The sequence below is a fragment of the Bacteroides sp. FSHCM14E1 genome (assembly GCF_019633785.1).
In the GTDB taxonomy this organism is placed as follows: Bacteria; Bacteroidota; Bacteroidia; order Bacteroidales; family Bacteroidaceae; genus Bacteroides; species Bacteroides hominis.
This window is the reverse complement of the sequence record NZ_JADKYL010000011.1, coordinates 115,343-173,013: the sequence shown is the minus strand read 5'-3', so window position 1 is coordinate 173,013 and position 57,671 is coordinate 115,343. Positions and strand designations below refer to the sequence as shown.

At 44.0% G+C, this 57,671-nt stretch carries 37 protein-coding genes, 1 tRNA gene and 1 pseudogene (2 of these 39 running past the window's edge); 16 read left to right on the top strand and 23 right to left on the bottom strand.

Features of this window, described 5'->3' with window-relative positions; translation table 11 throughout:
• From ISX59_RS16425 to ISX59_RS16390, 8 genes are all read left to right on the top strand, one after another.
• Nucleotides 1–815, top strand: partial view of a multidrug effflux MFS transporter gene (locus tag ISX59_RS16425; RefSeq protein WP_065739788.1) — the 3' portion only. Its footprint begins 379 nt before the window's first position; 815 of the gene's 1,194 nt are visible here — the last part of the coding sequence; the start codon falls outside the window, past its left edge; it ends in the stop codon at nucleotides 813–815.
• Between the two features lie 502 nt (nucleotides 816–1,317).
• Nucleotides 1,318–3,519: a GH92 family glycosyl hydrolase gene (locus tag ISX59_RS16420; protein ID WP_005810451.1), complete on the top strand. Its 2,202-nt coding sequence runs from the start codon at nucleotides 1,318–1,320 to the stop codon at nucleotides 3,517–3,519.
• Nucleotides 3,520–3,534: 15 nt separating this feature from the next.
• Nucleotides 3,535–4,089 (top strand): RNA polymerase sigma-70 factor, encoded by a 555-nt coding sequence (locus tag ISX59_RS16415; RefSeq protein ID WP_005775460.1) that lies wholly within the window; start codon nucleotides 3,535–3,537, stop codon nucleotides 4,087–4,089.
• Nucleotides 4,090–4,141: 52 nt separating this feature from the next.
• Complete coding sequence (locus tag ISX59_RS16410; RefSeq protein ID WP_220576074.1) at nucleotides 4,142–5,140, top strand: FecR family protein; 999 nt, start codon at nucleotides 4,142–4,144, stop codon at nucleotides 5,138–5,140.
• A gap of 29 nt (nucleotides 5,141–5,169) precedes the next feature.
• On the top strand, nucleotides 5,170–7,437 hold the full coding sequence (locus ISX59_RS16405) for a GH92 family glycosyl hydrolase (RefSeq protein ID WP_005775458.1): 2,268 nt from the start codon (nucleotides 5,170–5,172) through the stop codon (nucleotides 7,435–7,437).
• A 336-nt stretch (nucleotides 7,438–7,773) separates the two neighbouring features.
• Entirely contained in the window at nucleotides 7,774–10,044 is a 2,271-nt protein-coding gene (locus ISX59_RS16400; RefSeq protein WP_005810459.1) for a GH92 family glycosyl hydrolase, read from the top strand.
• Between the two features lie 330 nt (nucleotides 10,045–10,374).
• The gene (locus ISX59_RS16395) at nucleotides 10,375–13,791 is read left to right on the top strand and encodes a SusC/RagA family TonB-linked outer membrane protein (protein ID WP_005810462.1); all 3,417 of its coding nucleotides are present in this window, start codon (nucleotides 10,375–10,377) and stop codon (nucleotides 13,789–13,791) included.
• Between the two features lie 21 nt (nucleotides 13,792–13,812).
• Nucleotides 13,813–15,546, top strand: coding sequence for a SusD/RagB family nutrient-binding outer membrane lipoprotein (locus ISX59_RS16390; RefSeq protein WP_220576073.1), 1,734 nt, complete (start codon nucleotides 13,813–13,815; stop codon nucleotides 15,544–15,546).
• Nucleotides 15,547–15,642: 96 nt separating this feature from the next.
• On the opposite strand, the gene ISX59_RS16385 is transcribed toward ISX59_RS16390, so the two are convergent.
• Nucleotides 15,643–17,061, bottom strand: a complete 1,419-nt coding sequence (locus ISX59_RS16385; protein WP_032539586.1) for an ATP-dependent RecD-like DNA helicase — start codon at nucleotides 17,059–17,061, stop codon at nucleotides 15,643–15,645.
• A gap of 96 nt (nucleotides 17,062–17,157) precedes the next feature.
• Here ISX59_RS16385 and ISX59_RS16380 point away from each other — a divergent pair, with 96 nt between their 5' ends.
• Genes ISX59_RS16380 through ISX59_RS16370 form a run of 3 tightly spaced genes read left to right on the top strand, consistent with a single transcriptional unit; the run spans nucleotide 17,158 to nucleotide 19,167 of the window.
• Entirely contained in the window at nucleotides 17,158–17,841 is a 684-nt protein-coding gene (locus ISX59_RS16380; RefSeq protein WP_005810469.1) for a hypothetical protein, read from the top strand.
• A 7-nt stretch (nucleotides 17,842–17,848) separates the two neighbouring features.
• Nucleotides 17,849–18,643: a DUF3822 family protein gene (locus tag ISX59_RS16375; RefSeq protein WP_005810471.1), complete on the top strand. Its 795-nt coding sequence runs from the start codon at nucleotides 17,849–17,851 to the stop codon at nucleotides 18,641–18,643.
• The gene (locus tag ISX59_RS16370; RefSeq protein ID WP_032529912.1) at nucleotides 18,634–19,167 is read left to right on the top strand and encodes an RsmD family RNA methyltransferase; all 534 of its coding nucleotides are present in this window, start codon (nucleotides 18,634–18,636) and stop codon (nucleotides 19,165–19,167) included. Before ISX59_RS16375 ends, ISX59_RS16370 begins: the two co-directional genes overlap by 10 nt.
• 17 nt (nucleotides 19,168–19,184) lie before the next feature.
• Here ISX59_RS16370 and cls read toward each other — a convergent pair whose 3' ends face one another.
• The 3 genes from cls to ISX59_RS16355 all read right to left on the bottom strand — a co-directional run bounded on the left by cls (nucleotide 19,185) and on the right by ISX59_RS16355 (nucleotide 24,170).
• Complete coding sequence (cls, locus tag ISX59_RS16365; protein WP_005810475.1) at nucleotides 19,185–20,624, bottom strand: cardiolipin synthase; 1,440 nt, start codon at nucleotides 20,622–20,624, stop codon at nucleotides 19,185–19,187.
• 156 nt (nucleotides 20,625–20,780) lie between these two features.
• The gene (locus ISX59_RS16360; RefSeq protein ID WP_220576072.1) at nucleotides 20,781–23,693 is read right to left on the bottom strand and encodes a TonB-dependent receptor; all 2,913 of its coding nucleotides are present in this window, start codon (nucleotides 23,691–23,693) and stop codon (nucleotides 20,781–20,783) included.
• Nucleotides 23,694–23,765: 72 nt separating this feature from the next.
• On the bottom strand, nucleotides 23,766–24,170 hold the full coding sequence (locus ISX59_RS16355) for a hypothetical protein (protein ID WP_005810481.1): 405 nt from the start codon (nucleotides 24,168–24,170) through the stop codon (nucleotides 23,766–23,768).
• A gap of 136 nt (nucleotides 24,171–24,306) precedes the next feature.
• Between ISX59_RS16355 and aroB the strand changes: the two genes are divergently transcribed.
• Nucleotides 24,307–25,368, top strand: coding sequence for a 3-dehydroquinate synthase (gene aroB, locus ISX59_RS16350; protein ID WP_122200386.1), 1,062 nt, complete (start codon nucleotides 24,307–24,309; stop codon nucleotides 25,366–25,368).
• 649 nt (nucleotides 25,369–26,017) lie between these two features.
• Here the strand turns inward: aroB and ISX59_RS16345 are convergent.
• On the bottom strand, nucleotides 26,018–26,641 hold the full coding sequence (locus ISX59_RS16345; protein ID WP_053873557.1) for a tetratricopeptide repeat protein: 624 nt from the start codon (nucleotides 26,639–26,641) through the stop codon (nucleotides 26,018–26,020).
• 412 nt (nucleotides 26,642–27,053) lie between these two features.
• Nucleotides 27,054–28,148: a hypothetical protein gene (locus tag ISX59_RS16340; protein ID WP_250703095.1), complete on the bottom strand. Its 1,095-nt coding sequence runs from the start codon at nucleotides 28,146–28,148 to the stop codon at nucleotides 27,054–27,056.
• A gap of 498 nt (nucleotides 28,149–28,646) precedes the next feature.
• Here ISX59_RS16340 and ISX59_RS16335 point away from each other — a divergent pair, with 498 nt between their 5' ends.
• The gene (locus tag ISX59_RS16335; RefSeq protein WP_220576071.1) at nucleotides 28,647–29,759 is read left to right on the top strand and encodes a site-specific DNA-methyltransferase; all 1,113 of its coding nucleotides are present in this window, start codon (nucleotides 28,647–28,649) and stop codon (nucleotides 29,757–29,759) included.
• Nucleotide 29,760: 1 nt separating this feature from the next.
• Here the strand turns inward: ISX59_RS16335 and ISX59_RS16330 are convergent, their stop codons facing one another.
• The 6 genes from ISX59_RS16330 to ISX59_RS16305 form a co-directional block, all read right to left on the bottom strand.
• Nucleotides 29,761–30,114 carry a hypothetical protein gene (locus ISX59_RS16330; RefSeq protein WP_055288482.1) on the bottom strand — a complete coding sequence of 118 codons (354 nt, stop codon included), beginning with the start codon at nucleotides 30,112–30,114 and terminating at the stop codon, nucleotides 29,761–29,763.
• Nucleotides 30,115–30,119: 5 nt separating this feature from the next.
• Nucleotides 30,120–30,893 carry an MjaI family restriction endonuclease gene (locus tag ISX59_RS16325; protein ID WP_055288483.1) on the bottom strand — a complete coding sequence of 258 codons (774 nt, stop codon included), beginning with the start codon at nucleotides 30,891–30,893 and terminating at the stop codon, nucleotides 30,120–30,122.
• 5 nt (nucleotides 30,894–30,898) lie between these two features.
• Nucleotides 30,899–31,477: an MjaI family restriction endonuclease gene (locus tag ISX59_RS16320; RefSeq protein WP_055288484.1), complete on the bottom strand. Its 579-nt coding sequence runs from the start codon at nucleotides 31,475–31,477 to the stop codon at nucleotides 30,899–30,901.
• A gap of 528 nt (nucleotides 31,478–32,005) precedes the next feature.
• The gene (locus ISX59_RS16315; RefSeq protein WP_053873551.1) at nucleotides 32,006–33,001 is read right to left on the bottom strand and encodes a phage/plasmid replication protein; all 996 of its coding nucleotides are present in this window, start codon (nucleotides 32,999–33,001) and stop codon (nucleotides 32,006–32,008) included.
• Nucleotides 33,002–33,053: 52 nt separating this feature from the next.
• Nucleotides 33,054–33,839, bottom strand: coding sequence for an AlpA family transcriptional regulator (locus tag ISX59_RS16310; RefSeq protein ID WP_053873550.1), 786 nt, complete (start codon nucleotides 33,837–33,839; stop codon nucleotides 33,054–33,056).
• Between the two features lie 2 nt (nucleotides 33,840–33,841).
• Nucleotides 33,842–35,086, bottom strand: coding sequence for a site-specific integrase (locus tag ISX59_RS16305; RefSeq protein WP_220576070.1), 1,245 nt, complete (start codon nucleotides 35,084–35,086; stop codon nucleotides 33,842–33,844).
• Between the two features lie 472 nt (nucleotides 35,087–35,558).
• On the opposite strand from ISX59_RS16305, the gene ISX59_RS16300 reads away from it, so the two are divergent.
• Both ISX59_RS16300 and ISX59_RS16295 read left to right on the top strand, forming a co-directional pair.
• Nucleotides 35,559–35,632 (top strand) — tRNA-Pro (locus ISX59_RS16300).
• A gap of 305 nt (nucleotides 35,633–35,937) precedes the next feature.
• Nucleotides 35,938–37,027 (top strand): annotated as a pseudogene (locus ISX59_RS16295) (acyltransferase).
• A gap of 203 nt (nucleotides 37,028–37,230) precedes the next feature.
• Here the strand turns inward: ISX59_RS16295 and ISX59_RS16290 are convergent.
• The 6 genes from ISX59_RS16290 to ISX59_RS16265 form a co-directional block, all read right to left on the bottom strand.
• Nucleotides 37,231–38,811, bottom strand: a complete 1,581-nt coding sequence (locus ISX59_RS16290; protein WP_220576069.1) for a hypothetical protein — start codon at nucleotides 38,809–38,811, stop codon at nucleotides 37,231–37,233.
• Nucleotides 38,812–38,814: 3 nt separating this feature from the next.
• A complete protein-coding gene (locus tag ISX59_RS16285; protein WP_005810496.1) occupies nucleotides 38,815–39,849 on the bottom strand; it encodes an HlyD family secretion protein in 1,035 nt (344 codons plus the stop codon).
• Between the two features lie 11 nt (nucleotides 39,850–39,860).
• The gene (locus ISX59_RS16280) at nucleotides 39,861–41,180 is read right to left on the bottom strand and encodes a TolC family protein (RefSeq protein WP_022011420.1); all 1,320 of its coding nucleotides are present in this window, start codon (nucleotides 41,178–41,180) and stop codon (nucleotides 39,861–39,863) included.
• A 329-nt stretch (nucleotides 41,181–41,509) separates the two neighbouring features.
• Nucleotides 41,510–43,471, bottom strand: coding sequence for a family 20 glycosylhydrolase (locus ISX59_RS16275; RefSeq protein WP_005810500.1), 1,962 nt, complete (start codon nucleotides 43,469–43,471; stop codon nucleotides 41,510–41,512).
• A gap of 277 nt (nucleotides 43,472–43,748) precedes the next feature.
• On the bottom strand, nucleotides 43,749–44,918 hold the full coding sequence (locus tag ISX59_RS16270) for a HAMP domain-containing sensor histidine kinase (protein WP_122296799.1): 1,170 nt from the start codon (nucleotides 44,916–44,918) through the stop codon (nucleotides 43,749–43,751).
• Nucleotides 44,919–44,929: 11 nt separating this feature from the next.
• Nucleotides 44,930–45,805 (bottom strand): AraC family transcriptional regulator, encoded by an 876-nt coding sequence (locus ISX59_RS16265; RefSeq protein ID WP_122141565.1) that lies wholly within the window; start codon nucleotides 45,803–45,805, stop codon nucleotides 44,930–44,932.
• Between the two features lie 283 nt (nucleotides 45,806–46,088).
• On the opposite strand from ISX59_RS16265, the gene aroA reads away from it, so the two are divergent.
• Complete coding sequence (gene aroA / locus ISX59_RS16260) at nucleotides 46,089–47,339, top strand: 3-phosphoshikimate 1-carboxyvinyltransferase (protein ID WP_220576068.1); 1,251 nt, start codon at nucleotides 46,089–46,091, stop codon at nucleotides 47,337–47,339.
• A 249-nt stretch (nucleotides 47,340–47,588) separates the two neighbouring features.
• Here the strand turns inward: aroA and ISX59_RS16255 are convergent, their stop codons facing one another.
• The 5 genes in view from ISX59_RS16255 to ISX59_RS16235 are tightly spaced (at most 27 nt apart) and all read right to left on the bottom strand, a layout consistent with a single transcriptional unit that may run on beyond the window.
• Entirely contained in the window at nucleotides 47,589–51,242 is a 3,654-nt protein-coding gene (locus ISX59_RS16255) for a glycoside hydrolase family 2 TIM barrel-domain containing protein (RefSeq protein ID WP_220576067.1), read from the bottom strand.
• Nucleotides 51,243–51,260: 18 nt separating this feature from the next.
• Nucleotides 51,261–52,712, bottom strand: coding sequence for an alpha-L-fucosidase (locus ISX59_RS16250; protein ID WP_005810512.1), 1,452 nt, complete (start codon nucleotides 52,710–52,712; stop codon nucleotides 51,261–51,263).
• A 27-nt stretch (nucleotides 52,713–52,739) separates the two neighbouring features.
• Nucleotides 52,740–53,693, bottom strand: a complete 954-nt coding sequence (locus ISX59_RS16245; protein ID WP_005810514.1) for a BT_3987 domain-containing protein — start codon at nucleotides 53,691–53,693, stop codon at nucleotides 52,740–52,742.
• 21 nt (nucleotides 53,694–53,714) lie between these two features.
• On the bottom strand, nucleotides 53,715–55,397 hold the full coding sequence (locus ISX59_RS16240) for a RagB/SusD family nutrient uptake outer membrane protein (protein ID WP_032539592.1): 1,683 nt from the start codon (nucleotides 55,395–55,397) through the stop codon (nucleotides 53,715–53,717).
• Nucleotides 55,398–55,410: 13 nt separating this feature from the next.
• Nucleotides 55,411–57,671 carry the 3' portion of a TonB-dependent receptor gene (locus tag ISX59_RS16235; protein ID WP_220576066.1) on the bottom strand. 925 nt of this gene lie beyond the right edge of the window, so only the last 2,261 of its 3,186 coding nucleotides appear in the window; its start codon lies off the right edge, out of view — the gene reads right to left on this strand; it ends in the stop codon at nucleotides 55,411–55,413.

Here is a 57,671-nt window from a genome sequence, read left to right as displayed (position 1 = left end):
ATTCGGGACACCAACTGGCCGGCATGCTCGCCATTATCGGGGGAATAAATGGAATTGCTACAGTCGTTGCCCCCATCGGAGGAGGTATTCTGGCCCAGATAACAGGCTGGCAAGGCATTTTTATCTGCTTATTCCTTATGGGAGTGGCTCTCCTATCCGGAAGTCTGCACCTGAATGAGTCACTTCCGACAGAACACAGACAGGCTGTGAGTTGGCAAGCCCTATACCATCGTTTTGGGGAAGTCCTCCGCAACCGCCGTTATGTAGGCTACGTCCTGCAATATGGCTTTACCATGGGAATATTGTTTGCCAATATCTCTTCTGCACCATTCATCATGCAGCAACACTACGGACTCTCTCCCCTATCGTTCAGCCTCTGCTTTGGAATCAATGCGATAGCAATGGTTATCTCTTCAGCAATATCGATAAAATTGCCTACTATGGAACGGGCTTTATATATAGGAAGCCGGGGCATGTTGTTAGTATCTGCGCTGTCAATGGTGTTCTTGCCTCTGGGTTGTGATTTTTGGATCTACGAGTTATTGATCTTCGCTCTACTCTCCATGATTGGCATGACTTTTACGGCATCCAACACGTTAGCCATGGAGTGTGAGCGACGGAATGCAGGCATTGCTTCGGCACTTTTGGGAGCCACCGGGTTTGCATTCGGAGGTATCGTATCGCCCCTGGTAAGTTTAGGAGATATGATGACCTCTACCGGAATATTGTTTTTAGCAGGTTCTGTTTGTACCTATGCGTGCACGCGATATGTATTGTCACGATCCGCTCAGCCCTCCGGACTGCTATATCATTGAAAGCTTTCACATTCAAATATCTTTTCCTGACAAACGTCAAAAGGAAGTTCCAAATCCAATACGACTTACAGAAGATAAAGTCGAAGCGTAGCATAAATTACAATTCACCTATAAACAGACCTTTAACTGCCCAAACATTAGTTTAAAAGCAAAAGGTCCTTCCTTTAAAACCAATGCCCCTTCGGTTTTAAACCAATGATTCCCTTCCTTTAAACCACCTATAGGAACTCTGCACAAATCACACTTATACATTCGATCGCCCAGGGGGAAGAAGTATTTTATCTATACATATCTATTTTCAAAACACAAAGAAGAGATAACCGAAACGGAAAATGTATTGTCTACACTCAGCAGTTTAGAATAGCAGTCCTCCTACCCCGTAATAACGAGCCGAAAAACAAAAAGACGAATCAATCCACACATAAGTTCTTTCGTTTTACATTTATATTCTCTACCTTTGTACACTGAATCAATCAATTACTAAAATTCTAACCCAAGCCGCATGAAAGCATTTTTTCATTTATCATTTATTCTTTTATTCGTATTCACAGCCTGTACGTCTGCCCCCAAGCAGACAACCACTGATTACACACAATATGTAAACCCATTTATCGGAACAGACTTCACCGGTAACACATATCCCGGAGCGCAAGCACCTTTCGGCATGGTTCAGCTTAGTCCGGACAACGGACTGCCCGGCTGGGACCGCATTTCAGGATATTTCTATCCCGACAGCACAATTGCCGGGTTCAGCCATACTCATCTTTCGGGTACGGGAGCCGGAGACTTATATGACATTTCGTTTATGCCTGTCACCTTGCCCTACAAAGAAGCAGAAGCTCCGTTGGGCGTCTACTCCAAATTTTCCCATCAGGACGAAAGCGCCACGGCAGGATATTATCAGGTACTGCTGAAAGATTATGGAATCAATGTAGAATTGACAGCCACCGAACGGTGTGGCATTCAGCGTTACACTTTTCCCGAAGCGAAAGCCGCTATCTTCCTCAACCTGAAAAAGGCTATGAACTGGGACTTCACCAACGACTCTCACATAGAAGTAATAGATTCGGTGACTATTCAGGGATATCGCTTTTCCGACGGATGGGCACGAAATCAACACGTATACTTCCGCACCCGCTTCTCCAAGCCTTTTGCTGCCGTACAGATGGATACTACCGCCATTATGAAAGACGGTAAACGAATAGGTACCGCTACTGTAGCCCGTTTCGACTTTGACACGGAAGACGGTGAACAGATTCTTGTCAATACAGCACTGTCAGGCGTAAGCATGGAAGGTGCCGCCAAGAACCTGACAGCTGAAGTGCCTGAAAATGATTTTGAAAAATACCGTGAGGCTGCCCGTGACAACTGGAATAGGCAGCTCTCTAAAATAGAAATCAAAGGTGACAACAAAGACGACCGGGTAAACTTCTACACTGCGATGTACCACAGTATGCTTGCCCCCACCATCTACAGCGATGTGGACGGTGCTTACTACGGACCGGATAAAAAGATACATCAAGCAGACGGATGGGTGAACTACAGCACTTTCTCACTGTGGGATACATATCGTGCCGCACATCCTCTGTTTACGTATACCGAACCGGAACGAGTGAACGACATGGTGAAATCATTTCTTGCATTCTACGAACAGAACGGGCGTTTACCGGTCTGGAACTTTTATGGAAGTGAAACCGACATGATGATCGGTTATCATGCCGTTCCCGTAATTGTGGATGCTTATTTAAAAGGTATAGGCAATTTCGATCCCGAAAAAGCACTGGAAGCCTGTGTAGTTACCGCCAATCTGGACAACTATCGCGGAATAGGTGCTTACAAAAAACTGGGCTATGTCCCCTTCAATGAAAAAGACAGTTATAATGCCGAAAACTGGTCATTGTCTAAAACACTGGAATATGCCTACGATGATCACTGCATAGCCCGTATGGCAGAAAAACTGGGAAAGAAAGAGATTGCGGACGAATTTTATAAGCGGTCGCAGAATTATCGCAATGTGTATAACCCTGCCACCTCGTTTATGCAGCCACGTGATGACAAAGGAGAATTCCAGAAAGGTTTTGAAGCAGACGCTTATACTCCTCACATCTGTGAAAGCAACGGCTGGCAATACTTCTGGTCAGTACAACACGATGTAGACGGACTGATCAGCCTGGTCGGAGGAAAAGAACGCTTTACCCAAAAGCTGGACAGCATGTTCACCTTCCATCCCTCGGCTGATGACGAACTTCCTCTGTTCAGCACCGGAATGATCGGACAATACGCACACGGCAATGAACCCAGCCACCACGTCATCTACTTATACAATGCAGTAGGTCAGCCTTGGAAGACTCAGGAGTATGTAGCCAAAGTGATGAACGAACTTTATCAGAACACTCCTGCCGGACTTTGTGGTAATGAAGACTGCGGGCAAATGTCTGCCTGGTATGTATTCAGCGCTATGGGATTCTATCCCGTCGATCCGATAAGCGGTAAATATGAGATAGGCACTCCCCTTTTCCCGGAAATACAAATGCACCTCGGCAACGGAAAAACATTCACTGTCAAAGCTCCCGCAGTCAACAAGGAAAACATTTATATCCTGTCAACCAAGTTGAATGGGAAGCCCTATGATAAGAGTTATATTACACATGAACAGATCATGAGTGGTGCAACCCTTGAATTTGAGATGGGGAAAAAGAGGTAATCTGTAGCTAAAAAGATGGACGATACATTTGACATAACCTACAAAGCACTGTTTCGCAAATACTATCCGAACCTGATATTCTACGCCACCCGCCTGGTGGGTGACGAAGAAGCAGAAGACGTGGTTCAAGACGTATTTGTGGAACTGTGGAGACGAAAAGACTCCATGGTGATAGGTGACCAAATCCAGGCCTTCCTTTACCGGGCGGTATATACCCGGGCGCTGAATGTGCTGAAACATCGCAGTATAGAGGATGGATACTGCGCCGCTGTGGAAGAAATCAACCAGAAACGGGCTGAATTCTACCAACCGGACAACAACGAAGTTATCCGGCGAATAGAAGACCGTGAATTGCGGAACGAAATCTACGAAGCCATCAATGAACTGCCGGACAAATGTAAGGAGGTATTCAAACTGAGCTACCTGCACGAAATGAAAAACAAAGAGATAGCTGACGTAATGGGAGTATCTTTACGCACGGTAGAAGCCCACATGTACAAGGCGCTGAAGTTCTTACGCAGCCGTCTTAGCCATTTATGGCTTTTATTCCTATTATTTTTTATCAAATAGATAAGTGTTTTTAAAGAATTAGTTGTTTCTATTATATAATGAAAAAGAAAAGATGAATAATCTGAGCGAAGAAATATTGATGAGATATCTGACGGGCGAATGTTCTGACGAAGATTTTGCCAGAGTAAACGCTTGGATCAAGGAATCAGATGACAATGCCCGCCGACTTTTCCGGATGGAGGAGGTATATCATCTGGGCAGACACGACAGCTTCCCGGATCAGAAAAGAACAGCCCGGGCAGAAGCACGACTATGCAAAAAGCTGGCTCAGGAGGAGGCACATAGCCGCAAAGTTATCAGAATGCACCAATGGATGCGATATGCAGCCATCATCGTACTGGCTTTGATGGTCGGTGCCGGAGGCGGATATTTATATTACCAGGCTGACCCCACCCGGGATATGATAACAGCTTCATCTACGGACGGAAAAGTGAAGGAAATAGTACTGCCCGATGGCAGTAAGGTATGGCTGAATCAGTCGGCAACGCTGAGGTATCCACGAGAGTTCTCCAATACCGAAAGAGATGTATTCCTTGACGGAGAAGCCTACTTTGAGGTCACTAAAAACCGCCAATGTCCTTTCATCGTAGAAAGTGAAGCAATGCGCATCAAAGTATTGGGCACGACTTTCAACTTCAAGTGTGACAAAAGCCACAAACTGGCGGAAGCGACATTAATCGAAGGAGAAATAGAGGTTAAAGGCAACAATGAGGAAGGAATGATCATCCTTTCGCCGGGACAAAAAGCCGAACTGAATAAAACAACCCGCCGACTGGTAGTGAAGCAGGTAGATGCCAAACTGGATGCCGTATGGCACAATGACCTGATTCCGTTTGAACAAGCCGATATCTTTGCCATCACCCGGACACTGGAACGTTTTTATGATGTGAAGATCATTCTCTCACCCGATATAAAGTCAGACAAAACTTATTCGGGTGTACTGAAAAAGAAAGATAATATAGAGTCTGTACTCCAATCACTGGACAACTCTATACCAATCAGTTATAAGATCGTGGGAGATAATATTTTTATTTCTTCACGTAACAAGTAAACAACTAATTAAAATAAACATATAGTACCATGAGATTTAGAACATTCCTGGCGGGATGTTTAGGAGGCTTATTGTCTCTGAACTCCTGCACAAACTCGCCGGACATGACTGATTATGCAGCCTATGTCAACCCATTTATCGGTACCGGCGGACACGGCCACACTTTTCCGGGCGCTATCCTGCCCCATGGCATGATTTCACCCAGCCCGGACACCCGTATAGATGGGTGGGACGCTTGTTCGGGCTATTACTATGCAGACTCTACCATCAACGGATTTTCACACACCCACCTGAGCGGAACCGGTTGTTGTGACTATGGGGATGTGCTGCTGATGCCTACGGTAGGCGAACAGAAATATCTCCCAACAGGTTCACAGAGCCAGAAGATGGCTTATGCTTCCAGCTTTTCACACCAGAACGAGACTGCCGAACCGGGCTATTACTCCGTTTTCCTGGACACCTATCAGGTAAAGGCCGAACTAACTGCAACCAAACGGGCAGCCATCCACAGATACACTTTCCCGGAAAGTAGAGAAGCCGGATTCATCCTCGATTTTGACTATAGCCTGCAACGACAGACCAATAAAGAGATGGAGATAGAAGTCATCAGCCCTACCGAAATTTGTGGACGAAAGAAAACAATGTACTGGGCCTTCGACCAATACATCAACTTTTATGCAAAATTCTCAAAACCTTTCACTTATACACTGGTAACCGACTCGATGGCGCTTGACGAAGGAGGTAAATTACTGCCGACCTGCAAAGCACTGCTACACTTTAACACGGCAAAAGACGAACAAGTATTTGTAAAAGTCGGAATATCCGCCGTGGATATAGAAGGCGCACGCAAAAATGTGGAAGCAGAAATACCCGATTGGGACTTTGACGGAGTACGTAAGGAAGCACGCAAAGCATGGAACAAAACTTTGTCGAAGATAGATATCACCACGAATGACAAGGATGATAAGACCATTTTCTACACCGCACTTTATCACACTGCCGTCAGCCCAAACCTGTTTACAGATGTAGACGGACGCTATCTGGGCATGGACCTACAAGTACATCAAGGTGACACGCTTAATCCGATGTATACCATCTTCTCACTGTGGGATACTTTCCGTGCACTTCATCCGTTGATGACCATTATCGATCCGGACCTGAACAATGACTTTATACGTTCTCTGATCAAAAAGCAACAGGAAGGTGGGATTTTCCCGATGTGGGACATGGCTTCCAATTATACCGGTACAATGATTGGCTACCATGCTGTTCCTGTTATTGTAGATGCGTATATGAAAGGTGACCGCAACTTCGATATTCAGGAGGCTTATCGTGCGTGTGTACGTGCGGCTGAATATGATACGACAGGAATCAAATGTCCTGCCCTGGTGCTGCCTCACTTGATGCCGAAAGCAAAATATTATAAAAACTCGATCGGTTACGTGCCATGCGACCGCGAAAACGAATCGGTTGCCAAAGCATTAGAATATGCTTATGATGACTGGTGCATTTCAATCTTTGCCGATGCACTGAATGACTATGACACCCGGGATAAATATGCCCGCTTTGCGAAAGCTTATGAATTCTACTTCGACCCGGAAACCCGTTTTATGCGGGGACTGGACAGTAAGGGGGAATGGCGCACTCCGTTCAACCCACGTTCATCTACTCACCGCAACGACGACTATTGCGAAGGAACTGCCTGGCAGTGGACCTGGTTTGTCCCCCACGATATCGAAGGTTTGGTGAAACTGATGGGAGGTGAAGATGCCTTTGTCGGCAAACTGGATTCTCTGTTTACCGCCGACTCCTCACTGGAGGGCGAAACGATCTCTTCGGATATCAGCGGACTGATCGGCCAATATGCACATGGAAATGAACCAAGCCATCACGTGATTCACATGTACAACTACGTGAACCGCCCATGGCGAACTCAGGAATTGGTAGACAGTGTATACCGCAGTCAATATGCCAATACCGTAGACGGACTATCGGGTAATGAAGATTGCGGCCAAATGTCCGCTTGGTATGTACTGAACTCCATGGGATTCTATCAGGTATGTCCTGGTAAACCGGTTTATTCCATAGGACGCCCTGCATTTGACAAAGCTGTGGTCAATCTGCCTGATGGAAAGAAATTTATAGTAATAGCCAAGAATAACTCTAAAAAGAATAAGTATATCAAAAGCATGAAGCTGAACGGGGAACCGCTGGAAAAGCCTTTCTTCACACATGATGACATTGTGGCGGGAAGTACACTGGAAATTGAGATGACAGATCGGCGACCGCAACCCTAATCTCTCTCAGGAAGAGGGAACAGAGAGGGTGTGTCAAAACTCACCACAGAGGACACAGAGTAGCACAGAGGTGATTTAAGTTACTGATTATTAGCAAAAAGCTCTGCGATACTCTGTGTTACTCCGTGGTAAAAAGAGTTTTAACACAGCCCCATGTAATCATAGTAGATAGAAATTACATAATATTCATTTAATAAAAAAGGTCCGGAGCTATATCAAAAGCCTTTTCACCACAGGGTCGCACGGAGTGTTCATATGAATCATCCATGACTTTGCTTTTGCTCTGTGTCTTCTGTGGCAAGATTTGACACGTCTCCGAGACCTCTTATTCACACCATGAAAAAAATTCTTTTGACCGCTTGCCTTGTAGCTTGCTCATTGATGGCTAAGGCCAAAGACTGGACCCAATATGTTAACCCCTTGATGGGAACACAGTCCTCTTTCGAGTTATCAACCGGGAACACTTATCCCGCCATTGCCCGCCCGTGGGGAATGAATTTCTGGACACCACAAACCGGTAAGATGGGAGACGGATGGCAATATACGTACACAGCCAACAAAATCAAGGGATTCAAACAAACCCATCAACCCAGTCCTTGGATCAACGATTACGGGCAGTTCTCCATCATGCCCATAACAGGCAAACCGGAGTTTGACGAAGAAAAACGTGCCAGTTGGTTCAGTCACAAAGGCGAGGTTGCCACTCCGGCCTATTATAAAGTATACTTGGCCGAACATGATGTCGTGACCGAAATGACCCCGACGGAGCGTGCAGTCCTGTTCCGCTTCACTTTTCCCGAAAACGAGCATTCGTACGTTGTTGTAGATGCTTTCGACAAGGGTTCTTACGTAAAAGTAATTCCGGAAGAAAATAAAATCATCGGCTATACCACCCGTAACAGTGGCGGAGTACCCGAGAACTTCAAAAATTACTTTGTCATCGAGTTCGATAAGCCTTTCTCTTACAAAGGCACTTTCGCTGATAAAAAACTGGAAGAAGGCAGTCTGGAACAGAAAGCCGATCATACCGGAGCTGTCATCGGTTTCCGCACCCGGAAAGGCGAAATCGTACATGCCCGCATAGCCTCTTCGTTCATCAGTTTCGAACAAGCGACTCAGAATCTGCAAGAGTTAGGCAACGACTCCTTTGAACAACTGGTACAGAAAGGGAATGATGCCTGGAATCATGTATTGGGCAAAATAGAAGTAGAAGGCGGCAATCTGGATCAGTACCGTACATTCTACTCCTGTCTTTACCGTTCTCTCCTGTTTCCCCGTAAATTCTATGAACTGACAGCGGACGGTCAACCGATTCATTATAGTCCCTACAACGGTCAGGTGCTTCCCGGATATATGTACACCGATACCGGATTTTGGGATACATTCCGTTGCTTGTTCCCATTCCTGAACCTGATGTATCCTTCGGTAAACAAAGAGATACAGGAGGGACTCATCAACACGTACAAAGAAAGCGGCTTCTTCCCGGAATGGGCAAGTCCCGGACATAGAGGCTGCATGGTTGGCAATAATTCGGCATCAGTACTGGCAGATGCTTATCTGAAAGGAGTGAAGGTAGATGATGTGAAGACCCTGTACGAGGGATTGATTCACGGTACGAAAAACGTGCATCCGGAGGTCTCTTCTACCGGACGTCTGGGCTATCAATATTACAACAAACTGGGGTATGTCCCTTATGATGTGAAAATCAATGAGAACACCGCCCGTACATTGGAGTATGCCTATGATGACTGGTGTATCTATCAATTGGGTAAAGCATTGAACCGCCCCCAAAAAGAAATCGAACAGTTTGCCAAACGTGCCATGAATTACCGGAATGTATTCGACAAAAAAAGCAAACTGATGCGTGGCCGCAATGAAAACGGACAGTTCCAGTCACCGTTCTCTCCGCTGAAATGGGGTGATGCTTTTACAGAAGGCAACAGTTGGCATTATTCCTGGTCGGTATTTCATGACCCGCAAGGCCTGATCGATCTGATGGGAGGTAAAAAGATGTTTATCACAATGCTCGATTCCGTATTTGCCGTTCCGCCGGTGTTCGATGACAGTTATTACGGACAAGTGATTCATGAGATTCGTGAAATGACAGTGATGAATATGGGCAACTATGCGCATGGCAACCAACCGATACAACACATGATTTACCTGTATAACTATGCCGGACAACCTTGGAAAGCACAATACTGGCTTCGTCAGGTGATGGACCGCATGTATACTCCGGGACCTGACGGCTATTGCGGTGACGAGGACAACGGGCAGACGTCTGCCTGGTACGTATTCTCCGCACTCGGATTTTATCCCGTATGTCCGGGTACAGACGAGTATGTCTTAGGAGCTCCCCTTTTCAAGAAGGCAACTCTGCATTTTGAGAACGGCAATAATCTCGTGATAGATGCACCGGACAACAGTAAAGAAAACCTGTACATTGAATCGCTCCGTATGAATGGAAAGGAATCATCACGGAACTATTTGAAGCACGACGATTTGCTGAAAGGTGGAATCCTTGAGTTCAAGATGGGATCACAGCCTAATCTCAACAGAGGTATTAGCGAAGAAGACGCTCCGTATTCATTCTCAAAAGAGAAATAAGCAACTCCACTTGTCTTAGAGGCAGTCGATCCACCTCCATTTAAATGGTGGATCGACTCAACCCAATGGGAATGCCCCTACTCATTAGGCTGAATATCCTCCTACTCATTAAACTGAGTCGCCCCCATCCCATAATAAAGGGGAGAAAAGCCCCCTTCGAAAGTCCCTCCTAAATAAATCTCAAAAAAGTCAGCAACTGAAGTAAGTGTTTCTTTCGGGATACTTGTTTTATTAACATCAAGGGCACAAAAGCCACTTGATTTATATTATAAATACCATGCTTAAACCTTGTATGTTTTTAAAGTTAACTAATTAATTTAATTATAGTCAATGAAAAACAAAACTCTGTTTCAAAGACCCAAGCTGCTCAAAGCATCGCTGGTTATTCTTTTGGCTGCTGCTCCTATTCAGTGGTCATTCGCACAATTCACATTTTCGACTCCCCGCACTACATTGGGGCAAGTGATCAAGACAGTGCAATCCCAATCTAAGTATCAATTCTTTTATGACGATCAATCGTCGAACATGCCGATTGAGAATCTGGAAGTAAAGAATGTAAGTCTGGAACAACTGCTGAACACTGCACTTAAAGGCAAAAACCTGACATACAAAATCGAAGATAACATTGTTTATCTGTCTCAGGCTGCCAAACAGCAGGATCCGGCACAAACCCCGATCAAACGGCAGGTCAGCGGTACGGTTGTAGATGCCAACGGCGAAGCACTGATCGGTGTAAACGTATCCGTAAAAGGTACCAGCACAGGAGCCATTACCGATTTGGAAGGTAAATACACCCTGACGGTCAACGATCCGAAAGCTGAAATCGTATTCTCCTATATCGGATACAAACAACAAGTACTGCCTGCAAAGGAAAGCATCCTGAACGTAACCATGAGTGAAGATACCCAGATGATCAGTGAAGTGGTTGTGACAGCTTTAGGTATCAAACGTGAAAAGAAAATGTTGGGATACGCCGTACAGGAAATCAAAGGTGACCAACTGAACCAGACCGGAGACCCTTCGGTTACCAGTGCATTGCAAGGTAAAGTAGCCGGTCTGCAAATGAACACGGCCGGTACAGGTCTTGGCGGTTCTACCAAGATCACGATTCGTGGTAACTCTTCTCTGGCTGACAACAACCAACCACTCTGGATTGTAGACGGTGTGCCGTTTAGCGATAACAATAACTCGGATGCTACTTACTACGGCGGTGTTGACCGCGGTGGTTCTTCCGTCGATATCAACCCCGAAGACATCGAATCGATTTCTGTACTGAAAGGTCCGAATGCCGCCGCTCTTTACGGTTCACGTGCCGGTAACGGTGTTATCTTAGTTACTACTAAGAAAGGCAGCAAGAAAGACGGTTTCGGAGTGCGCTATAGCGGTAACTTCACTTGGAGTCAAGTAGCCGAAACCCTCGAGATGCAGGATCGCTATGGACAGGGACACATTGTGACCCAGGATGAGAACAAGAATCCGCTGTCTCAATATTACGCGAAATATGATCCGACAGACTCCTCAAGCTGGGGACCGGTATTGGACGGAAGCATGCAGAAAGCCTGGAACGGCGACACATATGCTTTCTCCAAATACGGAAACAAACTGAAAGATTATTTCGATACCGGCTTCGCACAGAACCACAATGTATCTGTAAGTAACGTTACAGACAAATCACATTTCCGCGCTTCTTTTGGTAGTTCAAACAACAAAGGCGTATTCCCGAACGAAAAACTGAACCGAATCAACCTTGACCTGAATGCCGGAATGGAAATGAACAAGTATCTTTCTATGGATGGAAAGATTTCACTTTCACGCACCAAAGCAGAAGACCGCCCCTATTTCGGTACATACGGAGCCATCGCTCAATTGATGGGTATTCCTAACAATATCCGTCTGGACGATCTGAAACAATACTCCACAGCCGACAATGCACACGTGAACTGGACAGGTCCTACTGCCGGTATCCGCAATCCTTATTACGTTCTGAACCAACGCCACAACTCTGACGAACGTTGGAGAGCCTTCGGTTATTATGGAATGAAAATCAACTTTACCGACTGGTTGCACCTATCCGCCAAGTATGCATTCGACTATTATCGTACCCGAATCGAAGAAACTAATGCGGGTGACGGTATCAACGGCGAAAGCAGTATCAAAGATATCACAGACGATGAAATGAACCGTGAAGAACAGAACTTCTTCGAATCGAACGCGGAAATTGTATTGATGGGTGACAAACAATTGACGGACAATTTCCGTCTGGGCTTCACTGTAGGCGGTAACTTCATGTACCAGAACTACGAGTCACTGAATGCCGGTGTACGCAATATGCTTGATAAAGGACAGTGGATTTTCAATGCAGCCAATATGCTGAACACAGCGGGAGAAACGGGCCATGAACGTGCTACTAACTCTGTTTTCGGATCTCTGCAACTCTCCTGGAAAGAGTATCTGTCACTGGACCTGACTGCCCGCAACGACTGGTCGTCCACACTGCCAAAGAAGAACAACTCTTTCTTCTATCCGTCTGCCAATTTGAGTTTCGTCGTGTCTGATTTTGTTCGTTCACTGGACAAGACATTACCAAACTGGTTAACTTTTGCCAAAGTACGTCTGTCCGCAGCACAAGTAGGTAAGGATACAGATCCGTATCAACTGTATAACACCTACGGATTCAAGTTCGAAAAGGGTGAACTGATCCCAAGCAAATCGAACGTGAAGATGAACGACCAACTGAAACCGGAAATCTCTTCATCCTACGAAGCAGGTCTGGATATGAAGTTCCTCAACAACCGTCTGGGATTTGACTTTACCTATTATTACAGCCGTACGAAAAACCAGATCATGAAAGTGCCTGCCGCAGCTCCTTGGAGTGGCGGGAAATGGGTAAATGCAGGTTTAATTACCAACAAAGGTTTCGAAATGATGATTTACTCGACACCGGTACAACTGAAAGACTTCTCTTTCGACTTAAATGTCAATCTGGCCAAAAACGTATCGAACGTAGAGAAACTGGCTGAAGGTGTAGATTACATCTACTTCAACGGTGACTCAAACTTCCCGATCAACGTAGGTGCACGTCCGGGTCATAAACTGGGTGAAATTTATGCTAAGACCCTTTACAAACGTGACGAACAGGGCAACATCATCATCAACAAAGAAAACGGTCTGCCTATGACTACTACTGACGCTGACGAACGCCTGGCAAAACCCATCGGAAATATCCAACCCAACTTGCTGATGTCCGTATCTCCGTCATTCACCTACAAAGGCTTTACACTATCGGCCATGTTCGATATGAAATTCGGCGGTGACATCATCTCTATTTCTGAAATGAACGCTACAGGCTCAGGTATGGCCAAACGTACCATGAATCGTGGTGAAAGCGACAACTTCATGATGATATTCCCCGGAGTATATGAAGACGGAACGCCGAATACCCAAAAGATTTCAGCTTCCAACTATTACGGTGCTTTGAACGCGGAAGACTTTATCTATGACGCTTCTTTCATCAAACTGAAAGAATTGGCTATCGGCTATACGTTCCCTAAAAGCATGTTGAAAAAGACACCGATCAACTCGCTGAATGTATCATTCGTGGCACGCAACCTGGCTTATCTGTTGAAACACACTCCGGGAACAAGTCCTGAAGGTGGTTACGATACGACCATGTTCTCACAGGCCATCGACTTTATGGCCGTACCTTATACCCGTACATTCGGATTCTCAGTTAACCTTGGTTTCTAATTTTATAAATAAAGATATAGTATGAAATTCAAAATATATAAATCACTTGCCATGTGCACCCTCCTCTTAGGACTGGCTGCATGTAATGATTTCGAAGAAATGAATACCGACCCCTATGCGCCGGTATACGATCCGGAAATAATCGGTGCCACCCCCGACGGAATCGATATTGACTACGAACTGACACCAAGCGCGCTGAAAAGCCTTCAAGGAACGGAAAGTGCCATCGGTTCAGTATTTGCCAACCTAACTTACGAAGGAGTGTATAACGACTATCAGGTTACTACCAATCTGACCCATGACATCTACGCCGCTTACTTTGCAAACAATGTCAGCGGATTCGTAACCAACTCACCTACTTACGGATATAACGACGGATGGTCCAAAAAACGTTGGGAACACTTCTACGATAATCGTACAGTAGAAGAGTACAGCCAGTTGATCAAAACATTCTGGTTCTGTGGAAAGGAACGCTATCATAACGCATTCTATATCACCCGCATCTACTACGCATTCTTGATCTCTATGCAGACAGACACTTATGGAGCCATTCCATTGGAATACTACGTAAAGGGTGCAATGCCTACAGACGAAAATGTGAAGTATATGGATCAGAAAGATGTATATGACGTCATCTTTAAGATGCTCGACCAAGCCATCACTGCACTCCATAACACCCCATCTGCCGCACAATACAGCTTGGGTGAAAACGATAAGTGCTTTGGAGGTGACAAAGACAAATGGCTTCGTTTTGCCAATACCCTTCGCTTACGATTGGCACTGCGTGTATCGAATGTAGATCCTCAACTGGCTAAAGAACAGGGTGAGAAAGCAATGACTGATCCTGCCGGATTGATGCAAAACGATGACGACAACATGAAGCAGACTCCCAAGTATTCATACATAACGGGTGGCAACGAAAACATCTACACACTTCTGTACAACTGGAGTGCCAACGTAGTGTTATCCAAAGAAATGGAAAGAGCTTACAAAGAACAATCCACCATTCTCGACCCGCGTTGCGAAATCTTGTGGTGGAGACCGACTGCCCTTGAAAATCTTAATCTAACCGAACCCAAAGAGGATATGACGAAAGATTTCAATGGTTGTGAAAATGGTGAAACTTCATTGGGAGGTAGCTATACAACCACTTATTCTCCGAGTCGCGTATTCATCAAGCAAGACCAGAAGAAACTCGACCGTAAACATTGGTGGTGCTACGCACGTGAAATTGTATGGCTGGGTTACTCCGAGAGTTTATTCCTTCGGGCAGAAGCCGCTCTCCGCGGATGGGCAGGTGCAAATGGAACAGCTGAAGAATTATATAAGGAAGGCATCGAAGCTTCCTTCAACTACTATCAGATTGGCGCTGACGAAGAAGGTCAGGAGAAGATCAACAAGTATATGGAAGGACTGAAAGGATTACAAGCTTTCAAGAGTGGTGACAGAGAAGCACAACTGGAGCAGATCATCACCCAGAAATGGATTGCCGTATATCCGAATGGCAATGAAGGGTGGGCAGAGTTCCGCCGTACAGACTATCCCCGCTACATGAAAACACCTAAAGGAGACAACAACTCAGGGGGTGAAGTCGCAAACGGCAAGTTCATCAAACGCCTGAGATACCCGGATAGCGAAGTGTCCAACCCGAACCGTCCGAAAGATGTAGATACACAAGGAACTCGTTTATGGTGGGACGTAGCCGACACCAATGATGATGGAGGCAATTACGTTACTCCAAACAATTTCCGCTAAACAACGAGATTAATATTCATGCACTGACAATAGATTAGGTTACACAAGAGAAACAGGGAGCCCGAGATGGGTTCCCTGTTTTTATGTATACTCCTGTCACTCTATTTGTTCTTTCGGATAATTCACCAAATAGAGTGTCTTCGATGCACGTGTGAAAGCTGTATATAGCCAGCGGAAATAATCCGGCGTCAGATATTCATCCGACATATACCCCTGATCGAGAAAAACATTCTGCCACTGCCCGCCCTGTGCCTTATGGCAAGTCACTGCATAAGCATACTTTACCTGCAAAGCATTGTAATGCGGATCTGCTTTCATCTTTTTCATTCGCTCCCGCTTGACAGTAATATCCGCATAGTCCTCAAGTACGGAATAAAAAAGCCGGTCATTTTCTGTTTTGGGCAAGGCAGGGGCATCCGAATGGAGTGTATCCAGCAACAAGTTTGCTTCAATTTCAAAATCATTATAATCCGGGAATGAAAGAACCACTTCGGCAAACCGAAAACCATACAGTTCACGAGTACGTCTCACCCGGCGAACCACGGCAATCTCTCCGTTCGCTATGAAATCCATTTCTTTATACCTCTCAGTCCAGTAATAATTATTCTTCGCTATCATTAGCAAATCACCCGTATTCAGTTCATCTTCCCGGTAAAGAATCTGGGCACGTATACCTTTATTATATATATTGGCCCGCTTATTGGAACGACATACCACAATCGTCTCGTCCATGCCATCTTTTTCGTAACATCCGGTCAGGGTCTCAATCAGCTCGTCACCGGGTACTACCTTTATATCCGGAAATCCACTCACTTTTATCTTAGGCAACGAGTAACACTCCTCTTCAGCAATTAACCGGCGTATTTGAGTCGCATTCCATAATATACCAGATGCCTGTACCTGACGCACCACTTGTGTCAGATCGACCTCTGTCACATTCAGTCCGTATCCTTTCAATGCCTCTGTAACAAGTGCAGGACTTTGCTCTTCCCCTACCGGAGGCAGCTGGGCTGTATCTCCCATCAACAGCAAACGGCATCCTGCACCGGAATAAACAAACTCGACCAGATCATCCAAAAGCCGCCCCGTACCAAACATAGATCCCGACAAACCTTCATTCGAAATCATGGAAGCTTCATCTACAATATATAATGTATGGGTGGTAAGATTATCATTGATTGAAAAATTACTTACTTCATTCGAAAATGCCTGCTGTCTGTATATCTTTTTATGAATGGTAAAAGCCGGATGTCCCGCGTAAGCAGAAAATACCTTAGCTGCCCTCCCCGTAGGCGCCAGCAATACTGATTTCTGTTGTAACTTATCCATCGCTTTCACCAAGGCTCCGACAAGAGAAGTCTTTCCGGTTCCTGCATATCCACGAAGCACAAAAACCGTCTCATTAGCCGTAGAAAGTAGAAACTCTGAAAGAGATTTTACAGCTATTTCTTGCTCAAAAGTTGGCTGATAAGAAAAATTTTCCTTAATTTGCCGCTCTAAATAGTTATTTATCATTTTTGTACGAGAAAAAAGTTACAAGAACTATCGTTAATTAGATTTATTTATTTTATTTTTGCGCTACGAATATAAACTAAAAAAAACATATTTATCATGAAAACAGTATTTAATATCGTACTAGGTCTATGCGTAATTGCTTTGGTTTACATTTGCTATGCCAGCATCATGGGTCCTATCAACTTCGAAAATGCTAAAAAGCACAGAGACAAAGCAGTTGTTGCCCGCTTGATCGATATTCGTAAAGCTCAGGCAGAATATCGTAATATCTACAAGCAGTACACTGCAAGCTTTGACACACTGATCGATTTCGTTAAGACACAAAAGATTCCTTTCGTATCTAAAGAAGGCGTATTGAGCGACAAGCAGCTGGAAGACGGTATGACTGAAAAGAAAGCTATGGCTATGATCAACAAGGCTAAAAAGACTAACAACTGGAAAGAAGTTGAAGCTGCCGGCTTGATGGGCTTCAAACGTGATACAATATGGGTTGCCGTAACAGATACTATCTACGATAAGTCATTCAATGCAGACTCTTTGAGATACGTTCCGTTCGGTGGCGGTGCACAGTTTGAAATGTACACCAGAAACGATACAACTAAATCAGGAGCTCCTATCTTCCTGTTCCAGGCTAATACTCCGTATGATGTATACTTGAACGGACTTGACAAGCAAGAAATCGCAAACTTGAAAGATGTTCAAACCAAACTGGGTAAATATCCAGGCTTGATGGTAGGTTCTATTGACACTCCGAACAACGGCGCAGGTAACTGGGAATAATCCGAATATGCCCGATAGAGCAATTGCAGAAACGATTGACTTTAGTAAATCGGAACAATATACATTGTCCATCCGTCTTAGTACGGATGGATTTTCTTTTTCTATCTACAATCCGATTCACGATAGTTCGCTCTCTTTCTTTGAGAAAGAGGTCGAGCCTTCATTATCTCTTACAGCCAACCTCAAAAAGGCTTTTCGTGAATTAAACTTTCTGAATCATACTTACAAACGGGTAAACATCCTGATGGCGGACAAACGTTTCACACTAATCCCCCTTGAACTGTTTGAGGATGATCAGTCCGAAATGGTATTCTACCACAACCACACTCCCAAAGAAAATGAAACAATAAAATACAATATTTTAAAAAAGAATAATGCCGTAGTCATCTTCGGTATGGACAAAAGCACTTATCAATTCTTGTCCGATCACTACCCTGAGGCAAGATTTTATTCACAGGCAGCCCCATTAGCAGAATATTTTTCAACAAAAAGCAGATTAGGCAACAGTAAAAAGATATATGCCTCTATCCGCCACAATGCCATCGACTTTTTCTGTTACGAACGCGGACATCTGCTTCTTGCCAATTCATTTGAATGTCGCAAAACAGATGACCGAATCTACTATCTCCTCTATCTTTGGAAACAACTGAATTTCGACCAGGAGCGAGACGAACTTCACCTGACAGGTGTATTTGACGATAAAGAGAAACTAACGCAGGAATTACGTAAATACATTCAACAAGTATTCATAATGAACCCTGCAAGCAATATTGACATGCAAGCCTTATTAACATGCGAGTAATCAGCGGAATATATAAAAGAAGAAGATTTGATGTGCCCAGAACATTCAAAGCACGTCCCACAACAGATTTTGCCAAAGAAAATCTGTTTAACGTTTTATCCAACTACATGGACTTCGAAGACGGCATTGTTGCCCTTGACCTCTTTGCCGGTACAGGCAGCATCAGCATTGAACTGGTGTCGCGCGGTTGCGACCGTGTAATCAGTGTAGAGAAAGATGGTGCCCATCATGCTTTTATCAGTAAAATAATGAAGGAAGTGCAGACGGATAAATGCCTGCCTATACGTGGAGATGTATTCAAATTCATTAATGGCAGTCATGAGCAATTCGACTTTATTTTTGCCGACCCTCCTTATGAACTGAAAGAACTGGAAACAATCCCGGATCTGGTTTTCGAAAACAATATGTTGAAAGAAAACGGACTTTTTGTCCTGGAGCATGGCAAAAAGAATAACTTTGAGGATAATCCCCATTTCATTGAAAGAAGAGTATACGGTAGTGTAAACTTCTCTTTTTTCAGATAAACTGCAGAAGATACACTTTACAGCAAAGGAGCGAGCAAACGGACTACGGACTCCATCGCTTTCTGCCTCCAGGAACGCTTCTCCCAGTTCTTCAAGAAGATCTGGGTACTTTCCCGTTGATCCTGTAAAAAGATCTCCCGCATCTGTAGGGCAGTCTCCATATCGTACATAAAGGCATTTACTTCGAAATTGTGTTCGAAACTGCGAAAATCGAGATTGGTAGACCCCACGGTTGAAAGCATATCATCTGAAACCATCAATTTGGAATGCAGGAATCCCTTTTTATAAAAATAGACCTTGACTCCTGCCCGCAAAGCATCTGCCAGATAAGAACAGGAACCTAAGTGCGTCACTCGGTTGTCTGCATGTTCAGGCAACATCAACCTGACATCTACCCCGGCTAATGCCGCAGTCTGCATAGCAACCAGTATCTGTTCGGTAGGCAGGAAGTAAGGAGTCTGCATATAGAAATATTTCTTGGCACCGGATATGGCAACCGTCAATCCCTGCATGATTTCTTTCCAAGGTCCAATCGGTTCACTCGTTACAATCTGTACCAAAGAGTTGCCACAGGCCTCTATCTTAGGAAAATAACGTGAAGCCGTAATCAAGGTACGATCTACAAAATACCAATCCAGCAAAAAGGCAGTCTGCAGACCATGTACGGCCTTTCCTTCAAGCATTATATGCGTATCCCGCCAAATTCCCCAAGAGAAACCGCGCATATAACGTTCGGCAAGATTCATTCCTCCTACAAATCCGATACGACCGTCTATCACTACAATCTTTCGGTGATTACGATAGTTGACCTTACTCGTAAATAGGGGAAAACGTACTTTCAGAAAACTCCGCACCTCAATTCCGGCATCACGCATCTCTTCAAAGAATCTATGAGGAACGTGCCAGCACCCTACATCATCATAAATCACACGTACCTCAACTCCCTCGCGTGCCTTCTCTATCAATACATCACGCACCAGACGCCCCACCGGATCATCTTCAAAGATATAATATTCCATATGAATATGGAATCTGGCCTTTTGCAGCTCTCGCAATAAAGCCTGAAGTTTAGAATATCCGCCAGTATAAATATCCACCCGGTTTCCTTCGAACGGAAAGGCTTGGTTCGTGTTCTGAAACAGTTGTATCAGACGGGCATATTCTTTCGGCGTTTCACAGCAGTTCTGTGCCAGATACTCTGCCATCGGCTTTTTGAGTAATCGATTGTAACTTTTCTTACCGATAATCTTCTCACGCCGCTGGCTGCGCCCGAAAAAGAAATAGAAAACCAACCCTACAACCGGAAGGAACATAAGGATCAGAATCCATGCCATTGTCTTTACCGGATTACGATTGTCGAGAATCACGATGACAATCGTACCGATAATAGCCCCGAAATAAATAATATCAAAAGCAACGGTAGCTATTACGCTTGCTATGTAGTTCCAATCTATCATATTCACCCTCCGCGTATTATACAAACAACAAATGTATGGAAAATATCGGATACGGACAACAACTGTCCCGATTCAAAACGACAATCCCTCCGAACAGATGCAAAATTAAAGAGATTTTGCAATCTATCCGGAGGGAGTTATCAGGTTAGTCTTTTATTAAAAATGAGGACGTCCGCCTCCAAAACCGCCGGGACCTCTGCCGGGTCCGCCAAATCCTCTACGTCCGCCGCTATTCATCATCTTTTCACGGGCCGCTTTACTACCAAAGATATTCAGGCGATAAATGAAGTGTACCATACAGTAACTATTGATACCATTATATTCGGATACCGAACGCATATCGGCTGTCAACGAACGGCTGATGTTGCTCTGCTGCCTAAGGATATCATATACTTCAAAACTGATAGTACCTGCACCTTTCAGCAACGACTGCGCAAGTTGTGCATTCCAGATCAGTTCATTACGATTCATACTCGAATCACGATAACCACGACGGCTTTGATTAGTGATGTTAGTAGCCAAGGTCATCTTCCAGGGCATCGTTATATTGGTACTTGCCCCATAAGAATATGTATAAGGTTCCTGATTATTCTCCGGACGGAGTCTATTACGTTCTGCTGTATAATTGATTGAACCATTCAACGAAAACTCGAACCAGTCATTACGATAAGAGCCTGTAACCCTCTCGCCCAACATCAAACCGGTACTTGTATTTCTATCATTGTTTTTCGTATCCTGATTGTAGAGGAACGCTACATTATTCTGATAATTGATGTTGGTAAAAGTATTAATCGTATACTTCTTGTTCCTCAAAGCTGTATTGAAACCGAACAAACCAAAAGCATTCCAGTTACCGTTAATATTTTCCGGACGCGTAATCAAACCACCGGTTTCTTCATTATAACGAGTACTATTGCTGATACTGTTCTGTGTAGCAGTAAAGCTGAAATGGGTCATAATTCCACGCTGTTTCTCTGCATTGTATGTATTGTAGAATAAACGCATCGTATGTGCAAAAGAAGGTTTCAACCCGGGATTACCCATACGGATATTCAATGGGTTTGAGTTGTCGGTTATAGGTAACAGATTCTCCATAGTAGGTTGACTGCTACGTCCCCGGTAGGTAAAGCGCAACTGACTCACCTTTGAGAAACGGAAGCGTAAATCCATATTCGGTGCAAAGTTAAACACAGTACGTGTCGTATCGATCATATAGTCTCCCTTTTTATAGGACAAAGTGGAATTCTGCGGCTGGAAAGACATACCTACATTCAACTGATACTTCTGACGAATGAAGCGTAAACCCACTGAAGCATCATGGTTATAGTAACGATATTCGGCATTCTTACTCAAGCTGTCCACTGCATGAGCTTCGTATCCGGAAGGAAGGGTCCCCCCGATAGTCCAATCGGGATAATCCAGTAAATCGAATGTGGTCTTGTCACTTTTACTGTATTTGTACTGGAACTGGTAGCTGAATTGTAAGAAAGTAGCCTTTGCAATCGGTTCGCTATAAGTCACTTGTGCCGTATAGTTATAATTGTGTGTAGGAGTTGTAATATACTGATTACGATACAAGATGGAGTCACCCCCCAAATGATTCAACAATTGGTAATAACGTGTTTCGGATTGCGTATATTGGTCGTTATCATTATCACCATAACCGAAAACCCCACGGAAAGTCAGGTTACGTCCTTTATTATTCAATTTCCGGTTAACCTGCAAAGTGGCATTTCCCGACAGACTATTCCCCTTGGACAGCGAAGCACTGTTGGTAGCATTTACACGGATATCTTTCAGCGGATCATCGGAAAGATTGTCAAAATTCAGATAATCATTCGGATTTGCCACCAGATTGAAAGGATCTTCATTAAAGGTTCCCGACTCCGAAAGAGAAGCATTGTTGGTTCTTCCATAAGAAAAATTCGGGCGAAAAATAATATTTGTCAGCGTATCTGGTTTCCACTCCATACGGAAGTCGGCATTCACATTTGTCCCCTTATTCCGGTTCTTATTATTCGAATTAGAATATGAATTACCATTCTGAAGGAAGCGTTCGGAAGAGTTGATACTCGAAATATCTCCATCCTGGAAATTATAACGTACACTACCTCCCAGTTCAATCTTGTTGGTCTGAGTGGCAAAGGTAGCTCCTAACATTTTAGTGGCATTCAAGCCATTGTTGCTCCGCCAGCGCGGCCCTCCACCTCCACCGGAGAAACCCTGATCGTTTACATTGTTTGCCGAACCAATAATCGAAAACTGAGTATTATCAATAAAGCGATTCAACATCATTCGTCCGGTATAACGGTCCTTAGTACCGGCTCCCAGATCTGCATTGCCAAACCATCCTTGATTCATTCCTTTCTTCACGGTCAGGTCAAGCACCGTTTCCTCTTCGCCATCGTCAATACCCGTCACACGTGCCAAATCTGATTTTTTATCATAAGTTTTCAGCTTATCGACCATGTCTACAGGAAGATTCTTTAAACCGGTCTTTACGTCTCCACCAAAGAATTCCTTACCGTCGACCATAATTTTTTTCAGTTCTTTCCCATTGATTTTGACATTACCATCATCATCTATTTCAGCACCCGGAAGCTTCTTAACCAACTCCTCCAACATAGCACCCTCAGGCGTACGATAAGCACTGGAATTATACATCAACGTATCTTCTACTACCGTCACCTGCGGAGCTTCGGCCACCACAACTGCTTCTTTAAGCATAACAGCATCGGTTGCCAATTCGATATTTCCCATCTTTTTGGCAGGAACATTAGCCGTTAACTGAACGGGGATAACTTTTGTGATGTATCCGATAAAAGATACTTTAAGCAGATATTTTCCCGGTTTCTGCTTGGATAAAGAGAAGTAGCCTTGTGCTGAAGTGGTCATACCCGCTACCTGAGCACTGTCGGGGAGAGATAATAACTGCACGGCAGCGAGTTCGACCGGTTCTTTCGTACCGGCCTCTATTACACGTCCCGATACGGTTACAATTTTGTTTTGCGCATAAGTGGATAGGGTAACTGTCAGCAGCAACACCATCCAGATCAATAGTTTCTTCATTTGCCTGTAGGTTGAATAATAACAATCGTTTGTTTGACAACCTTTAAGGCAAAAGGTTTAATTTAAACACGATTATCTTTTAAAGATTTTATCGACTTGTGCCTTTTTCATACCAAACTCAAGACATAGCACATTGATAATGAGGAAAATAAGAAAGGAAGAAGTATCAACTGTCATGATATCTCCCGTTGCTACCCGATAAAGCATCCCCCCAAATAAAAAAAGTACTGTCAAAAAGATGGCGTTACGAGTCGCCTTGTTCCGTATAATCTCCGTTTCACGCCCTTCATTACGCGATAAAGCAAAGAGAATCATCACTGCTCCCAACATCATCAGCAGCTTGGTGCATTCCTTATAGAACAACAGGTTACTGTCTGTCACCATTCCTTGCATCACTAACAGGAACGGAATGAATAACGATACAAAAAGAATCACATATCCTAACGGACGGCAGAATACAGGTAATAATGCTTTCATTTTATCTAAAATTAATGTCACAAAGATAGCTTTTTCTCATAAACGAAACTCTATGTTTTACATTTTTAAGTGCTAAGTTTCACTATTTATCTCCGAACCCCTATCTTTGCAGTATATAAAAAAACATCGAACCATTATGAGTAAACAAGAAGTCATTCTTTGCGAGAATCTGGAAAGCAGTATAGGACGTGCCGTCGAAAACTGCCCACACGACCGCCTGTTCATTCTCACCGACGATCATACTCACCGTCTCTGTCTGTCACAACTGATGAATCTGCCGTTCCTGAAGGATGCGGTTGAAATCACTATCGGAGCCGAAGACGTTCATAAAACACTTGAAACACTGGCCTCCGTTTGGCAAGTGTTAAGTGAAAAAGGTGCTACCCGCCACTCACTCCTTATCAATCTCGGAGGTGGAATGGTGACTGACTTAGGCGGATTTGCCGCTGCCACATTCAAACGCGGCATCGCTTACATCAATATTCCCACTACCCTGCTGGCGATGGTAGACGCTTCTGTAGGCGGAAAGACCGGAATCAATTTTAACGGGTTGAAAAACGAGATAGGTGCCTTTGCACCGGCATCCAGTGTATTAATCGAAACAGAGTTCCTCCGTACACTCGATGCACACAATTTCTTTTCCGGCTATGCCGAAATGCTGAAACACGGACTGATCAGTAACACTGCTCACTGGGCGGAACTACTCGCATTCGATACAGAAAAGATGGACTATCGATACCTGAAAGAGTTGGTGGGACGTTCCGTACAAGTAAAAGAAGACATAGTAGAGCAAGACCCGTTTGAACACGGTATCCGCAAAGTGTTGAATTTGGGACATACCGTAGGACATGCTTTTGAAAGCCTGGCTCTTGCCGAGAACCGTCCGGTCCTCCACGGGTACGCCGTAGCCTGGGGAATTGTTTGCGAACTCTATCTGTCACATTTAAAAACCGGTTTTCCGAAAGACAAGATGCGTCAGACCATCCAATTCATAAAAGATAATTATGGCGCTTTCACGTTCGACTGCAAACAGTACGAACGCCTATACGGATTCATGCAGCATGATAAGAAAAACAATGCAGGTGTCATAAACTTCACGCTTCTGAAAGAAATCGGCGATATCAGTATCAACCAGACAACGGACAAAGATACTATTTTCGAAATGTTCGACTTCTACCGGGAGTGCATGGGTATGTAAAGCAGGCATCGTGACAGAGGTATCCACTTCCGATCATGAATAAATGAAGTACCACATAAGAAGCATAAGACGAATCGGCAGGTTGCGAAAATCACAACTAATACGAATGACCACCCGCCTTTACAATCCCAAGGGGTATCAGGAAATATTAGCATAATGCATTATTAACTAATCATTTAAATGGATAGTGATCTGTTCCCCAAACCTTTGTTTTAACACAATGTTAAAACAAAGGTTTGGGGAATAAAAGACTTGTTCTCTAACGTCAAGAAACAAATCTTTTGCAAAGAAGAGTTTTATTATCTCATATTCAGATTAACAATGTTAATGGATCGTTTCACCCAAAGACTCTACTCTCTGAGCATGAAAAATGCTATAAAGGAGAAATAAATCATCCGAATATTTTGCTTATTAAAAATAAAATTCTACTTTTGCACTCGCAATTCGGGATGTAGCTCAGCCCGGTAGAGTACGCGTCTGGGGGTAATGAAATGAGCAAAGATTAGAAATATTACAATGCAATATAAATCAAGGAGTTAAGCAAATACTTAACTCCTTATTTTTTACATGCGAATAAAATTTGATTAAAGTTTTCGGACAAATTGGTGCAAATTCATCCAAAAACTTCTCCCAATCATTCCATTTGTATTTATTTGCCATACAAAGAAGGATAAAAATATCCCTCACCAAGAACTTCCTCTGCCTCCTTACTTCCACGTTCAGCAGCTTCATGATAAAATTTATAGGCTACTTCCAAATCTACGGTTTCACCATATAACCCTTTATGGTAAATCTCCCCTGTTAAATACAACGCATACGGGCTCCTTTTTTCCCTCAAATCAGATAATACACTCAAGGCAGACCGCACACACAATGGTTTTCTTGATTCCCCACCATAAAGAAATAGATTAAAAGCTTCCCACAATGCATCCTCGTCAACGAATGCAAGTTCCTTAAATCCATCTTTAGAAAACAATGCCGCACACCTAAAAAACTCAGCAGCCTCCAAAGGGTCTTTCTCTAAATCGGGAGCTCCATACTTATAAAGATACGCAAATGTAATGTCTGCTTTATCATGCCCTAAATTCCTTGCTTGGTTTAAATAAAACATTGCCTTATGCGTATTTTGCTCCACGTTTTGCCCTTTCAAATACATCATTCCTAACTTGAAAGCTGCCTCCGGGTCTGTATCCGTATTCTTGATGAGATTAAACAACCTACTCTCACAACGACCAACTGTAACACCATAGGCTTTTGACGTTTCTATTATCATAATTTTATATTTTTAGATTTATACTTTTTAAATTATCACTGCATATCTCGTTTAGAACGAAACATAAACATTAAAGCAAAGGAATTGGTCCATCACGTATTAAACGATTGTTGCTAAATAATTTTATTTTTCTCATGTTTTCAATATTCTATTCGGTCGTATAACGAAGAAATTGAAAACCACTTCTGTTAATTTATGGTTAATAAACACACGTTAGAAGTTAATAAATATCAATATAAAAACTAAACTAAAGACAATCTTAAAATCAAATGAATTGTTATAGGAAAGTTGCAATAAAAAAAATCTTTTACCTCTCTATTAGGAACAAACCCAATATAACAAACAGGGTAGGACAACCATCGCCCTACCCTTGTCTTAGACGCTCCGTTAGAAGCCTCATTGTTACCAATTGCTACTCGTATATAGAATAAGCCTCAACAGGTTCGTGTACTTTAAGAATACCCGTCCCCATTCTTTTATAGTTTAAATAGACAAGCCTGTTATCCAGTGTTTCCCAGTACAAAGAATATTGCCCTTTTTTAGTTATACTTACTTCAATCGCCTTTTTCATGTCCTCAATAGGAATAAATTGATTAGGTGCAGCATAACTTACCTTAGCATTTTCAAAATAGGAAAATCCATGCTTATCATATACAACCTTACCACGATGCTCCTTTATATTTAGCTCCGGATGAAATATCATACTAAAGAACACTTTACTATTAACAACTTTCGCAGTCTTCCCACTTGTGCTTGACGGTTCGTATTCTATTTCACCATGTGATTGCTCATTTTGCAGCTCTGCATTCAATACAACTTCATCCTTTTGAATGACTGCAACCCGTTTATTAGTGTCAACAACAGCGATATAAGTATGGAAAGAATGAGGCTGTAAATTAAATGATTTAACCTCACCGGCATTGTCGAAGAACTCCTTAACAACTTGTTGTTTTAGACTGTCTTGTAGGTATTGAACTCCATACGGATAAAGTTCTTCAAGTTTATTTCGGGCTGCATTTTCAACTTCCTGTTTAGCAACTTTTTCCTCTATCCTTTTACGTCTTTCAGGGGTATCTTTTATTGGATAGACCGACAAACTCCCCGAACCACCTATATGTAATTCAATTAGCTTATCCTTTTCAAACGTTTCACTTTGCATCTGCCCATAATTGTCAAGAAAACGACTTAGTTTTGTAGAAGTCATTACAATGACTTCCGTCATATTCCCGATTTCAAAGCCTGTATAAACATATCTTCCATTATCCATACCTTTATAACTGAGGCTTAACGAATATTTTACATAGCCATATCTAAACTCCATTCCATAGGAGTTTTTCTTTTCTGAATAGCTAATTTCAAATGTATTACCGCCGTATATCGGTTTACCCGTATAGGGATTAGGACACAGATAATCGGGATATTCAAAAGCCTTAATAGAATTGGAGTTTTGAGCATAAGCAGAAAGAACCATTATTACGCTCATCAGAAACAGCAAAGTCCTTTTCATAATACTGTAATTTGCTCCCCACAGCCCCGACAGGAAAGGTTTATATAAAAAGATAGCGTGAGGCTGTTAGAATTATCTGTCTTTAGAGGTTCTGGACAAACCCACCACACGAGATAAAACGACACCCCACGCCAAGCCATATATATCACTGATATATACAAGATTAGCATGAGCGTTTGTATCGTCTATCCCCGTGTGGTTCGAAATTGTCCAGATTTCTAAAAACGGGATAAAGCTAAACGCTTCCTTTAATTAATATGTCGCCAGCAGACCTTAGCCTATTGACGGGGCAAATATAACTAAAATCCAGCGTCCTACAAACGTTTTTAGGGATGTCGTGGAACAAAATTACTCATTTATTGATGCTTTACAAGTCGGCATAAAAAAAAATCTACTGCAAATCTCGTTATAATTCTATCGCTTTATCTTGTTTTTAATTCAAAGTCAATGGCAATATACTTTTTATTACTACTTTTGCGTTGAATATATAAGTGAAATATGAAACAGTTTACAACTACACATAAACTATTTTTAGGAAAGTCTCAGGATTTAAGTAAAATCCCAGATAGTTCAGTCCAATTAGTCGTTACTTCTCCTCCATATCCTATGATTGAAATGTGGGATGATATAATGAGTCAACAGAATCCTCAAATAAATGAGGCATTGCAAGACTATAATGGCAATTTAGCATTTGAATTAATGCACAAAGAACTGGACTTAGTATGGAATGAAGTTAAAAGAGTGCTAATTCCCGGTGGTATTGCTTGTGTCAACATAGGAGATGCGACAAGAACTCTTAATGGAAATTTTGCCCTATACCCTAATCACGCTCGCATTCTTTCATATTTCATTTCTAATGGTTTCGTCAATTTACCTAACATTATATGGAGGAAACAGACCAATGCACCAAATAAATTTATGGGCTCTGGAATGTTGCCAGCAGGTGCATATGTTACATTAGAACACGAATGGATATTAATATTCAGAAAAGGTGATAAAAGAGAATTCAAAACACCAGAAGCAAAGCTAAAACGTAGAGAAAGCTCTTTCTTCTGGGAAGAAAGAAACATATGGTTCTCTGACGTATGGGACAATATTAAAGGAACAAAACAAAAGATGGATAAAACTGATAGTCGGGCAAGAAGTGCTGCTTTTCCTTTTGAAATACCATATAGATTGATAAACATGTATTCTTTACAAGGAGATACAGTATTAGACCCATTTATGGGTACCGGAACTACTTCTATAGCTGCAATTGCTACAGGAAGAAATAGTATTGGATATGAAATATATAAGGATTTATTAGACTTTTGCAAAGAAAATATTCTATCTTATTCTACGGATATGATAAATGAAGGAATATCAATTCGATTAAATCGTCATAAAGATTTTATTACAGAAAGAGCCATAAAATCAGAAATAAAACATTTTAATTCCAATCTCCAAATACCAGTAATGACATCACAAGAAAGAGATATAGAAATTTCTTATGTCACTAATATTTCATTAGGTAAAAATGAACTAATCAAGGCAGAATATTCAAAAATAATGCCTGTTAATCATTTTTGTGACAACAGGCATATTACTCAAGGTCAATATACCCTTTTCTAATTCAAGGTTTTACATCAACATGACATAAACTTGATTGATTGGTAGGATTTTTACTATTCCAAGAATCTAATAAACTATTTCTTCTATCGCAAGTTCCCTGTGCTCTTCTTTCTAAAGAGTTAAGCACCTCCTCTATCTCTTGCAAAGAAGCAGGGATATAATAGCCAGAATTACTACTTAAAATCAACTCTCCTTGATTAATAGCTTGACGAATTAGCTCCCTCAAATCTTCTTGATTTGGTCTCGAAGAATATCCTAAAACCGCAGCTAAATCAGCTGCATGAATTGCATTTACTTCCCCTTTTCCAAGAGCTGACATCAACTGAGAAATTTCATTTGTGGTAAAAGTGCTCATAATTTCTATTTTAAAATACTTCCTATTTCTTTTAAGATCTCCGGATTTTTTATTTCGCCCAATGTAGTTGACTTTATATTAAAAACTGGGACTTGTGTTTTTAATGTATATGACGAATTTTTTCGTTGATTGGCATTACGAGCATTGACAAGGTATTGTACACTTCCATTGAAATAAGATTCAGGCTTTATCTGAATAGCACAAACTAGCTTACCATTGTAAAAAACCTCATAATCAACAGCATACTCATAATCTATTTCACCAGAGACCTTAATAAGTTCAATATTAGGAAAATATTCTTTCAATTTTTGAACAGTATTATGTTCTCTACAAATAACACCATTCCATGTTTCACAAATAACTCTAAAACGAATACATTCACAACACTCTTCATACGTAATATCCTTTCCCAAGGCTTTCATACGTTCAAACAGTTCCCTGGCTTTTACATTAAGCTGTTCTGGGGTTCGCCCAAACTGGTAATTAAGATTTTTTAAGTTCCAAGGAATAGTATATATATAGCTCTTACCTTTTCTTGCTAAAGTATAATCATTAACTATTTCTTGTTGTTCTAAAGATAAACCTTCTATTTTAGCATCGCGTTCTTTACCACTTGTATAATAAAAAATTTCCCATTCTTCTTTCGTCTTAAATTGTTTCAATTCTATAAGAGTTGTGACATATCCAACAGACCAAGGGTCATTAAGCATTAAGTCATTCCAAGCCCCATTTGTGGATGCAAACTTCTGCAAATCGATAGTATTTACAAATTCCTCCATTTAAATCAAATATTAAATTCTATGACAATCTCAGATTTCTTTTTCTCATAATATATTATAGGAACATCAATGTGTTCAGACAATTCATTCATTGTTTTATATGTAATAGGTTTAATACTTACAAAACGAGAACCAATCATCCCATCTATACCTTGAGCTTCTTCTTCCGGAGTAGCCAATCTATATTCCACCTGCAATTCAGCAGAAACCTTCTTTAGAATAGCCTCTTGGAATTTTAAACCTGCATATGTCTTCACAACAATAAGCTCTTCAACCCATTCCCGAATCATCTTCTTATCAATCAAAACGATGCTCTTCTTTAGTTCTTCAACCATATTAAAGACTCGTTCAGTCGCCAAATCAATGGCATCTGGATATCGATTCAGATACCATGATTCCCACTCATTCATACTTCCACTTCCAAATTCTTGAATAAGCTCACTCATCTGCCCTACAATACGAGGACGAGTACCTTGAGCATTTTGATTTGCCAAGTTCATTATTTGAGTAGAATATTTAGGATATTCATATCCTTTTCCCGACAATAACTCTTGAATTTCAGTATTAGGTATTTTTATTTTCATATCTGTTGTTATTTACTCATTGATTGATAACAAAGATATGGATTTTAATTCAGAATGTGATCTTTACAAACTATTTTTTTTCAACATCTATAAAACAATCACTTTGTTTATAACTATTTCTATGAATCCATAATTACGATAATCCAGTCTTTTCAGTATAACTTTTTGGTCTTCTATTGACTACATTATACAAATTCTACTTTATTCTCTTTATTTATTACTTTGTATCACTATTATGCAAGTAGATTTGAGAGTGTTACATCCTCTCTACTTACCACCTGCATGGATTCTATCGACCGAGCATAACCACCTTATCACATAGAATTAAACAACCTCGTATTAGAGCGTTTAAGCCATTTTTATATCCTACTGAATACTTTTATTGTATCTGATAAGTTTTTGGCTATGCACGACCAACAGACCCCTCATTTAAAAGATAAGGCTTGATAATCACCCGAAGAGTAAACTTAGGAAAGTGGAATTTACACCCTTTGATGATTACCAAGCCTTATTTGAATAGGAAGAGGATTAACAGGCGGCATTGAATATTCGTCGTTCCTCCGCGATGCTCATCCTGTCTGCCGACTGCTCCAACAGCCAAGCAAGATATTGTTCTATTTTGCCTGTCAGTTCCACCGTGAGATTAGGAAGTGTCAAATGCTGTTTTCCCCACTCCAATGCGTCTTGAATCTTTTTTTGTATCTGCCCATGTAGGACACGGTCGGCTGGCTGCGGATTTGCCCGAAGTTTAAACAGGACATGCTTTACATAATAAGACAGGTTTTGGTCGGCATTTGCTATACAAATACACCACTTGGCAAAGTCTTTGGCACTCTCAAAAATACGGTAATCCACATCCCAACAGTCATTAGGCAGTTTCACCATATCCTCATAATATCCAAACCACTCTGCAACCAGCGTCCAAAATATCTGTTTACTCCAAAGCTCCTCTGCTACTATATCCCTGCCAAACAACCTATTTAGTCCTTTGGTGCTAAATGTCACCTCGTACCTCAATAAATTTCTCGGTAAGTTCTCTCTTCCATATTTGGGTAACTCACGCTTCTTCTTTGCCTCCTGTATCTTGTCATAAAACTTACAGCGTACCTCTTTATTATCCATGTATTTAGTACCACTCCATCCATTTGGTCTAAATGCTTTCATGGCGTCCAACTTCTGCATATACATAATAGGAGGCTCTGTCATGCTAAAGTTATGTGCAAACTCCACAGACTCCACCACTGCCTCATACATGGGTACGCCTAAACCCTCGCTTAACTGCATAATGACTGCCCGTACTTCCTTTAATGACAAGGTCTTTAGGTTATGCCCCCATAGACATTTAGGAAGACTGCCCTCGAATGACACATACGTTTCAGTGGCTATGACTTTACGTCCAAGCCATAACCCACTACCTCCTGTACCATCAGCAAAGTAGGACTGCACAACTATGCGTTTTAATACCGACTGCCAGTCGTACCCTGTTGGTAGGTCATATAGCATTAATTTGATTTTGTCATACATGACTATAAAATTTAGATGTATATAGAATGTTATACAAAATTGAGCTTATTAACTATTTACGAAGACGCGCAACAAATCCTAACTCCATGCTTTCAATGAATTCCTGCTTAGTTTCTTGCCTTTTAGCCATCATCCACGTTATTATTTCATCACGCTTAAATCTTAGTATTCGCCCACTTTCCGCACGATAACAAGGTATTTCTTTATGGCTTGTCAGTTTATAAATTGTATGTTTAGACTGCCCAATCAACTCACTACAAACATCAATACCAAACATCTCCGGATAATCTTCTATCCGTTTTAGCGGTCTATTGGTCTTCTGTTTTTCGTTTTTCCCCTCTGACGATACTACTCCCAGCATAGTACAAATTATTTCCCGTAGCGACCTTATTTGAGCCAAAACATAATATTCCCACTCGTTTCTTAAAAACTCCATGTCATTATACAACCATGCGCTTTCCACAGAATCACGATGATGTTCATTAATGAAACCGTACTTTGCTATTGCTTCATATAGGAAGTCCGCCACCAAACCTGTCTTTCCCTCTTTTTGCAAATAGACTTCCTCATTGTAGGTATCATCCAAATCTTGCCTACTCATACTCATCCCTCCTTGAGTTACAGACTTTACCTTTACTTCATAAGTAGGAATAAAATATCTGCTTTTCCACACAGTAACAACTGAATCAACTTCCTTTAATGCCTGCCGGAGCTTTCCTTTATCTCCATCAGTCAATCTTTTTATATAGGTGTATAACCAACTCTCACAGACTGCTGCTTCCCCTCTGAGCGACTTGTTAATCAAGTCACCCAAAGGCATATTGTAAGTGATGAACATAATTATAACATTTTTGCGACTTTATCTAAAACACTTGTAGAGAAACCTGCAAGATATGTAGCCGTTGTCGTAAGATTACTATGCCCCAGGGCTTGGCTTATTATCTCACGGGGAATATCATTGCTCTGTAAGGTCATAGCCATTGTGTGCCGTGCGGTGTAAGTAGTCAATGTCAATGAAATACCTAAAGCCTTACCCAGCTTTTTCAAATTGACATTGATACGTTTGTATCGGCAGCGTACATGCTCGTACAATTGCTCACCATCGTACTCTTTGGTTATAATAGGAAGTAAATACTCGCCCGTTTCAGGGGTGTTTGCCTTAAACCACTCCAATTGCTCCTTTATAGCAGGAGTGACGAATATTTTTATCGGCTTTACATTTTTGGCATTTTTCGTCTTTTGTCTCTTATACACGATATGCGCTCCTGTTACCAGCATTTCAATATTGTTTATTGTTAGATTTGCCATGTCAACGAAACTCATACCAAAGCAATAGTAAGAAAAGAGGTATATCCGACGGGCACGCTCCAATACAAAATTTTGTTGAGGCGAGTTCTTTATCAACTCCAAGTCCGTTGGCAGTAAATAGCGTTTTGCCGTTTCTTCTGCCAATTTGTTTATTTCAAAACCACCTTTACCAAACGGATAGGTGTTGTTTGAGGCTGCTTTTTCTTTAATGGCTTTATTAATTACAGCACGCAATGTCTTTAAAGTGTGCATACGAGTATTTCCACAGCAACCATTCTTTTCCATAGCCATATTTAAGCGATTAATGTATTTCACGTCTATTTCTGAAAACAAACGTTCTTTTGCCTTAGAGTCATATTTGCAGAACAGGTGCAAGTCACGTTCATAAACCTTTCCATTGCCGATGTGACCTGTAGCCTTTAAATCCTCCACCTGCCTCATCCAATAATCATAGATTTTTCCCTGTCTCGAAATTCCCAAAAATTCTTCTTCAAATTGGTTTAGTGTCCAATCCACCTGTGCTTTCATAAACTTATTCACCACTTCATTTTTACGCTCCTCACAACTAATCAACCAGTTGTTATACGACTCATAGTTGGGGTTCATGCGTTTGTCCCTTTTAAATCGGTCTGCGTTCTTATCCCACTCATTTTCAAAGGCGGACAAATTTAAATAGATGTATTTTAGTTTGCCATTTTTGGTGATGCGTAAGCAAACAGGGTAACTTCCGTCTTTTCTTTTGTTGCTCGTGTGAATCACAATACGAAATTTTGCCATAATCTTCTTTTATTTTTTAAGTGAACAATATAGTTATCTACGAGTGCAACGTAAAAACTCAATCCGCGATTAAATTTTTGACGGTTAAAATTAAATATTTAGGATTTGTTAACAATGAATACACGGAAGGTTTCTTGCAATATACTCCCAACTCATATTAATAATCGGAAATGTAGTAGTAGAATAGACCTCCGTTTTGTATTTATCTTCGATTAAAGTTTTATTAAAGTTTTGGAGCAAAATAATCCTATTCCATACAAAAGTAGATAGGTTAAATACAAATGACTGAGACAAAACAAAAGTCTAAACGGATAAAGTCTTCTTTAGAAACAATCCAAAATAAGAGTAGAAATATATATAGCAACACACTAATAATGAACGCAATGTACCAATACAAGCAATTTCAGTACAACAAAAAGTATCTGATTTATTTGCAGATTAAAAATAAAGCACTACTTTTGCAACCGCAATTCGGGATGTAGCTCAGCCCGGTAGAGTACGCGTCTGGGGGGCGTGTGGTCGCAAGTTCGAATCTTGTCATCCCGACGAATTGAATGAAATAAGGAGTTAAGAATCAAACTTAACTCCTTTTCTTTTTATCTGATAGTTTGATTCCCATTTTCACCGTTACAACACCTACACTGCAAATAGAGAAAAAGCAGAACGTTGAATATTCAATGCAATTCCCCTGATTATTTCCACATATTACTCAGTATCTCAAGTTTTTTTCTATCTTTGCCCCAAATAAAACAGCATCCGGAAAATAAACGGGGTATGTCCACTATAAATGGATACTTCGCATAAAAACACAAAATAAAAATCGTCTTATTAACAAGAAAACTCAAACAAAAATGAAACGCATTGTTTTTTTTAGATTATGTACGCGTATTCGCGTGCTTCCTCGTTATGATCGTACACGCCAGTGAAAATTTCTACGGTGCCGCCGGATCCACAGATATGGCCGGACCACAGTCTTATCTACCCAGTGAAGCAGACCGGCTATGGGTAGCTGTCTACGATGGCTTTTCACGCATGGCCGTGCCGCTGTTCATGATTGTCTCAGCCTTTCTTCTTGCGCCGATGAAAGAAGGACAGACCACATGGCAATTCTACCGCCAACGCTTCATCCGCATCGTACCACCATTTTTCATCTTCATGATACTATACAGTACCCTGCCAATGTTATGGGGGCAGCTAAATGAAGAAACCTCCTTAAAAGATCTGTCACGGATATTCCTGAACTTCCCGACACTGGCCGGACACCTGTGGTTCATGTACCCTCTGATCAGCCTTTACTTATTCATACCCATAATATCGCCATGGCTGAAAAAAGCCACGGCAAAAGAAGAACGTTTCTTCATCGGATTGTTCTTATTATCAACATGTATACCCTATCTAAACCGTTGGTGCGGTGAAGTATGGGGACAATGTTTTTGGAACGAATACCACATGTTGTGGTACTTCTCAGGTTACTTGGGATATCTTGTACTGGCACATTACATACATGTCCATCTCACTTGGAACCGTTCCAAACGTCTCACTGTAGGAATTATTTCAATGGTCGCCGGAGCAATATTAACCATCTACTCTTTCTATGTCCAAGCCATACCCGGAGAAATTCTCCCCACACCCGAAATAGAAATAGGATGGGCTTTCTGCACAATCAACTGTGTACTTCTCACAGCGGGTACATTCCTTCTTTTTACATGTATAAACAGTCAAAAAGCCCCACGGCTCATTACAGAAATATCGAAACTCAGCTATGGCATGTATCTTATGCACATATTCTGGCTCGGGTTATGGGCTACAGTGTTCAAACATACACTGGCACTTCCTACTGTCGCTGCCATACCATGTATCGCTGTCAGTACATTCATCTGCTGCTTCGTAACTGCAAAGATCATCTCATTCATCCCGGGCAGTAAATGGATAATAGGATAAATATCCGCTATGGGAACTGTTATAAAATGGAATATTGCAAATACCATAGGATACTGAATCAGACAACTAATAATCAGAGACATACGTTCCTCTGAATCAGATCAGATTTTTAATGTAGAAACAAATAACAGTGAGCCCCTGTCCAGTATATTCCGGACAGGGGCTCAACTCTGAATATATAAAGATAAAAAGTATAAATGCCCCTATCGTTTAACAGCCCTCAATTCGTGCTTGATATAACGACGTATCACCCGGTATCTGGGATGCAAGGCATGGAGCGGACGAACAGAATTATGACTGATCCAAAACAGCATCAGGCAAAACAGACTGATCAACGTAAGCCATCCGTACAGCTCTTTCATGGAAACCATCAGGGCCTGTTGTTGTAAGATCTCGGATAGTTGCCCTAAAGGGATGTGGCTTGCCTGTGGATGAACTGCATCCAGTGCACTGCCCAGCAACATCGTATTCTTCTTCATCACCACACTCAAGGCTCGCTCGAGAACGGCCGCACCGAGTGCTCCACCAAAACTGGCACTGACAAACGCCTGGACAGACACCGCTTCAAAAAAGTTCTGAAACGGCACACGTGAAAGTGCTGTAATAAAACAAATGGCAATGATCACATATCCGAAACTACGCAAAAAAAGAGGAAGCATCAAAACCTCCTTGGACAAGCCGTAGTCGATAGTAAAATAAAACATCATCAAATAACCGGTGATAGCAAGAAATGCAATGACGGTCATCGTCCGATAACACCATTTACGGCGGGAAAAGGTATAAAACGTAAAAACACTGCCTACAACCGTTCCCAATAATAACATCCAATTGAGCGAAATCACATTCAAAGAATCATAACCAAGCACAGCTTCCATATAGATATGTTCAAACAAATGCGAAGGTGCCAATAAGATATCGACGACAATGTAAAGCAGAAATGTGAGATAAACCGCTTTAAACCGCCAGGTAGCCAACGCAATGAACGGGTGACGAATGAAAGAAGCCCGCCACAGGTTCAATAACAGGACTGTTATTCCTCCCACGGTTGCCACCCGAATGTAGACTGACTCATACCAATCGTAATGTTCGCCATACACACAGACAAAGATTATGCATAAAATCACAATCCCCCACATCAAAGCGCCCAGCCAGTCAATGCCGAAGAGTGGTAACTTTGGCATCGAACGGTAATTGCGGAACAGAATCATAGTCGCTATCATCACAAGCAGCAATAAAGCAATAATCAACCAATGCATATATTCCCATTTAATCCAGAAAGCAGTATAAACGGTTATCAGTCCTGACAGTTGAAGACAGCCCTGCACCAACAGATAGATATAACAGAAGAAGACAGAAAGATCTCTCTGAGGGGTAAGCCAAAGCTGGATGGTAGAGTTACATTCAAAGGTAGCCCACATCCTGAAAATTCCACCAAAGAAACAAACCGTCACCAATAGCGGCACACTGCGGGTATACATACATATCAGATTACACAAAATAATGGCAATACCACATGTCAGGAAAGTGGTTTTCGAAGGAAAACGGAACTTCAGACGGAACATAATGGCAAACGTCAGCGACATCCCTACCAGAGAAGCATAACCCGCCATCATAATATCTTCCTGCATCAATGCCGTCGAGCCGACCATCTCACTGACTGCGGCCAGATAGACACCTCCGGAGAACTGGAAGATGATAACAAAGAGGATTACAATCCACGGCCTCAGCTTCTCCGGTACAAAATCACGCATTGCCGGAATGGCAAAAGGAGTTATTTCATGCATACTTTAATAGTTTACCACACATTCCACATTCATTCCGGCACGCAGACGCTTCATGTCTTCGGGTTTGTTTCCGTCCGAAAACTCGATACGTACGGGAATACGCTGCTCTACCTTCACAAAATTGCCTGCAGAATTATCCTGCGGAAGAAGAGAGAAACTTGCCCCCGTTGCCTGCGAAACAGATTTTACCACCCCTTTAAACACTACTCCGGGAATAGCATCTACTTCAATATCGACCGGATAACCTTCACCAATATGGGTTGTTTGGGTTTCCTTATAATTAGCAACCACCCATTTATCGTTTTCGTCTACCAGATTGACCAATGTTTGTCCGGGCTGTACCAATACACCTTCCTGGATCTCTTTTCGTCCGGTAGTTCCGTCGCAAGGAGCCGTAATCACTGTATACGAAAGGTTTAACCTGGCTATTTCCAGAGCTGCTTCTGCCAGTTTTATACCGGCTTCGGTCTGTTCCAAGCGTTCCGTCTGCTCCTGCTTGACGAGTGCTGTCGACTTTTTCTGACGAAGTAACAGTTCGTAACGTGCTTTCGATGCTTCAAAATTTGTTTTCACCGCATCGTATTGCTGACGGGTAACGGCATCCCGTTCCAACAAGTTCTGATAACGTTTATATTCGCGTCCGGCATTATCCATACGTATTTTAGCCTCCTGAATGCTGGCATCGGATACGGAAATATTGTTCTGAATGGTATGGATGGACGAAGTCATCACGGTCTTACCCGATAAGGCATTCTGATAATCAGCCTCTGCCTGTGCCAGTCTGAAACGGAACTCGGCATCTTCTATCAAGGCCAGTGTATCACCTTTATGCACCGTCTGATACTCCGTAAAATAGATTTTCCTGATGAAACCCTGTACCCGGCAGTTGACGGGTACGATGTGTTGACGCACCTGCGCATTGTCCGTAAACTCCACATTTCCCCAATGGATAAAACGGGAGCAGACCCAACCGAGGGCCAGAAGCAACACGATAATAACAGAGATATTAAACGCCAGTTTTTTAGTTTTCTTATTCATAACGATTGATTTTAGATAGTTCCGGAGATATACAGAAGTTTATAATAATTAAATACAATATTGATCTGTGCATTTACCAGTTGCACCTCGGCAGCAAGTTTTGAGTTACTGGCATCCAGCATATCGGTGATCAGTGCCATATCATTTTTATAGCGGTCACGGATAACGGCATAGTTCAGATTGGCGAGTTCCACACTTTTCCGCTGGGTATTCAGTTCCACATAAGTTTCCAGATATTTCACCTGTCCTGCATTGACGGCCAGTTCGGTTTGCTCTTTGGCATCTTCATACTGCTCTGTACTCCGCCGGATGGCAAACTTATCCCTGGCAACGGCCTTGTCAGCCTTAAACAGAGAAGAGAAATTATACTTCAACCCCACTCCTACATACCAATAGTTAAGGTTCTTATTGATGGGAGGAACTTCGATGGTAATAGGTCCATCCAGTTTGCTACCGGCAAACAGAGCCACCTTCGGGATCCGCTCCGATCGGGTAATCTTCTGCTGATGTCTGCTCATTTGGACTGCAAGCGACATCTGTTTCAATACGGGAGAGTTCGCGTAAGCGGCAGTAGTCCAGTTCTCTTTAGCTTCAACAGGCAGAGCTTTCGAAAGAATGGTAGTGTCCGGCTGTATACTGACATTTTCCGGCAGCCCCAGGCTGGTGGTCAAATTGTTATTCAGGATGGAGATTGTATTTTCAATCTGTGTACGGGTCAATTCCAGATTGGCCAACAACAACTCGTATCGGGTGATGTCGTTTTTCAGAACGACTCCTTCAGCCTCCTTCGCGTGGAGTTCCCCGATAACCTGTTTAGTCTGTTCAATATTCTTCTCATATACCTGTAACATGTTCTGTTGTTTGAACAGGTCCAGATAATACCCAATCAGCAGAAAGCGCACCTTATCGCGGCTTGTATCCAGATTCAGACGGGCCATCTCTTCCTGCAAACGGGCAATGGCAATACTATTCGTGATGGCTCCTCCCGCATATACCACTTGCGTGGCTTCTATTGCAAAATTATTGCCATAATGCGGCATTGACGCATTGGACCCATTCGAAAAATTACGGTCTGTCAGCAATGCATCTCCCAGATAGCTGAATGACAAAGAGGCCTCAATCTCGGGCAGACGGGCATTTTTAGCAACCCTCACGCCTTCGTGTGCTTCACTGATACCGGTTGCGCACGGACGCAACGATTTACTGTTCTGGTCGGCAAGCGAAAACATCTCTTCAATGGACATGGTTTGTCGTGCCGCTTCCTGAGCATACACGCTCAAGGGACATAATGACGCATAGAGCATCATTATGAACAAAGTGAATTTGTTCATACGTTGTTACTTATGAATTTTAAGAAATAATAAAATGTAAAGAGGAAAAATCAGGTAAAGGGACTTACCTAATCCGAATTTTCTCTTCCCCACTGATGGAAGAGTGCAAGTTTGGTTAGTATACCTTGAAAGGACTCAAAACGGGGCTTTCTGTGTTTCTGTTTCATTCGTCTCGTGGAACTTTATGCTCCATCCGGGGGACAAAGTTACAAAAAAACAAGATTCAGGTGGCAACGGAAGAGGTTATTTTTTTCATACAGCCTCTCCGAAAACCAAGAGAGGGAGCCAGGCACGCAGCCAAACTCCCTCTCTTTATTCAGATTAATGTCTTATTTCTTATAGACTTTCAGATTCGTAATCTTGCTATCAAACTTCCCGGCTTTCTCTAATGGGAAAACCAAAGTACGGACATAATTCATAGAATCCTTTCCGGCATTATAGTAAAGTTTCTGAGTATTCATTTCCTCTACCACCTGACCGTTGATAAGTAAACGGGTCGACTTATTATCACCACTGATACCGATGGTTGCTTTCTCACCTTTGTGGATACGGTGACTAAATGTATTCAAATAACCGTCGCGGGCAAAACCTAACATACCACGAATCGGATCGGAGAGATAGAATACGGCATCGGGCGAACGGAACAGTTCTGTACCCTTTGCTTCGTCGGCTCCGTCAATATCGAATGTCACCAGATAGTCGTATCCGATTTCGCGATGGGGTGTCTTGCTGCCCGGGGCAACAGAGGCCTGCTCGTATACCAACCCCGGTGCTGTACCGATACGCCCGAGTTGGTTCACACCCGGAGCCTCACTGATGGCATTACGTTGTTTGTCGAAGTCGGCATAAGGAACAGACGTATCTTTTCCTGTCCACATCTTCACAGCCAAAGTCTGCAAAGCCGGATAAACGCGGTGGTGAATATCTTTTGTCGAGATACCGTTGCCTACATGGTCGTTCCATACGGCAAACATACCACCCAGGACAGAAGGATCTTTCTCCGGGAAAACTGCTTTGCCGATGTGTACAGGGGTCCAGTTCTCATACAGATACTTCGTGTTCAGGTAGTCATAATAGTATCCGGCAGCCGGAACGATGTATACCAGCCCATCAGGAATACTGATCAGCTTATATCCCTGTTCGATCATATCTTTCGGATTGGCATAGCCATTGTACCAGGCACTCATGATCACATTCTCCGATTTCACCGGTGTATCACCTTTGGCATGTGTCAGCGCTCCCCATACGCAAGCCTGCTTGCCAAAACTCTCTACATAACGGATATAGTGGTCGGTGAAAGCACGGAACTTCTCTACCACATCTTTCTTTTTATTAGAATATTCGTCAGTACCGATATGCACTTTCTTTCCACGGAATACCGGTTCGTCTCCTTCCAGATACTCCTTAAAGAGACCATCCATAAACTTATAAGTTTCAGGATTGAACAAGTCGAGGTGATCCATGCCATATTCTTTGCTGCCGATCTCCGGTTTATAATGTGTAAAGGCAAGAGTATGTGCCGGAGCATCGATCTCGGGAATGATCTCTACATAAAGATTCTCGGCCAGCTTTTGCAAGTCGATAAATTCACGTTTAGTGTAATATCCGTCTTCGGCAGTCAGTCCGGGATACGTATCCGACTCCAGACGGAACGCAGCATAAGTCTTCGACCAATCATGTTCAAAGTACTGTTTAAAGCCATTATCATTCAGGTGAATCTGCAAAGTATTCATCTTGTAATAAGCCATGATCTTCACATAGTCCTGAAGGAAAGCAAGAGGAATAAACTTACGTCCGCAGTCTATCATGAAGCCACGCACGGCATAGTCGGGAAAATCGCGCAAAGTTCCTTTCGGGAACTGGTGGTTTTCACTTTGTTCCGCGATCTGGAGCAAAGTACGGGTTCCCCAATATACGCCTATACTTTCGGGAGCAGTCAGCAAGATACGGTCGGTTACTTTTACCGTATAACCTTCTTTACCCAACTTTTTATCTGCGCGGATGGCAAGGATCACGTCGCCGGCTCCGCCTTTGCCCTGTACCACTTCGGGTTTATAGCCGAACATTGTTTCACAATCATCGGCCAGCATACGGGCTATGCGCAACAGTTCCGGCTGATTGGCGGGACAGACAATCTTTGTAGCTTCGGTAGGCACAAACGCTCCTTCGGCACCTTTCCACTCTTTCAGTTCGGGAATCACAAAAGGTTTGGGATTAACAACTGCACTGATGCCGGGACAAACCAGGCATAGTGCCACAAGAATCATAAAGAATCGGTTAACAAGTTTCATATCGTGTCGTTATAAAAGGGTTAATTCAACCGGACATCCGATTGCGGAACCAAAAGTAATGTAAATCTATCGATTGTACAACATTCTGTTCAAAATAAAAGAAAGTTGGCACCCCGGCAGACAAAATTACATATCCGCTGAAGTGCCAACGCGGGGTCTTTGTTTCCGCTGAAACGGTGACCTCATCACAAACAAAACAAACATCAAGCTGATGGCAAACACCAACTTGCTACAGAAGTCCTTTTCAGGGAACCTCACGGTCTCTCATCCGTAGATCTTAAATAAGTTTACCGGACAAATCGGGGAGAGTAAACCAGAAAGTCGATCCTTCTCCGACCTTTGAGTCCACCCCAATTGTTCCGTGCAATCGGTCGACAATGATTTTACAAAGGGGCAATCCGAGTCCCAGCCCCTGCACAAAGTCGTCAAGTTTCACAAAACGTTCAAATATAAGTTCCTTTTTCTCTTCGGGAATACCACATCCGGTATCCGTTACGTAAAACCAGATCCGTCCTTCCTCTTTCTTCCGATAACCTAAGCGGACCGTTCCTTTCAACGTGAACTTTATGGCGTTACACAGCAGATGCTCCAATATCTGTATCAACCGGCCCCGGTCTGTGTAAATATGCCCTCCGAGTTGCTCTCCGTCCCAAGCCAACACGAGGTTACGTGATTCCGCCTTGGGCCTGTATATCTGTTCTATCTCCTTCATCAACGGGTCGAGGAGAACATCCGAACCGGCCATATTCATCACACCCGACTCAATGTTAGAGAGGTCGATCACATCGTTCATCAACCGCAAAAGATGTTCCGTATTGCTTTGTATCAAGCCGATATATTCCTGCCGCTCCTTCTCATCGTCCACAATGGAAAGAAGGGATGCAAAACCGACAATCGCATTCAAGGGAGTACGTATCTCGTGGTTCATGTTGGCAATCAATGCCGACTTCAGCCGGTTTGATTCTTCCGCCCTTTCCTTGGCGGCTGTCAGCTCTTCTTCCAAGGCCTTCCGTTTGGAAATCGACATCAGCGAGCCTTCTACCGTCAGCAACTTGCCATTCCCGTCGTACTTACCGGGGATGGCATGCATCTCCAACCACTCCAACACCAGTCCTTCTTTCTTTTTGGCCCAGAAACGGAGTTCAATAACTACTTTCTTGGCTTTGCCATCCAGCAATTCGCGACAGGCCCTGACCACACGGGGGCGGTCTTCCTTGTATATGCCCTCGTAAACACGCGTAATAGAAACCGGGAACAAATCATTATGAATAATCTCCCACCCTTCGGGATCGTCCGACGGACGGGCATCAAACCAGACCATACGTTCCGCCAGTTCCCATTTCCATGGGAAAACCTCTGCAACCCCAAGCGTCATCAGCAGCTTGCGGTTCACTTCATTCAGCATCTGCTGAGTCCGCAACAGTTCGGTTTGTTCTTTTTGTTTCATTTATGCGTTATTTATTGATACATACGATATTCTGTGAGTGTCATCCCGGTATGCTTCCTGAAAAAGCGTCCCAATGACGACTGGTTCGCAAAATTTGTCTTGATGGATATCTCCTGTATATTCATGGTAGAGTTCTTCAGCATGGCTTTGATCTCTAAAATGGTATACTCTACAATCCAATCTTTCGCCGTCTTTCCGCTTGCTTCTTTTATCACCATCGACAGATATTTGGAGGTGATACACAATTTGTCGGCATAAAAGGCGACATCTTTATGTTCTCTGTAATGCTGCATTATCAAACAAAAGAACTCATGTGCCAACTTGCTTTTACCCAAGTCCGACTCTCCTTTCACCAGATGGGACTTGCCATAATAGTCGTTGTAGATGTCCAGATAAAAAATCCTCAACAACAGCAGTACGGACTCTCTCCTGAAAAAGTGGGTAGGATCTTTGGCCCGTTCTGAGAGCGATTCATAAAAACGCTTAAACCGCCCGATCTCTTCTCCGGTCAGTTCGTACCAGTAATGGCTCCTCATATAAACATAGAAAAGAGGAGAAAAGCGACTGAACCCACTCAACGTATCATCAAAAAGCGCACGGGAGAGCACGACTATATCACAAAGAAAATCACTGCTCAACTCGGTTATCGAAACCAATTGCCCAGGCAGAATAACTGCCAGCTCGTTCTTCGTAAGAATGTGGATATTGTCAAAGATACAAACCTTAGCGGTCCCTCTCAAACATAAAATAATCATTCCAGCTTCAGTATAGGAAGGAGCAGAGGTCACACGAATGTGCTTCATATTCTCACAAACCATGAGTTCATCCCCCAATAAAGTCGTGGCATAACTATCTGTTATCAATTTCTCACTATCCCTGTTTGGCATCAGAATTCTTTCATTGTTGATACAAAAGTAAAATAACTATGCTAACCCCGTTACCGCACAAGACTTTTGGTATCATAATACGGAAATATGGGGGCTCTTCTTGACATTTTTTTATAAACAAAATGTCTATAAGCCTATAAACAACCTATTCCGCATCTGTTTGTTCGCCCTGTTAATGTATATTGGATTCCGTTCATATCTTTAATATTTTAAGAAAGGGATAGGGACGGAAAAGAATAGATTTCCTATTTTTGCAACCAAAATAACTATAGCAACAAAGATCATGCGTTATCTACTCTCAGCGCCTTCGCACATAAAGGCCACCATCCAGCTTCCGGCGTCAAAAAGTATCAGCAACCGTGCGCTTATCATCCATGCACTGTCGAAGGGCAATGACGCGCTTTCGAACTTGTCCGACTGTGACGACACGAGGGTCATGGTTAAGGCTCTGACAGAGGGCGGGGAAGTAATCGACATCCTTGCCGCCGGAACGGCCATGCGCTTCCTGACAGCCTATCTGAGCAGTACGCCGGGCACTCACATCATCACCGGGACGGAACGGATGCAGCAGCGCCCCATACAGATATTGGTGAACGCCTTACGGGAACTGGGAGCCAGTATCGAATATACCCGCAACGAGGGTTTCCCGCCCCTGCGGATTGAAGGGGCACCACTGACCGGCAACGAAATTACATTGAAGGGCAACGTGAGTTCACAATACATTTCGGCCTTGCTGATGATCGGGCCGATCCTGAAAAACGGTTTGCAGCTCCGGCTGACGGGTGAGGTCGTCTCGCGCCCGTATATCAACCTGACCCTGCAACTGATGAAGGACTTCGGTGCATCGGCCCGGTGGACGTCGGACCAAAGCATCTCGGTCGAGCCACAGCCTTACCGCTGCGTCCCGTTTACTGTAGAGAGCGACTGGAGCGCAGCCTCTTACTGGTATCAGATGGCTGTCTTGTCTTCCGAAGCGGATATTGAACTGACCGGACTGTTCCGCCACAGCTATCAGGGGGACAGCCGGGGAGCGGAGGTATTTGCCAGGCTGGGAATAGAAACCGAATATACGGAAGAAGGCATACGGCTGAGGAAAAACGGCAGCTGTGTCAAACGGCTGGATGAAGATTTCGTCGACATCCCGGATCTGGCGCAGACGTTTGTGGTCACTTGTGCATTACTGGATGTCCCTTTCCGGTTCACCGGGTTGCAAAGCCTCAAAATCAAAGAGACAGACCGCATCGAAGCTCTTAAAGCGGAAATGAAGAAACTGGGGTATGTGTTACATGACGAGGACGACAGCATTCTGTACTGGAACGGCGAACGCATAGAGCCGCAGGCATGTCCCGTCATAAAGACGTATGAAGATCACCGCATGGCCATGGCTTTTGCCCCGGCAGCGATTCATTATCCGACAATACAGATCGATGAGCCGCAGGTCGTATCCAAGTCATATCCCGGATATTGGGACGATTTGCGCAAAGCCGGTTTTGTGATCGAGGCACATGCAGCAGAAACAAGCAGCAAACAGTAAGGTTTAGATTATCTTATAAAAACAGATCATCCAATCCCGTTTCTCCTACCCTCCGGACGGCAGACACAGAAAGCTGAATACAGAGACGTCTCCAGCCCCATCACAGAACACCTCCCAAGGCCGATTCCGGGAAAAAGCAAACCCTGCCTCCGCAAAGTTCCGACTTCGGGAGGCAGGGTGCAATAACTTCAAGAATAATCAACATCAGGAGCTGCAGAGCGGTTTCCTTTGCAGCCGGACCGATGTTCATCATCTCAACGGCTCCATCCGGAAGGAATAGCTGTAGACCGTATCTTTCCGTATCTCATAATGGGGACGGGGTCCGGGTCCGCAACTGGCGTTGCCCAATCCCCGCTGAATGCAGTCCAGATTGAGAACAACCTCCGCACGGCGAATGTCCGGCAAATCGTGCCCATACTTCACTTGCCACAGATCTTTGTCCGTATAGTGCTGGGCACTGAAGTCAACCGTATCCGTTGCGGTGATTTTGAGTCCTTTGCCCCGGTCGTCGGTCAGTGACAACCAACGGGTATCCGTGCGTCCGCCCATTGTCTGCGCACGCGCATAATGTTCCGCCATATCCGTGACAGTCGTTTGGTAACGCCCGACATAGGCGGCATTCTTCCGGTCACGGTAATTCTCCATCGGGCCGCGGCCATACCACTCGACTTGTTCCAACGAGGGGTTGAGGAACATCTGCAAAGCCAGACGGGGAAGGTCGAAGTTACTTCCTGTTGTAAAGTCGGCCGCCACATCGACTACACCATTACTGTAAACCTGATATCTGACGGTATAAGGAACGGTTACTTTCCCTACTTTCACTTCTATTTCCGAAAGGATGGATGCCGACTTTCCGTCCTCTGCCATCTTCCAGTCAAAACCACGCAGCGCGATCACCGGCTGAATCCATTCACGAGGATCATTGTTAATAGAACGATACCAGTTCAGTGACGGCCCTTGCTGCCGATGTATCAGGTTCCGCCCGTCATATCGGAGAGCGATCATCATGCCGGTCTTCGAATCAAACGACACTTCGGTTCCCGGAGCACGGAAACGGATGTACTGCCGCTCTTCTATCACCTGCAGAGGTTCTGAAGGTTCCGACATTTCGGATTTGCGTTTCCTCTCCTTCAGCAAGAACTGCTCCGTTGCCACCACATGTCCGGCTTTGGCCCATACACAGTCACTCTTCAGCTTCACTTCCAGATTGATGTGATAATCCGCATCTTCCGTCAGATGACGGAGGAAAGGGATATGAATTGTGCGATGCTCACCCGGCTTGCCATCGGGGAGTCCGAACTCCTCTTCTGCCACAGGCACCCCGTCTTTGAGTATGACATAACGGAGGTTGAAATGGCGCATATTCAGGAATGAATAATGATTGCGCAACCCCACATTGTTCTCTCCCACTTCTTCAAAAGTCATATATTGGTATACCTTTTTCACTTCCCATAACTTAGGAGTAACCCTACGGTCGGGTGTCACCAGTCCGTTACAACAAAAGTCATTGTCGTTGGGACGATCACCGAAGCTGCCCCCGAAATAATAACGGTCCGGCCCTTCTCCGGGTTTGTTGATGCCCTGGTCCACCCAGTCCCAGATACAACCGCCAATCATACGTTTCGACCGGTTGGCAATGTAGTCCCAATATTCTTCCAGGTTACCGACGGCATTTCCCATGGCATGTGCATACTCACATAGAAAGAAAGGTTTATTGCGCGGCTCGTTGTCCTGAGCTATCATACTTTCGATGGATGGATACATCCGTGAGTCCATATCGGCAACGTCATTCATTCCTTCATAATGGATGAACCGTGCGTCAATCTCTCTGGCAGCCTGATAAGCGGCCTCGAAATTGGGTCCTCCGCCCGATTCATTCCCCATCGACCAAAAGATAACGGAAGGATGGTTCTTGTCCCGTTCCACCATACGTACCACCCGATCGACAAAAGCACCTTTCCAACTTTCCCGCTTGGTCAGCATCATGTTGCCATGACATTCCAGATCGGCTTCGTCCATCACGTAAAGTCCATAGTAGTCAAACAGAGCATACATCTTCGGATCATTCGGATAATGACTGGTACGAATGGTGTTCAGGTTGAAACGCTTAAAGAGAAGAATATCCTCTATCATGCTTTCTACAGGCACCGCTTTACCGAAACGGGGATGAATATCGTGACGATTGGCACCCTTGAACAACACCAATGCATCATTGATATACACTTTATTGTCACGTATTTCAATTTTGCGGAAACCATATTGTTGGGTAGTTGCCTCGAGCACCTTGCCGGAAGCATCCAGCAATTCCAGATTCACAGTATACAGATAAGGTGTTTCGGCGCTCCAGAGTTGGGGATCACGAATACTTGCTTTTGCAGGCAGACAGATCTCTTTTCCGGCAGCCAGATTACCGACCGCAGTTGTAAACGTACGCAAAGTTTTGCCATCGGCATCCAGCAGCCCTATGCGTACGGAGGCATTCACAGCAGACTTGCCATAGTTCTTCACGTCTGCTTTGACACATAAGTCGGCCTTGTCGAAACGGTCACTGATGACAGAAGTAAGATGCACGTCGCGCAGGCGAAGTTTCGGAGTCGCCACCAGATAGACATCCCGGTGGATACCGCTCAGGCGGAACATATCCTGGTCCTCCAGATAACTGCCGTCACTCCAACGATACACTTCGACCGCCAATATGTTTTTACCCGGCTTCACATACTGTGTGATGTTGAACTCGGCATCATTGTTGGCACCCTGGCTATACCCGACTTTCTTACCATTGATCCACAGATACATAGCACTGTACACTCCATCGAAGTGGATAAACACTTCTTTATTCTTCCAGTCGGCCGGCAGAGAGAATTCCCTCCGATAGGAACCTACCGCATTAGGCTCTTTCTCTACCGTATATCCTCTCTGTCCCTGTATAAAGGGTGGATTGTTGCGTATCGGATAGGTGATATTGGTATAGATGGGGGTGCCGTATCCCAGCATCTCCCAATTGGAAGGAACCGGAATCTCTTTCCACGCAGACACGTCATAGCCCGGTTTATAGAAATCCACCGGACGTTCGGAAGGTTGCTTTACCCAATGAAACTTCCAGTCACCATTGAGCAACAGATAACGGGAAGAGTGATTGCGTATCCAAGGACGGGTGTACGAAGGATCGCCCTTCATCTCTTCCGTATCGGCAAAGGGGACAAACGTGGAACGCCCTTCTTCTTTGTTAACGGCAAATATCCGTTCATTCTCCCAGTCATTATCACTCCGGGTTTTAAAAGCCTCAGCCACCACTTTCAGATTCGATTTCACGATTTTCCATTGCTGGCTTATTTTCTGCGCATCTGGTTTGAGCTGGTAAACCGGCTCGGCCACAAGGCCGGCATCCGGGAAGCCCAGATTATAACCACTCGCTACACTGGTGAACAAATAATTCCCATTGGGTAAAGCCGTGATACGCCATTGCTGATTGGGATTTTCTTTATTTGGGTCCCATTGGATAACCGGACACTCCTTGCTCCCATTGCCGCTATTGTCGATTCCCAGTTCAGTGAGCGGACTGACAATGGAATAGCAGCCGTTACCGCAAGGAATCAGATTCCAGACCTGCGACTCTTTATGGGGTTCCTTTTTAGAAATAAATATCTTACCACCTAAATCCAGACTCTCCTGATTGTCCAGGACAAGCCCGTTCTGGGTATGGATCTCGTAGCTTTGCTTCGGATCGAACTCCTGGGCACGAACCATTCCTACTGTCGACCACAGAGCAACGCTTACCAGAAACAGATGTTTAAAATTTAGCATACTATTGATATTAAGAAAAGGCAGGGAAGAAAACCAAGGGCTGTATCCGCCAACAAAACGTATGTCTGCCTGTGTGATACAGCCCAAACCTATATTCAACCCAACTACCTATTGTTTTTACTGAAATAAAGCCGATTGTTTGTACACTCCGAATGTATGGATAGCAGGACAAGCAAATCCGTCGAGGATACGAAGACGTACCTGTTTGGCTTTTACCGGTTCGAAACGCACGATCCATTTATACCCCACCGTCTGCTTATCGGTTGCTTCCGGTATCGGGGTCCAGTTACGGCCATCATTGGAGTACTCCACACTCCACTTCGTCGTGCGGTGTCCCAGTTCGATCACTTCCTGAATCATCAGGCAGTCAAACTCCGTCTGCCGGGGAAGGGTGAAAACGATGTCTGAGGTCTTGGCTCCGTCCCTTCCGGCAAAATAAGTTTCCTTATTGTTGTCCGTCAGGAATTCCGGACGGAATTTACCTCCGCGTCCGTTCGTTGCTTTCACCTTGGCCTTAGCCAGCAGATTGTTCCCGAAGGTTTCGTCCAATCCCTGCTTCAGCAAGGCAGCATGAAGTGAATCGGTAGGATGAATCAATCCGCGACGATCAGGTGGGAAGTTGAGCAACAGCACGCTGTTATGCCCTACAGAGGTACAATAGATGTCCCAAAGCTCTTTGACACTCTTCACACGGCTGTCTTCTTCGGCATGATAAAACCAACTGGGACGAATGGATACATCAGTCTCGGCCGGGATATAAGCGTCGCCGCCTTTTACTCCCTCGTTCAGTCCTTCGTAATTTTTCCACTCATCTTTGATGCAGACAGAGTCGGTAGTCGCCCAGCAAGGATCACCGGCTTTACCCGATTCATTCCCCATCCAGCGCACATCTGCAAAAGGATACGAGTTCTTGGTTCCGAAAATGACACAGTCCGGCTGCTTCTCGCGCACAATCTTATACCAATGCGTATAGACGGGAGTGGTCAGCTCGTCTGCTCCGGCACCGTCCCACCAGGTTTCCCAGACTTTTCCATAGTCACCCATCAGTTCTTCCAACTGGTGACCATAATACTGCTTGTACTTCTCCGTAGTATAAAGCGGAGAAAGATGCTCATGCCGGTCGTGCGGTCCCAGATAGATTCCTGCTTTGATGCCATACTCTTCGCAAGCATCTACAAATTCACGTACAACGTCTCCCTTTCCGTTTTTCCAGGCGGAGTTCTTCACACCATAGTCCGTATATTTACTGGGCCAAAGGCAGAAGCCGTCGGCATGTTTGGCAGTGATGATGGCACTGGGAATGCCCGCCGACCGGAGGGTACGCATCCACTGTCCGCAATCGAGAGCCGTAGGGTTGAAGATAGCTGCCGGAGCACGTCCGTCACCTTCGTTTACATACTCCTCAAATGTGTTGATTCCGAAATGGAAGAAAGCGATCATCTCACGGTTGTACCACTCCACCTGGCGTGCACTGGGGGTTAGTCCGTAGGGTTCCGGAGCCTTCTGTGCGGATACGGGCACCGCCACGGCAGCGATTCCCGCTGCTAAAAATAAATTTCTTAGATTCATGTATTCGTCTGTTTTAGATGTTCGTTATCAAAATAAATTAAGTTCGCTGACCGTCACATGCGGTCCGCCGTTCACGGCCGTAATGGTCACCTTCAGATAGCGTCCGTCTACGGCATCGGGCAGGAAGGACCGGAACTCACCCTGTGCCGGGATATCTTTAAACTTGGCGGCGACTGTCCAGGTAGCGTTGTCTTCGCTCACTTCCACGGTCACCTCTTTCGGACCGTCATAGCCCTCTTCGCGTGCCTGGCAGGCAAACCCCTGAATATGGGTGGTTTTCTTCAGATCAATGACAATCCAGTGAGGCGGTTGGGGATGCTGGTTGCTCCAGTCGGTTCCCCAGAAAGTATTCAGATCGCCATCCAGACAAGCCTCTTTCAGCCCGCTGTGCCCCCAGTCTCCTTCTTTCGGCTCTTCGGACGAAGCGCTCAGGGCTTCCCATCCGGTGCGGTCGAGCAACTCCATATTGCTGGCATCCATCGATCCTCTGAAGATGAAGTAGATGGTCTGGCAACAGTCATCGGCAACAGCTCCCTCTACCGAAGTAATGCTCACGGGCAACAGATACTCTTTAAATGCCTCGATATTACCTTTCGCATGGACTGTGATTACGGCTTCTTCGGACTTCGATGTCCCGGCTTTGACCAGTACTTCTCCGGTCAGGTCATACGCAGCTTCAGGCAGCAGTTCATACTCGGTTCCGTTCTTCGTATTGTATTCGTTCACTTTGTCCGGATCGGCTTGCAGGTGCACCACAGCATCATTGGGTAACCCATACTCCGTCAGTTGCGGATAAGTTTCAGGAGTAACGGCAACGTTGAAGGTCTGTACATAAGGCTCGTCTTCAATGTAAAAATTGGCTTTCACGGCAGTTCCCGCGTCCGGAATATAAATGGTCAGGTCACTGTCATTGTCACTGCATCCCACTGTGCAGCAGAATCCGGCAGCCAGAATGGCTGCCTTCAATATATTCTGTTTCATGATTCGTTTCGTTTTAAGTAGTTATTCCCAGCCGGGATTATTGGGTAACAGGTTCGGATTCATCGTTGTCTCGTCGATAGGCAACGGATGAAGATAGAGCTTATCGTCCCATTTACGGGTCGATCTGTCCGGATAAACAATCAACAGATTGTCCTCGGTCAGCTCCCGGGAAAAAGAATCGTACTGCTCTTTCAGCTTGTCCGATACTTTCATTCCGAGCATACTCTTGGGTGCTTCCAGCAACTTACCCGCTCTCCAACGTACAATATCATCCCAACGGAAACCCTCGCCGATCAGCTCGACCGCACGTTCGCGGCGGATCTCGTAAAGCAATGGAGAAAGTTCATAGCCATAATCCGGCCAGTTCGGGTCGGTAAAGCCGACATTCACTTTCAGGTGCGGCATCTCTACACGATCTCTGAGTTCGTTGATGGTCAGGTCCAATACATCTTGAGTACATTCACCCAATTCGGCCTTTGCTTCGGCATAGTTCAGCAACACTTCGGCATAACGGAAAATAAACACATCCAGTGTAGACTGTCCGATGTTCCACTGTTCCGGATCCGTCGAGTGATACTTCATTACATAATATCCGGTGGTACAATATTTGGTATCTATGACCGGAAGAGCATTAAACTGGCGGGTGCCGTCACTCAGCACCTTGAAAGGAAGCTCCGGATTATCAATAGTCTGGCGCAAACGCGGATCGCGCTGCATCAGTTCGTCCATCGGCATATCTGCCTCTTCGTATTCCGGACTGACAGCAGTGGGCAGACCGTCGGCACACAGGTATTGCTCAAACATGGCACGGCTCAAACCTGTATACGACTCTTCCATCTGGCGGGTATTGTTGTGCATCAACAGCTTGGTAATATAAACCCTCGGCATGATGCACTCACTATTGGAAGATAAATCTTCCTGTACAAACAGGTTATAATAGTCCAGAGTGGGGTTGTCGGTCTTATAAATCGCGTAGCCGCCTTCTTCAATCACTTGTTCCGCAGCCTCGGCAGCTTCACGGTATAACTCTTCATAATCGCCCAGCCCATGATATTTGCGGAAAGACGCCTCATACAGGCAAGCTCTCGATTTGAAAGCCAGCGCGGCATACTTGTGCATATTACCGATCTTCGTTTCATTGGGTTTGGGAAGATGTTCGATGGCAAAATCGAGATCTTCCAGGATGTGTGTAAACACGACTTTCCGCGAATCGCGCCCCTTATACAGTTGCTCGGAATCCATCTGTAATTCTGTTTCATACCAAGGTACATCGCCGAAACGCTTCACTTTGTATACATACTCCCAGGCACGGAAGAAACGAACCACAGCCACCGAACGGTTTATCTGTTCCTCGTCACCTTGCACGCGTTTGTAGCGGTCCATAAAATAGTTGCAGGAACGGATATTTCCCCAGTCTCCGCTTCCCCATCCGCCACCGGAAGTAGGAATCGTTTCAAGGTTGAAAATCCAGGTCTTCGGTTTCTCGTTCACGTAACAGTCCGATTCGTCATCGGCACCGGGGCCTTGCGCTCCCGGCAGGATTCCGTAAAAGCCATTGGCATAAAGTTCGAGGTCCTGCACACTTGTCCAGAATTTAGGGTCGGAGAGAGAATCCTCAGGATACAGGTCCAGCAGGTCAGAGCAAGAGGTGAACATAAAAGTACATGCCACTGACGCCATCAGTAATATCTTATTCTTTTTCATAATTGTTATCGTATTAGAGGGTAATGTTTAATCCGAATGAAACAGACTTGGTCAGCGGATAGGTGCTGAGGCTCACTGTTTCGGGGTCGTATATGTCAAACAAGTGATCGAACGTCAGCAGGTTTTGTCCGCTTACGTAGAAACGTACATGGTCTATCTTCCATTTGCCCAGCAGTGCTTTCGGCAGCGAATATCCCAATGTAATGGACTTCAGGCGCAGATAAGCGGCATTCTGAAGGTAGCGGGTCTGCGTTTCGCGGTTACCGGTCACGTTGTCATAAGTAGAGCGGGGGAAGTAAGCATTGCGGTTATCTTCCGTCCATGAATCGAGTGCATGCTTGAAAGGTACGTGCCACTCGTTGCCGAAGCCCCAGAACTGGTTACCTCCCAACACTACATCCTTTTTACCGATACCCTGGAAGAATACATCAAAGTCAAAATCACGCCATTGTAATCCGCCCTTAATACCATAGCTGTAACGCGGTTCACTGTTACCGATTATCCTTTGGTCACCCGGATCATCAAGCGTATTCTTTCCTTTATTTATCTTGCCGTCACCGTTCAGGTCTTTGTACTTCACATCTCCCGGATACCAACCGCCGCCGTAGATTTCCGACTGGTCGGCATGGGCATTTACTTCTTCCTGTGACTGGAAAATACCTTCGGTAACCAGCCCCCAGATTTCGCCCCACTTCTTGCCTACATAGTGGGTTGAAAGCAGGTTCTGCGGATTGTTGAACTTCGTGATCTCTGCCTGATAATCGGACAGTACGAAACTTACATCATAAGAGAAATCCTTGTTTACGTGGTCTCTCCATCCCATTGAAAGTTCCCATCCGGTTGTTCTCAGATCGGCCGTATTGGCTTGCGGCGCGCCTGTACCCAGCACTGCGGGAAGGGGTGTACCGTTAGTCACCATATCGAGTGTCTTCCGCATGTACCAGTCGAAGGTTCCGTAAAGACGGTTGTTCAGCAATGCCCAGTCCACACCTAAGTCTATCTGGCGCACGGTTTCCCATGTCAGGTACGGACTGACGATGCCGCCGGGACTCACACTGGCTATTTTCTTTCCGTCTACCAGATATCCCATCTCGCCATTGGTACCCATTGTGGCTATATAAGGATAGTCGCCGCCAACCGACTGATTACCCAACGAACCATAAGAAGCTCTGAGCTTGAGTTCGTCCACAATCTTCTTGGCCGGTTCGAAGAAAGCTTCGTTCGAAATTCTCCAGGCTGCCGAAACGGACGGGAAGAATACGAACCGTTTGTCTTTAGGGAATTTGGAGGAACCGTCATAACGTCCGTTCAACTCCAAAAGATAACGTTCGGCATAATTGTAGTTGATGCGGGCAAAATATCCCATAGTAGCCCAGGAGTGCTGGCCGCTTCCATTGTACTTCTCTCCGTAGGCCTGTCCCAGACCGGGGAGGTCATTACTGATAAGGTTTTCACGCTCGGCATTGAACCAGCGGTAACTTTTGGTTTCGTAATTATATCCCAGCAACAGTTTTATGTTGTGTTTGCCCAAGGACTTGGTATAGTCGGTATAGGCATTAAACGTCTGATAATAGTTATCGTCGGTGGTAAACTTCACACGGCTCGGAGTGGTATGCGGAAATACGGTTACGATATCCGGATTGGCGGTATGTTCCAATATCTCCTTGCCATGCTGTTTCTTTGAGAGGATATACATGTTATAGGTATAATCCACATTGATGGTCCAGTCTTTCAGGGGAGTGATTTTCAGACCTCCGGTCAGCCAAAGGTCGTTCTCTTTGTTCTTACGCTCGCCGGAGATGGACTGAGTGGCTACCATATTGGTCCAACTGCCCTGTCCGGAGAAGTTTCCGTCCGGATGGTAAACCGGCATCATCGGACGAAGGTCGGCACCGTAGAAAGCACTGTTGATCTGTGCCGTCTCGTCACTGTTATTGCTTCCGTAGGGAGCATCCCGGAAAGTATTATTATAGACGGTTTTTAACCGAACCTGCAACCAATTGGTAATGTCCGAAGTCAGATTCAGGTTGACATTGAAACGGCGGTACTTATCGTCGTAATGTTTCAGCGTTCCTCCCTGGTCGAGGAAGCCTACCGATCCATAATAGGTGGTCTTGCCCGATCCTCCGTTGAGTGACAGCGTGTATTGCTGCATCAAAGTATGATCCTTGATGGTTTCGTCTATCCAGTCGGTATTACCGCAATACAGATACTTGTTGGGATTGGACGGGTCGATGAATACCGGCAGATTATGCTTCGGGTCGGTATAATAAG

Coding starts and splice junctions, on each gene's coding strand:
- ISX59_RS16390 (WP_220576073.1), top strand. CDS start 13,813: ATGAAATTCAAAATATATAAATCACTTGCCATGTGCACCCTCCTCTTA.
- ISX59_RS16310 (WP_053873550.1), bottom strand. CDS start 33,839: ATGTTCATCACTTACAATATGCCTTTGGGTGACTTGATTAACAAGTCG.
- ISX59_RS16325 (WP_055288483.1), bottom strand. CDS start 30,893: ATGGAGGAATTTGTAAATACTATCGATTTGCAGAAGTTTGCATCCACA.
- ISX59_RS16270 (WP_122296799.1), bottom strand. CDS start 44,918: ATGAAACAAAAAGAACAAACCGAACTGTTGCGGACTCAGCAGATGCTG.
- ISX59_RS16345 (WP_053873557.1), bottom strand. CDS start 26,641: ATGATAATAGAAACGTCAAAAGCCTATGGTGTTACAGTTGGTCGTTGT.
- ISX59_RS16245 (WP_005810514.1), bottom strand. CDS start 53,693: ATGAAACAGAATATATTGAAGGCAGCCATTCTGGCTGCCGGATTCTGC.
- ISX59_RS16340 (WP_250703095.1), bottom strand. CDS start 28,148: ATGAAAAGGACTTTGCTGTTTCTGATGAGCGTAATAATGGTTCTTTCT.
- ISX59_RS16330 (WP_055288482.1), bottom strand. CDS start 30,114: ATGAGCACTTTTACCACAAATGAAATTTCTCAGTTGATGTCAGCTCTT.
- ISX59_RS16395 (WP_005810462.1), top strand. CDS start 10,375: ATGAAAAACAAAACTCTGTTTCAAAGACCCAAGCTGCTCAAAGCATCG.
- ISX59_RS16405 (WP_005775458.1), top strand. CDS start 5,170: ATGAGATTTAGAACATTCCTGGCGGGATGTTTAGGAGGCTTATTGTCT.
- ISX59_RS16285 (WP_005810496.1), bottom strand. CDS start 39,849: ATGAATAAGAAAACTAAAAAACTGGCGTTTAATATCTCTGTTATTATC.
- aroB (WP_122200386.1), top strand. CDS start 24,307: ATGAGTAAACAAGAAGTCATTCTTTGCGAGAATCTGGAAAGCAGTATA.
- aroA (WP_220576068.1), top strand. CDS start 46,089: ATGCGTTATCTACTCTCAGCGCCTTCGCACATAAAGGCCACCATCCAG.
- ISX59_RS16290 (WP_220576069.1), bottom strand. CDS start 38,811: ATGCATGAAATAACTCCTTTTGCCATTCCGGCAATGCGTGATTTTGTA.
- ISX59_RS16335 (WP_220576071.1), top strand. CDS start 28,647: ATGAAACAGTTTACAACTACACATAAACTATTTTTAGGAAAGTCTCAG.
- ISX59_RS16400 (WP_005810459.1), top strand. CDS start 7,774: ATGAAAAAAATTCTTTTGACCGCTTGCCTTGTAGCTTGCTCATTGATG.
- ISX59_RS16250 (WP_005810512.1), bottom strand. CDS start 52,712: ATGAATCTAAGAAATTTATTTTTAGCAGCGGGAATCGCTGCCGTGGCG.
- ISX59_RS16355 (WP_005810481.1), bottom strand. CDS start 24,170: ATGAAAGCATTATTACCTGTATTCTGCCGTCCGTTAGGATATGTGATT.
- ISX59_RS16275 (WP_005810500.1), bottom strand. CDS start 43,471: ATGAAACTTGTTAACCGATTCTTTATGATTCTTGTGGCACTATGCCTG.
- ISX59_RS16320 (WP_055288484.1), bottom strand. CDS start 31,477: ATGAAAATAAAAATACCTAATACTGAAATTCAAGAGTTATTGTCGGGA.
- ISX59_RS16315 (WP_053873551.1), bottom strand. CDS start 33,001: ATGTATGACAAAATCAAATTAATGCTATATGACCTACCAACAGGGTAC.
- ISX59_RS16375 (WP_005810471.1), top strand. CDS start 17,849: ATGCCCGATAGAGCAATTGCAGAAACGATTGACTTTAGTAAATCGGAA.
- ISX59_RS16420 (WP_005810451.1), top strand. CDS start 1,318: ATGAAAGCATTTTTTCATTTATCATTTATTCTTTTATTCGTATTCACA.
- ISX59_RS16410 (WP_220576074.1), top strand. CDS start 4,142: ATGAATAATCTGAGCGAAGAAATATTGATGAGATATCTGACGGGCGAA.
- ISX59_RS16305 (WP_220576070.1), bottom strand. CDS start 35,086: ATGGCAAAATTTCGTATTGTGATTCACACGAGCAACAAAAGAAAAGAC.
- ISX59_RS16360 (WP_220576072.1), bottom strand. CDS start 23,693: ATGAAGAAACTATTGATCTGGATGGTGTTGCTGCTGACAGTTACCCTA.
- ISX59_RS16385 (WP_032539586.1), bottom strand. CDS start 17,061: ATGATAAATAACTATTTAGAGCGGCAAATTAAGGAAAATTTTTCTTAT.
- ISX59_RS16370 (WP_032529912.1), top strand. CDS start 18,634: ATGCGAGTAATCAGCGGAATATATAAAAGAAGAAGATTTGATGTGCCC.
- ISX59_RS16415 (WP_005775460.1), top strand. CDS start 3,535: ATGGACGATACATTTGACATAACCTACAAAGCACTGTTTCGCAAATAC.
- ISX59_RS16380 (WP_005810469.1), top strand. CDS start 17,158: ATGAAAACAGTATTTAATATCGTACTAGGTCTATGCGTAATTGCTTTG.
- ISX59_RS16280 (WP_022011420.1), bottom strand. CDS start 41,180: ATGAACAAATTCACTTTGTTCATAATGATGCTCTATGCGTCATTATGT.
- ISX59_RS16240 (WP_032539592.1), bottom strand. CDS start 55,397: ATGAAAAAGAATAAGATATTACTGATGGCGTCAGTGGCATGTACTTTT.
- ISX59_RS16265 (WP_122141565.1), bottom strand. CDS start 45,805: ATGCCAAACAGGGATAGTGAGAAATTGATAACAGATAGTTATGCCACG.
- cls (WP_005810475.1), bottom strand. CDS start 20,624: ATGATAGATTGGAACTACATAGCAAGCGTAATAGCTACCGTTGCTTTT.